This is a genomic window from Peribacillus sp. NPDC094092 (genome assembly GCF_050279365.1).
In the GTDB taxonomy this organism is placed as follows: domain Bacteria; phylum Bacillota; class Bacilli; order Bacillales; family DSM-1321; genus Peribacillus.
In genome coordinates, this window is the sequence record NZ_JBNNUC010000006.1 from 1 (window position 1) to 57,671 (window position 57,671).

The window sequence follows — 57,671 nt, forward strand, 5'->3', positions numbered from 1 at the left end:
CTGCTAGATAGTTGTAATATCATCTCATCCTCAACAATACCGTAATGTATATTGCCCTGTTGATTCTGATAGCGAACTATTTTTTGTGTTTTTTGTAGCACATGCATTATGAATAAACTCCTTTGATGATTAAGATTACCTCAGATAAAATTAAATCCGGTTCTCCTATACTATAACATGCCTGTTCTTTTACGTGAAAAAAGAGCTCTCGTCGCAACTCCATCTTCAACTAAACCGGCCTTTAGTTCAATATGATTAAATTATTTAACCATGTATTTTATGGAACCTACAATTTTTTTATATCTGTGTATTGCCTATATAGGCTGCAATAAATTTTCCGATTGACAGCCCTAGTCATACATTCCCCATGAAATGTTCACTTAATTTCATGTACCCTTGCAACTAATACACCCTATTCCATTCAAAATCTTGGTGCTTATTGATTATCTCAAAATATGAAAAATTTTGTACTGGTAATTCGTCCCTTATCCAGCAAACCTGCCTCGTTAGTGCCATAAGAAAAAGGCTGCCTCAGCAACCTTCCTTTTTGAAGATTTTTAGTCCCTAATAAGGTATCATAAAAGTATGTATTCGAGTTTTTATGTATCTGTACTTATTTCCTCCCATTCTTGATCCATATAATTTACGAGCCAATTAAGAGTGTAGTGTCTTTCATATACAACGCCTTCATCTAGAGATGATGGAACTTCCAAATGATTTATTTGTGCTTCTCGTACCGCCCAATGTGCTCGATAAATAAAATCAAGGCAATCTAATATATCACTGGTTGGTTTTATAGAGGATTTATCAAGCAGCTCTTGTTTAGAATGAAGAAAAACCGTCTCAAAAACATATTCAGCATTACATGTATCCGCTGGAATATCTATATCGGATATTAGATTTACAGACCAAAGAAGGAGCCAAATACATTCTAACTTCCAAGAGTACTGGATCAGTTCGTTCTGATTCAGATGTTTTTTCAATAAAAACTCTTTTTCTTCTTCTGTAAATAATTCATTAGCATTATACCTTTCAATAAATTCCTCAATTTTTTCTGGCGGAGCCTCCATCGCTTTCGCTGATACTATCGCTAATGAAATAATTCTGTTAATGATCTCTTCTTTTGTTCTAAGAGAAACTTCCTCTTCATTTTCCGTTAAGGGTAAATGTTTATTTATTGGTACCTTTAGGGTCTTTAATACTTTTTCGGATCTTTTTTTTCTATTTTTCGAACTTCGCATTCCGCACCTCACTATTAGGTAAATCACGTTATCTTCAAAACTACCATTAGAAAAAATTTCCACACACCATCTTTTATTATTCCATTAATCTCAACTTTCCTGAGACTTTAGTTGCATAAAAAAGGCTGCATTATGACAGCACATTTTTAAAGCGAACACACCCGCTAGTTTAAGAAGGAATAATCGTCTAGATCTCCCCTTTAGGAAATTCACTTTTATTCACCTATTAAATATAAATAGTGCCAACTTCCCTTAAAGAAATCAGCACTTCGTTTATTCACTATCCGTTATCGTGAAGCTTTAGGCGGCTGGCACACGTCACATTTACGTTGTTTATTATTTTTAAACTTTGTAAACGTTTTTTCAAAATTGCTGCCACATGTACATTTAAATAGTAACTTTTGCGAAAAACCGTGATATTCCGTCGTTAGCAACTTACTTTCCGAATTGTTCTCAACAAATTCTTTAATTTTGCCAATCGTCCATTGTTTATTCAATCTCTTACACCTCCATATTTATCGGTTTGCGGAGGCTTTGCTTGGCATCCGTCCAAAAGCAGTATAATCGTAAGTTATTCATTATAGCATGCGCTGGCACTCAATTATACAGATTGAATGATCTTCATCAATAACTTGCCCCATTTGTTGCAAAAAGAAAGGGTCGCCGCAGCAACCCTTTGTGAAACTATCCAATCGTTCAAGAACAACATCAGAAAGTTTTTCTATTAATAATTGCATCATTTTCAGTCCTGTTCCATTTGCTTCTCGCTTCTTCATTTCGGTTCTCGAATTGGAGAAAATTTGGTAAGTATATTAAGACTCTTGTTTAAAAGTCCTTAGACTTACCTTGCTTTTGTTTGGATAGGGCAGATAGGATGGATGGTTCGCCCTGATTTCCCAAAAATTTCTTAGTCAGACTTAACTTATGAACCATTTTGTAAACGATCGCGGCTGCAACGATACTGATGATGGCTCCGACAAGAACATCTGCTGGATAATGGACACCTACCCAAATCCGTGAAATCCCTACAAGGACGGCCAATAGTACCCATAAGATCCCCCAACCCCTTTTGAACAACCAAAAGGTTATGCAAAATGAAAAAAATATGATCGTATGGTCGCTTGGAAAGGAATTATTGACTGCTTTTTCAACTAACTTATTAACGTTGGGCAACTCAGCAAATGGTTGATTATTCGAGTGAAATTGCCCTGCTGTTTTTGCCAAAAGTTCCGAGATAACTAATGTAATAAATGCACAGATTACCATGATTCTATTTTTATTTCCTCGGGAAAATAAAAACAGCAGGACTGCCAATACTAAGAAATAAATCATGTATTCAGCGATGAATACAAAGAAAGGATTTAAATCCGTGTATTGTTTACCTAGATTATTAACCATTCTAAACAAGCTACTATTCATTTCGGACAAAGCCATTGAAAAATTCCTCCTGATTGTGATCACTTTAACCATTAAGTTCCATTATGTAAATAAGATGAACTTCAATTAACCCTATGGAAAAAGGCTGCCTCGGCAACCTTCCTTATTGAAGTATAGCATCCATTAGTTTAAGAATGATATTTTCATGTATCCAATCAATATCATCGAGAAGTAATGCCTTTTCACGATAGTTGATTCATAATTCGGGGCTGAATTTTTTTAACATCTTACATATTTGCGTTTAAAACCAAGCCTTCCTTTATCGACTTCTTTTTGAATACTTTCGTAAGCATTTAGAAAACTGCTTTTTTTCTTGTCCCGTTTGACTTCTACTGTTCCTATTTCCTTAGCAGTCTCGACTGCCTTTTCATGGAGTGGCAAATATGATATCCCCACGGTGTATATAAAATTATTCATAGCGGATTTCGTTCGTTCTGGCGAGTCGTGAATCGTATTTTTCACAAGATCAAGCATGTTGGAAATCTTGCTTTCTGAAAACTCAACGTCTTGCCGATTACCTAAAAGCCAGCAGTAGCAACTCCAGCCCGCTGACATTCTCAGCTCTTCACCGCTTGCGATCCATTTATCAGCAACTTCTTGTGCAATATCTGACTCTGCTAAAGTTACGGCCACTACATAATCGGACAGCATATAAAAATATGCAGCATCCATCCAACGATCATAATCCGTCTCGGTCATGCCTTTTGGGTCTGCAATAATGCCTGCAAAGTACATGGCATCGTAGTTTCCCGTGGAATAAAGCTCTTCAGCTAAGCCTTGACTTATTTTTATTTTCTTTGCAATTGGTTTCATAGCGCCTGTGGCCACGCCAAAAAGCGGTTCATGCGCACCATTGGATATGTACATCTTTTTAGTTCGTTCCTTGCCAAGGGCTTCAAGTTCCTGCATAACCATCTCTACATTCATCGCTCAGCACTTCCTTCTTTCGGAGTTTTCCATCCAATCTATCATCATTATCCTATAACAAACTGCCATTTGTCAGCACAACGACTACAGTTGCTTACAACGCTTAGAATCACGGGATTTTCCCATAGTTCTTGTTCAACCATCCTGCCGCGATAGTATTTATTTTCTTTTGGAACGCATACCTTTAAGTTTTATAATGTCGACTTGATTCAGCAGTTGGTTATACATTTCGCTCTTAGCATCATATATGGCAATTTTCCCTTGATTATTATAATGAATTCCCCAACCATAATTTTTTACTAACGGGGAAGCCCTGAAGCAAGCCTTGGATTTTGAAAAGAACGGTTCTCGAAGTTCAGCAGCATTTTCCTCTTCTATTTGATTCCTGATTAAGTATGTCTTGAATTGTACATCTTCTTGTGTAAATTCATATGGGTTATTATTAATTAAATCATGCTCAATATAAGCAATTGTGGGTTTTTCGTGTTTGTTCACAGGTATCTTTGCTGAAGTAACTTTTGAATCCTCTGAAATGGTAATAAGTGTGTTCTTATAACTCATATAACAACCTCCTTATTCAGCAGCGTGACTACTCATGCACCATATTATACCATTTTTCCGTTTCCGGTATCGCCCCGTTAATTTCCATAAGAAAAAGGCTGCCTCGGCAACCCTCTAATTGAAGTAAAGCAACCAGTTAAATTGGATTTGTTTTACTGAATATAAAACAGTTCTTTTGAAAACCTCATACCCTTTCAAGTGGTATATGAGGTAAAGGAGGTAATTGAATTCTAACCACGTCCCCTGGGTGAACCTCACCGCTTTCCAAAACTATGCTCATTATTCCTGCTTTACGTATCAAGTTCCCATGCTTATCCCGGTCTAGAACAGCGTTCACCAGTCCTGGTTTAAATTGATCAATTTGGGCACAAGGATTTCGTAAGCCCGTTACTTTAATAACCGCTGTTTCCCCAATGGATAGTATCGAATCCCTCGGTAATTCAAGCAGATCGATACCTTTTGTGGTGATATTTTCACCCATTTCACCAGCTTTAACATGAAACCTATCTTTCAATTCGTCCAATAATTCTGAGTGGATAAGGTGAACTTGCCGCAGGTTAGACTGATTTGGATTAGCCGCTACACGCGAACGATGCTTAACGGTTTTACCTAAATGGGCATCTCCTTCAACGCCCAAACCTTTCAACAGTTTTATACTATTGCAATTTTCCTTACTGAATGTGTGTTTATCACTTTTACTTACAGCTAGCACTACTCCACTGGCCGAGCCGATTTTTTCGTCATTCATTTTCATTCACCTCCCCCTAATACTTATATTTGATCTATTTGTTCATATATCCTGCCCAGTCGGTTCCATAAAGAAAAGGCTGCCGCAGCCCCCCCTTAGTTGGCTCAATAAGAACCTTATTTAACTTCTAACCTTTTGCATCAATAATCTGTTGAATCATTTCCATGCTTTTAAGATCCTTTGGACGAAGTGTTCTTCCTGTTCCTTGTTCGTGAACTTTCTTTTCTTCAAGTAATTGGTATGGATTTAAAACATTTATTGATATACCTTGTAAATTATAAAGTTCCAGTGGCAAGGCATCTTTTCTCCATACCCAATCTGGAAAACCATTAGCGACTATATCGCCATTATCCGAATACCTGACAAATACAAAACTCACATCGACATCGTTCTTGAGGAAATCGGTTTGAAACTCGCTGACTGGCTTGATTTGAAAACCATCATGAACAAGCGCCTGCTCCAAATGCTCACGATACTGTATCCAAGTAACCAAATCAATATCAGAATGTGACCGAGTGATCTTTCCAAGAAGAAAATCTATTGCCCATCCGCCTCGTAGCCACACGTCAAAATTACGTGATAAGCAAATTTCATTTAATTCAAGAAGTATATTTAATTGTGACTTGCTTGTATCGTTTTCTTCGGTACCTTCCTTATAATCCATCAATATCCACACCCTCTAGGTACTAAAATTTTGAGTATTACCTTATTCTGCATAAGGATTGCAATAACCTTTTTTAAATAACCTGCCTCTTAAGCTGCATGAAAAAGGCTGCCTTAAAGTCAATTCTGATCTTCAGCTAACGCATCCGTCAGTTTAAGGCCATTCCTCACAAACTCTTTTCCAACTTAGTAACGATCACGGAACTTTCATTAGAAATATAAATAAGATTGCCTAATGGGAGGACAGATACGATAAAGGCAGAGAATTTAGTATATTTGTACAAGCATGTTTTTTTTTATCTCATATATATAGTAGAAAAAGGAGTGATATATATATGAAATCTTGTCAAAATATATTATGCCGCCATAACCCATTCTGCGGTCATAAATCATCCAGCTGTGATAAATCATCCCACTGTCATAAATCATCCCACTGTCATAAATCATCCCACTGTCATAAATCATCCCACTGTCATAAATCATCCCACTGTGATAGATCATCCTGCTGTCATAAATCATCCCACTGTGATAGATCATCCTGCTGTCATAAATCATCCCACTGTGATAGATCATCCCACTGTGATAGATCATCCCACTGTGATAAATCAAACTGCTGTCATAAAGGAAAGGATAAGAGTCATAAAACAACATTAGGGACAATCGGACAAGCATGTCAGACCCGACGAGCAATAAGTGAGTTTTTAAGGACTTCTATCATAGGTTCAATCATTGGATTTACTACAACCGCTGAACCATTTACCCCTATATTTGCAGAGTTACGAAGTTTTGATCCTGTTACGGGGCAATTGGTAGTTAATGACAGAGCAATGGGTAATTTCACTATTAGCCTTTCATCTATTTGTTCCGTTAAAACTGCTTGTTCCGTTACAACACAACCGATATTTAATGATTAAAAAGACTTTTTAGTGGATTAGGATAAAAATAAAAAACTCCTCTAAGAGAATGGGATAAGGAAGTTCTAAATTTCTACACATCCTGAAATCCTTTCCTATTCTCCTCCATTCCATGCGGGATAAAAAAAGACAATCAAGTAATTGATTGTCTTTTTTCTCTGTTTGTATTGTCATAGGTTTGCTCCATAAGAAAAAAGAGCTGGGAAACCCTATTGAGTAAAGTATCCGTTAGTTACATAGCACACTATAATATTTTTCACATTACTCCATATTTCCTCTAAAAGCTTTCCATCCAATGTTGCCTGTTGTAGTAGCTCCTCCGTTGTACAAAACGATTGTAAATCAATCCATAATCTGATAGATGCCATTGGTTAGAATGTTCATTGATGTGATAAATGTAGTCTTGAAAAGAAAAACTGACTCTTTTATCAAAGTCCAAATCCCTTTTACTATCTTCCTATGAATAGTTGAGTTTTTCGATAATGTATCATTTTTGAATCCATCTTCCAATTTATAATGGAAGCTCAAATCGTCCCTTTTGCTTCCGCTCCAAACTAGCGATATAGGAACGCATTAGCTTCATGGAAAACTGAAAAATCGGGCTTTGAATAAAGGTATATGCAAACGTCATAATAAACACTGGGCCTCCAAGGATGAACCCGAATATCAAGATGAGGCTCTCGACAACGATTCTCGCCCGGCTGACTGATAACCCGGTTTTTTCCGAAACGGAAAGCATGAAACCATCTCGAGGACCTGCCCCGATTCCCGCAGCCACATAAATTCCTCCGCCGATGCCGGATATGATGATACCCATCAACAAGATAAGTAGATTCAACCATAATTGCTCCGTTTCATGAGGAAGAATGTTGAGATGTAAGAAAAAATCCATGATTGGTCCTATTGATAAGGCATTTAGAAAGGTACCAATACTAATATACTTCCTATCAACTACAACGGTGATCAGTACTAGTACTAATCCACACATGACACTCCACGTCCCAATCGTGAACCCGAACCGCTGGAACAGGGCGACGTTTAAAACTTCCCATGGGTGAAGCCCCAAGGATTGAACATTTACCGCAATCGCATTCCCTAATCCAAAGAAAGTTAAACCAAGAAAAAAAATGAAATACCGTAATAACCTAAATGCCATCTCTTCACCTCTATATCTTATATCCATTTACTCTAGATGAAGATGTCTAAAAGAACAAGATGATTTATGAAATTCAGATGGTGTTACTCAGTATTCAAAAAGCAATACTGACCGCCAGGTGAGAGAATTTGAAGAAGCACAGATCATCACAGAGAAGTATCTTTAAAAAGTTCCTCCAAAAGGACAGTTTTGGATAAAAGCCTTTGGGGCAAAACTGTATCGCCCTCCTTTTTGGCTGAAAAGAAACTATAAATTCTTTATAGAGAATAGGTACTGAATGCTTCGTCATGTTCTTTAATAACATCTGATAACATTTCCATACATTCTGCATCCGCACCTTGGGGTAATTTCTCATTTCTTTTTTTTCTTAAAATGGCTCCTTCACCCTTGAACTCCACCTCTAATTCGTCTCCAAAAGCTAAATTTGCAGTTTTCAACCTTTCACTAGAAACGTTTTTTCTTAATATTCCATATAAGTGTATCAACGCCTTTAGAGAAATGAAAAAGCGGTTTGACTGCAGTAAGGTCAAAATTAAAGGGAGTAAAAAGTGTATTCGTACAAATCTCTGCCTCTACTTTTTGTAGCGGCCAAGGACGATGGTGTATTTCTCCGCAATAGATATTGACCCCATTATCCGTACTATACAAGCAATATCTTTCTGTTAGCCAATGGTCTAACGTTCCTTTTTTAGGAATATAAACTCCTGGTATTGGAGCGTACTTCACATTAAATCTAATTGGAGTATTCGTTTTTCCTTTACGAATACTTTGACAATGAAAGGTTTGTCCTTTTTTTTCAAAAGAAATTTGTGCAGAATAATAGGGCAAACGAAACCATTTCTTGGCTATTGTATAGGAGGCCCAATCCTCAACGTCAAGAGATATGAAAAAGATTCCGGGTTTACCATCACATTGTACATATGTCCTTACATTGATTTCTGAAAATTTAGGGGTCAGTGATACAGATGACAATCCACGAGGATAAATTCCCTCCATAACGAAGATAATAACTCCCAACCAGGCATATCCATCAAAGGTGTCAATTTCTAAATGAGGAGGAATATGAGGTCTTAGTGTTTCAGCTGGAATAGGCCAATGAGTAAACAAGAGATTTCTCCAAGTTTGTCGCATAATCCATTTTTTTGAAGGTATTGGCCAAGGACGGTGAGCGTCATCATCTAGTAAGTTCATGAAAAGTATCTCCTTTATATACTTATTTAAGGGGTGAAAAAAACTCAGTACATCATTTGATGTTGCTTATATTTTTCAATTGCTCTCTGTATTGGCTTTCACCCTATAATGTTGAGAGTTTATAGAGCTTTTAAATTAATTTGATAATGGAGAAGTGAAGATGTCGAACATTCTATCCTATTTATCTTTTGTAATGATTGGAATAATATTTGTCCTATTTTTATTCATGCTTGTTGGTTGGCGTTGGATTATGAAACGTATCGTTAAGAAAATGGGAAAAATCATATTAACCGACAGCTATCAAGAAAATATTATGGAGTTGATGCCAGGACTAAGGCATATGGGCGTTCAAAATATGCTTGAAAATAGTTTGCGTGCAGAAACAGGCGACGTCCTGCATCGACCACTTGGCTCTTCAAAAAAATGGCCGCATTTGGATCCAATTACCTTTATCCCTGCACAAACGACACCATTTCCCATTGATGGCGAAGAAGACGTTGATGTTAAAGTAACCATTGGACCAAAAGCAAAAAAACCAATGAAAATAAAAATTCCTCTTATGATTGCAGGGATGGCCTATGGTATCGCACTTAGTGAACAAACAAGGCTTTCTTTGGCGGAAGCGGCAAAAAATGTAGGAACCGCGATTAATTCCGGAGAAGGCGGAGTAATACCTGAAGAATTAGATAAAGCAGGAAAATATATTTTACAGTTTTCAAAAACAGAATGGTCAAAGGAAGAGGATCTTATTAAGCGTGCCGACATGATTGAAATTAAGTTAGGACAAGGCGCACTAGCTGGGATGGGTGGGAAAATTTCACCCGAAAATTTAACAGGCCGGGCTCGTGAAGTGATGGGGCTTAAAGAAAATGAGGATGGAGTCATTTTTGAACACTTTTTCGAAAATCAAACCTTGAAAGATATTAAAAACCTTGTTAATGAACTTCGGAGCATAACTGGTGGTGTTCCCATTGGTGTAAAAATGGGGGCAGGTGGAAAAATCGAAGAAGATATAGATCATTTAATTGAACTCGGTGTTGACTTCATTACGATTGACGGAGGCCAAGCAGCCACACACGGTGCCCCTCCCATTTTATCCGATGACATGGGAATACCAACATTGCATGCAGTTGTCCGCGCTGTTAATCACATAGAAAAGAGAAAAATGAAGGAGCAAATTAGTTTAATTGTCTCAGGAGGGCTATTAGTACCTGGGCACTTTTTAAAAGTACTTGCACTCGGTGCTGATGCTGTTTATGTAGGATCTGCCATACTATTTGCTGTCTCACATAGTCAAGCATTGGATGCTCTTCCCTTTGAACCACCTACACAAGTTGTTTGGAATCAGGGTAAATTCAAGGATCAATTTAAGGTAGAAGATGGAGTGAAAGCAGCAGAGAAATTCTTTACAGCAAGTATAGAAGAAATAAAAATGGCATTAAGAGCGATGGGGAAACGTTCCTTAAAGGAGTTGTCAAAAAAAGATTTAGTTTCCTATGATGAATTGACTGCTAAAATGATTGGAATTCCTTTTTCATTTGAACCCTGGGAAGACATACACAAAGATAAATAATGGTCCTCATTCCAATTTATTCTTCTTTGTGTATGAACGATAAGGATCAACACTATCCCAAAAACGGCAAATAAAGATTTAACGAAAGGGAATGTCACATTGCGTATACACTACGCTTCTGCAACCAAAGAAATATCTGCCTTAAAGACAGGTTTACTCTTCGATTGTTCCATCCTTTTAAAAAAACCTCAGAAGTTTCAAACTCTTGAGTATAGGAACCTCTGACTCACGTTAGATAATTTGCACCTGGATTTTGGCATATCCAATATTCTTTTTTTTTGATATGTAACTAGGTATTCTCCCCCGATTGCTATACCTTCTTGGAACTCAATAAACTCTTTTAAAATCATACCAGAGCCAGTTTTTTAAGCAAAAAGTTCGTAAAAAGTGTACTTTTACGAACTTTATTTCCAATGGGACATTGTATTAATGGGGGGACTTTCTTTTAGATGAGTATTGTCAGGACAGAACGCGCTTGCATTAATCACACCGAAATTTCTTTTGATATGTGTTTTGAAGCGTTGGGAACTTTTCGGGTCTCATAATTAATCATATCTGAAGAATAAACCGCGATGCTCACAATTCCTCCATATGTTGAAGCTCGGATTAGGATAGGTTGATTGTACTTGTTTTTAAAGCTATAATCAGGACCATCCCAGCTTACTGTAGCATCCCGACCAGATGGAACATAAGGAACGCTCCTAGTATGGGAATAGCGTTGAACAGTTTGCAATCCTGCATTGTCGATAGCGTTAAACAGGGTGGATGACACCTGACAGATCCCTCCGCCGATCCCTTCAGAAAACTCTCCTTCGACTATGACCTTAGCGAGCATATATCCTTTGTCTCCTGTCCTCTTGCCAACGACTTGGTTAAAAGAAAAGGTCTCTCCTGGAAACACGACATGATTATTAATGGCTCTTGTAGCAAGCAAGATATTATTTGAACGATTTTTATTGTTCTGATTAAAATAGGTTCTATATTCACCTATTTTTTTCACACGAATCTGAGCAAGCAATTCGATGTCGACTTTTGGATAAACGGCAAGCAAAGGCACTTCCACTTTGTATGCTTCACTGCTATACAAAAAGGAATAAAATTGCTCATTAAACGCCTGATGGTAAAGCTTATAACCTACCCGCCCAGGTAAAATATTACCATAATTATCGATAGTCGCATTTACAGGTTTTTGATACACTTGGCGGTCTAGTTTTTCGATAAACCGATTGTATTTATCCAAGTCCATCATGGGAACATTTAGTGAGGGCAAAGTAACATCAGCACGGTTTACCGTGGCAATGGTTTGTCCATGTTGAGTTACCGATAAGCTTTCAGAGATATTCACTTGTTGAACGAATAGTAAAATTCCGGCAATCCATGTTAATCTCAATTGAATGCACCCCCACACTAATATAGTCAGGATTAATCATTACATGTATCCCTTACTTCCCAAATCCTATTTTAAGTCTTCATGGAGCGAATCTTGATCAATAAACCAGCGATCAGTCAAACTTTCCCTTCGGATCATAAAATGCATGACCTTCTTTTCTTTGCCTTCTCTCTTCTTATAAATAGCTACTTGAACGGGTACATCGACGAGCAATAGCCCATTTAGTTGTTCCGGCGGCTGTCTTAAAGGGTCAACAACTCCAAAATATGTAATATCGTCAACCAGCTTAATGACACGATTAGAATCTCCCGGATTCGATAAGGTCATGGCTAATAACTTCTGATTTCCTTGATTAACGGCAATGGTAAAAATGCGGATAAGTTCATAGGGATTTACCGTTTGTATATAATCATCAAGCTTACCAGCCGCTTTCAATACCATTAATTTATGAGAAAGATCTTCGTTTTTCAAACGATGTGTAATGCTTCCAGAGAAATGAACACAGAAATGACCTGAAAAACCATTCGGAAGAGCACCGGCACCGTGTGGCATTCCATGCATGGATGCAGCAATCATTTGATTATTGATCAATACAATGATGGCCCTTCTATTCCAACTCCATTTATTATCATAAATTTTCTTCATGATTTTAGTATCTTCTTTGGTTAATGGCTGTACATCGGCATGATGGCTGCCCGCTCTTCGCTGTACCTTAAATGATAAACCAGTTTCAATATCAATAATGGTGAAAATCGTTTTATTAGGAATAATGTTGTTCACAATCTCCCAAGGTAACATCTCAATTTTAAAGCTTATCGGTCCTTCTTTATCTTCCCATTCCGTTGCATGGACCGGGTGATCGACCCCTAAGGCAAGTATAAAAATAGCAATAATCACTTGATAAAATTTATTGTTTTTCATTATTTCGTTTCTCCCGTATTTTTTTCTTATTATTTCAGAACTTTTTCACTTGAATACCTTTGAATATTTGGAAATTACACGACCTTTTTGTCATAAACACTCTTTAAGGAACCCATCAAAAATAAACCCCCTTGGCGGCCAAGGGGGTTTATCCGTTTATGCATGAAAACATTTTTTTTAGTTGTCATTATATGTAATCGATATCGAAATGAGGGGATATTAATGCCATTCTTTGTACATCCCATTCAAAGGTAAGTATAGCTGATTGTTTTGATTTATGTGTTAGGAGGGGTACACCATTTTTTATGATCTTGCTTTCTGCATCCCAAAAACGGACCGTTTCGTCCTCGCCAGTACGATTACAGACAATGACTGGCAGTCCTGTTTCTAATGACCTTTGTTCCCATTCTCCCTCTGGACCATGTAATCCGGGACCCCAGGAAGATGGGGCAATTAATATTTCTGCTCCTTTTTCAAGTAAGGTGTTAGCAATATCTTTGTTATAGGCGTCCGCACAAATCATAATACCAACCTCAACATTGTCTGTTTTTATTGGCTCTATTGCGTCCCCCGAAGCTGACCAATCATCAATAACACTGATTTTTCTCTGTTTACCTAATAAATGACCTTTTTTATCTATGACAAACACAGAATTATACAGCTCTCCGTTACTGCCTTTTTCAGGGCAGCCCAAAAATACAGTGCTATTCAAATTCTTTAGTTTACGGCTCAAATCACGCATCCAGGCATCAGGTTGCCTGTTAATCCATCCAGTGCCAATCTTATGATTGAATTGAAGTCCGCTGACACAAAGTTCGGGTGTTATGATCCATTCGGCATTTTTATTAGATGCTATATGAATGGCTTGTTCAATTAGTTTTTGGTTATACTCCACATCACCAGCGATAGGCAATAGGTGTAATAAAGCTATTTTCATTTTTCCCATAATGATCTCCCAAACATCAACTTATTTTAATGGCCATGCTTCATGATTGTAGCATAGGCATTGATTGGCTTGTTCGGCTAATCTGCCGCTTTAGCTGCATAAAACCCAGGAATTCAAGTAAAACACATCTTCATTTAAGTATATGGCCTACATTAACTAAACAGTCCCCCCTGATCTTTGAGCAAAAAGTTAAATGGTCATATTTCATTGCTCTTCATCATAAGGAACAAGGAAAACATTTATTAGGGGGGGCTTGATGAGAACAAATTATAGAAGATGGACACAATATCCTTACCCAGGGGAGAGTGTTCCACCTAGAGGTTCTCCAAAGGCAGGAAACTGGCCAATGTTCTTTATTTCAAGGAGAAGTTACAATGATTTCCTGGACCCCTTTCATCAACGCATTTTGTGGCAGATTAAAAACCCTGATGATATTGATTGGGAAATAGAGTTATTCATTGTTGAGGAAACATTAAAATCACTGACTTCTCAGCAAATACGCATCGCACAATATTGGGGAACAGGTGAAATAACTGCGAAAATTACCGCTTTCATTTTCAGGTTAGCTGAAAAGTATAAGCTAGGATCACCGAGTGTCGCCAGGGTGCTAGGATATTTCCACGCAACTATGAATGATGCTTTCGTGATGACGTGGTTTTTTAAATATCATTGGGATGTTGCTCGTCCAAATCAATATGGCAGAAATCTTTCCACTGTGCTGTTTCCCCCCCGTTTTCCAGCTTACCCTTCTGCACACGCTGTTGTGGCGGGATGTGCAGAGGCAGTATTACGTTATTTTTTCCCTCAAGAGTCATCCGAAATTAAAAAACTAATGGAGGAAAGTGCTCAATCTCGTTTGTATGCTGGCGTACATTTTAACGTAGATAACAATGAAGGCTTAAGGGTAGGCAGACAAATTGGAGAAGTAGTCGTAAGTTTATTAAGGGCACAAAATCTAAATATGCTTCCATAATATTTTTGGTTCAGGTTAAGCTAACCTGAACCTATAGTTATATAAAGAAAGAGCTGCATTAAAGTCAGCCCCGTTCTTCAGTAAAGCACGCACCCCGATAGTTAAACAAGGACCATCCTGTTTATAACGACACGTAAATCCGCATTTTTATAAAGGCTGATTTCGTAAAGATTCCTTTTCATCAGGAGTATCATGGACAAATTTGTTGCAAAAATTGAAACTTGGGGTGGTTCTGGAGAGCTTCAAGGTTAACTTGCTTAGCATATTAGGGGGAGTAGGGCCGGTCCTGCAAATCTATTATCGCCAATCCTATTGTTTTTCGCATCCTTTTGAAAAACGTTCACATAAATGTGATCTGATAAGGCTTGCAGTACCAGTGACAAGTATTTTCAAGTAAGAGCAACTTCAATACAGTGTAATCCATGTTAGTATACAGATTGTTCTAAACCGTTATTTTTTCCAGACCTCAAGTATATCAGATCCCACTCGATCCCATTTATATAAGGTAAGGGCAAGTTCCCTTCCTCGTTCGCCCATTTTTTTCATCAGTGACCTGTTTGATAGAATTTCTGAAATCTTTTCTGTAAAGCATCCGGGATCTTCTGGATTCTCTACTACAAGCCCATTCTCTCTAATACGAATGACCTCTGGATTTCCGCCTCTTGCAGTTGTTACGATTGGAAGCCCTGCAGCCATTGCTTCATAATGGACGCGCGCAAGCGGTTCTTGCCATATTGATGTACACACGAATAAATCAGCGGCAGCAAACCAATTTTGTATTTCGCTAGGTGCAACAAAACCTGTTGAAACAACTGGGATAGGCAGCTTTTTTGCCAATGCTCTTACATACGCTACATAATCAGTTACATCATTTTGGCTGAACCATTTACTTCCGACAATAACTAAAGCTAAATCCTTAAATTTACTAGAAAGATCAGGTAATGCCCGAATGAGCCTATCGACGCCTTTATTACTTGATAGCCTTCCTGCAAATAATATGACCGTTTTGTTTTCAAGACCATTTGCTTTACGTATTTCATTACGAATTCTTTGCATTTTCGAATCACTGCCGGGCAGGAATCGATTGGTGTCTACACCAGAATAGATTGTGCGAATCTTTGATGAGGCCTGTGGATATAAATCTTTTATGACATTGCCTATATAATCACTGACAGTTACAATGTTTGTAACTTCGTCAATGGCCGCTTTTGCTTCTTCCGGATTGATTTTCTCTGGATTGAACATATCATTATGCATGCTGAGGATAATTTTTGAATTGGGTGCTGCTTGTCGGACAGGGAGGACTAGTCGAGGTCGATTAAATATATGAATTAGATCGAAATGATTTGCTTCAAGATAGCGAATGACCTCTTCCCGATAAACTTCGAATATTTTTCCTGGTACACGTACATAACGGTTTCCTTCGATCGTTTCTTGATCTGGGAGTGATGGATCATTAATTCCCAAAACCGTAATATTATGGGGTTTTCCTAAATATGGCAGGGTACCTGAAATATAAGTTTGAATGGCACCACCTAGTACTGGAGGAACCGGAAGCTTTTCGGTACAAATCATTAAAATTTTCATGTTTGTTCTATTCCCTTCCAATCATCTTTAATTTCTTCTAAAACTGGCCATTTTGTCTGATCGGTATCAACAATTGTTTGAATCATGGTTGTTGTTTGATCATTTAGAAATAATTCCGGCTCATATACTACTTCTTTAACATTTTTATAAAATTCATTTGGAGCAGATAAATCGATCATTAAGATATCATATAGTTTCGATGAAATTGGATTTGCCTCGTGATAGGACTTGATCATTTCTCTTACCCAAGTTGTATCCCATCTAAATAAATCTGCCATTGTGCCGGTAATCAGTTTTCTCAAATCGCGAATAGGAAGGTCATATGCAACACCGTCAAGGTCAATGATCCACATTCCATTAGCGCCCATTTGACCATTTGACCAGCCATAATCTTGATGCACCAATCCCCAATATTCATTTCCTTGTTGTGCTAACTCCAAATAGCTTGATTCATTTAATTTTTCTAAACTTCTTTTTGCTTGTTCTTCAAATTGATTTAAAACATTCAATAAATAGGGGCTTGCAGGCATCTCATCATATGCATTAGCAATGTTTCGAAACCAATCCATTTTATTAATGACTTTTTCATAATTCATTGGCCATTTATATATTCTAGATGCCACTTCAGCTTGTTGGGGCGGAACATACCCTTTGCTTAAAAAGTGGAATTCCCCTAAGGCATTGCAAAGGTGTTTGGCTCCTTCCAAATCTTTAGTTACAGGCGCCAATGATTCGATCCACTCAGCGACGAACCATAACTTTCCTCCAGCTTCCACATAATTATTTCCATCTTTAGTTTTTACGATGGGCGGTACTCTTGCTTCCTTGACATTCACTAAATATTCTTGAGCTCCCAGGCTAAACATGCTTCTTGTAGGTCTTCTGTGTAAAAGCTTTATACTCTTTGGCCCTGCACTTGTTTCCAATTTCCATATAGAGCCGCCTTTATCCGGTTTTGTTGTGACAACTTGAATGCTTTGAACGGAGAAACTGTATTGCTCAAGAACATCCAGTGCCATTTTTTCAATATATTCAGGAACAAAAAACTCATGAGTAAGTTCATCTTCTTCCCAGGGCACAATTATTGTTTTCTCCACGAAAACCCCTCCTATGATATATAAAAGTACATTCCTCCAAAATAATGGTAAGGTCACGACAGATTGATTATGTTCTAATATCAGGTTTTATCCATATACACGCATAATTTTATCCTCTAATATTGAATATGTTCTTTATGAAATATCCGTGATTAATCGACCGCAACAGGAGGCATCATACTTTTTATTACACTATGTAAAAAGTAAACTTTTGTATCGGACAACTCACCCAAATTGTTAGGTAATTGGGCCCTAGTGCAAATATGTCATGTTAGAATCATGGAATCTCGATATCCTTTTCATCAATGAATGATGAGGCTACTCCAAATCAATGTATGAATTCACTCTCGCCTTGGACAATCGTTTTAATCAATCTTATTAAACACGTTTTACCTTTCATTCATCGAAAAAGAGGTATTGCCAAAGTACGATATTTTCTATGATAAGCAAGCAAAAAAAGCCATTTCCTATACGTTAGGAAATGACTTATTGTGCTAAAGCATGTTACTTCAAATATTTGTTAGTTCCCTAACGCTTTTCTGACTTTCTTTGCAAAAACTAATGGATCCTCAACAGCCTCGATATTAACGTAAATCAAATTCGGATTATCAAATAGCCACTCATTGTGTATGGATGAAACGATTATTCCTTGTTTAAGAATCGACGCAACAAAATTCTCGACTTCACTTTGCAAGAGTGCTACCCTGCCTAGGCACAATGCTCGTCCATTCTTATCTCTTGATTCAAATGAGAAAGAAGAGGTCACTCTAAATCGTTTTCCTAAAATTTTCACCTTTAATTCATTTCGATTTATGGTTGTCACACATTTCCCACCCGCAAATCCTTCTTGTCCGCCGATAATCCTAGCAAACTTTTGACAAATTAACTCATCATTAGATGCCATCCATTCATCCCCTCCTTAATATTAATAGGATATGAATCAATGAATAGATCCGAAACGGATATGAATCTATTTTGAAATGAAAATCATTTTATTCAAACTACTTTGCTCCTGCTAGTGGAATAATTTTAATGCCAATAAATGTTGTCGTTATTTTTGCAAACAAGATAAGTTCCTTTTTTATCCTTTTCTGACAAGGAAACAGCCAACTTTTTTATTTTCAAATAATCCGTTTTATCAATTAAACTTAAATCTGGGGAGTTTTGATAACCACCTTGACCAAGATATTCCGATGTTGTAATGATTGTATACTGATCTCCTTCGGCTTGTTCTGGGATCTCCTCAAAGCTTTTTATAATTTGTCCATTCTTGATGAATACCCTTTTCTCATACAAAGATAGACTTTTATAGCCCATTGGAATTTTCCTATGTACCTCGTTATCCCTGACAAGTTCAGAGTCCGAAAGATATTGTGAATATGAATAAGAGAAGCCATTTGCACGAATAAAATATGGATCATTGCATTCAATGTTTAATGGATTATTGCCATTTTCCTTAGGATAATCATAAACGACTGCTGGTAAAGTGTCGCTATAAATAACTTTTGGAGCTCCTACCCATTCACCGACATTCTCATAAACTATAGATGAAAGTTTTTTTATTTGATCTAAAGTCATAGAATTTTCCTTTCTTATTAATGAAATGGACAATTCATTAATCCACTGATTTATACTGTTTAAGATTTTATTATAAGCTTCTTTACAATCAGATCCTTTTTCTCTATATTCATTATATTCATCCTTTAAATTGGCTTTTACACTATCTAATTCCATATATTTTCCCTCCAAATAGCATAGAAGGGTTGCCTCCGCGGACTGCCCCGTTACTTGATTAAGAAACATGTGAATAAAACGATCACAGTGCACTTCCCAACAAAATCATGCCAATAAACCCATATACAATAGTAACTCCCAAACCATACAAAAATACGTTATCCTTTTTAAATAGTCTGATCAGTTCCAAGAAAGAAATGACAATCCGCATTACCAACAACAATCCGAATATACTTAAACAGGACATTCCCATAATCATTGGAATCTCTGTCACTAACCTCATACCATCTGACTTATCATTCGAGATTACCCCAATCCCCATTAGATCCACAAAAATGACCTTAATATTAATGTAAAGAATAAAATGTAATAACGATGAACAGTAGGTGCTAAAGAAGAATCCACAGACGTCATCCATTTTATAAAATACTTGATACATAACCTGCACGAAATAATAGGATGTAGCCAAGCAAATATAAAATCTGTTTCATTGTCCTTAACATAAGAATTCTTTCCAAATGTCATTTTAATTATCTTTGATTCGTTTTTCCTCTTTTTCTTCCTTTTCATCTTCAACAACCAATCTAATAGTCATAGTATAATTCGATTTATTCCAATCGAAATTATATCATAAACGAGAGTAAAACTTTTTCTGTGTTAGAAAAACGAATCATTTATGTATAAAGCAACATTACATCACTTGTTTCCTTCTTCCGCTATCCTGCCCCGATAGTTCCGTAAGAAAACTATTGCCGCAGCAACCTAGTCATGGAAGTAAAGCACCCATTAGTTAAATTAGAATAGTGGCATTTCAATTCCCATTTATATCATCTTAATGAACTAAACTGCCCCGTTTGTTGAAGCATTTTTAATTTTAAGTTTGAATTGGTAAGTAAATCTGTACTTCCTCTTCCCCTTCTCCCATAGGGTGATATGTCTCCACAATATAAGAATCGAGGTCTCTTTGATAACTTTGTTTTTCTGCCCAATTCAATAAATTCAAATGAAGTTCTTCCAATTTAGATATATTCCCTCTTGTAGTTATGTAACTTTTATTTGTTTCAATATAATCCATTCCTATTGGTACTTTATATAATTTCTCACTCACAATTAAGCCTACATAATAATGACCCACCTTATGCCCCTCACCCTTTTTGGGCTCATATAATGCAATTTCGGTTTCTATCGGATTTAGGATTTCGTTTGAGCGACTTAATAGTTGCTTTGCAAGCAAGGGTACTTCATTACCAAAGTTAACAAACTCCCCAATACCTTTTAATCCAACAAGCTTAAACTCTTTTTTAACTATCATAATCGACATATTAACCTCTCCCGCCCTCATAAAATTCCAAAATATTCTAATTCTCTTTATTCAAGAAGAAAATCCTTACTTCCTGCATTGAAGTAAGGATTTCTACTGATCTATTAAACAGTTATGGAACTAACCTGCCCTGTTAGTTCCATAAGAAAAAGCTGCTTAGTTCCATAAGAAAAAGCTGCTTTAAAGACAGCTCAGCTCTATAGCTAACGTATCCGTTAGTCATTAAGAAAAGCTATTCTTATCAAAGATTCGCGCCCTTCACGGATTACTAATTAATCTTTTCATTTATTCAAGTGAACGAATTTATAAATTAAATTGTGTAAACATGTCAGCTTATGCGAGCAATACAAACTGGACATGCGTTAAGCTAAAATCGACGGAGGATCACGCTTTCCTGGTCGAACCTAGAACCTCCATATAGTGCTGATTGTACATAATGCCTAGAATGTTCCCAAAGGGATCAACCACGGAGGCAGTAATGAACCCCTCACCGCGAACTGTGGGTGCTTCGTGTTCTTTCGCTCCCATGGACAACAGCTTCTCGAAAGTTGCTGTCACATCATCGACGTGCCAGTACACGATAGCACCACCAGCCAGACCGGTCGACGAACCATCGGGCGCGTAGCGGCTATCGATCAGGCCAAGCTCATGCTGGTAGTCGCCGAGGCGAAACTCAGCATATCCTGGGCGCTCGAAGTATGGTTCGATACCCAACAGCTCGGCGTACCACTTCTTTGCCGCCACTAGATCAGCCGCCCAAAAACTGACGGTGGTGAGACCTCGTAATGTCTTTGTGTCGCTCATATTCGATTTCCTCCTCAATGTCGAGTATGTAACTGCACTTTAATATTTAGGGTCGCCGATTCATTTCCTGGTTGCTGTTTCAATTTCCATTGTAAATGTCTAATGCTGACAACAGTATGTCAGTGTAGGTGAATATTTTTTCAAAAGCGCTTTGAACATTTATTCCTTTGATAACTTCTATTTCCTTACGAATAATCCCTTCTCTTAATCAAGAAAATGGCCCATTTGTTGGACTAACATGATTTTACTCCATAAGAAAAAGAGCCGCCGAAGCAACTCCTCATGAAGTAAAGCAGCCTTTAGCTCAATAAGAATATTTACTTCAGTAAGCTGCCTCTCCGTTTTCAGTGTCAAATCCCATTCCCCTTAGCAACTGCTGGGTATAAGCTAAAATTCCCTCTGTCTTCTGCTGCCAGTCGATAACGGAATCCATGAACTCTTTAAATTCAATTGGAGCATTTTCCCTCATAACCCTTAACCATTTCGTTACTCCTTGTCTTGCTTCAACCCATTCTTAACACATGCAACCAGGGCTTCAATAATCGATTCATGTTATTCACCACTCTGCAATCGTTTTTGCGCAGCCTAATGCTAACACGGTGCTAGGAGGCTGGAATAAGATGATTCTGCATGCCCTTTTAGACTTTTAGTGACAGGGATATGAAATAATCGCGTCGTCATTGAACAAACCATTTGTTCGCCATTCAGACTGTAGTTTAAATACTCCAATACAGAAGAGCAGTCTTGCCTGTAGGGAAAATAATAGTTCAATACATTCATCCACTTTTAAAAAATCTAAAATATTCTCGATCAAATTTAAAATTAAATCATTCAACAGAGATGACATTGTTACAGGGTGGCGTCCTTTAATAAAATAGCTTGTTCTTATTCTCACTTTTATAAATTTCACTTATTTTAGTTCAACTAACGCACTCCTTTAATTTACGCAATGCCTTATTGGATTCCATTTGGTACTAATAGACGGTTCTAATCATATTCTTATAAGAAAACAATAAGAAGGAGTGCAAAGTCGGTGATAAAAGTTAAGGTTGGTTTACGGCCCATTGTAAGCAATATAAATTTACCTACTGTTTTGAAAACAACCAGGCTTCCAGGTGACTCAATTGAAAGGTTATTTATTGCAACCCAGGTAGGGGAGATTTTCTACATAGGAAACGGAGATATAAGGACTTTTTTAGATATTCGCCCGCGAATCCTGAAACTAGGTGCTTCCGGTGGCGGATATGATGAACGGGGATTGCTGGGACTAGCGTTTCATCCCGAATTTGATTATAACGGTTTGTTCTATCTTCATTATTCAGTAGCAGGAACACAAGGACCAGGTGCTCTTCCTGAATCTTTTAATCCTGATCCGTGTGATCCTAAAACTTTAAACCTCAGGTGGATAAATAGAGAAACTCAATATGATCATATTGATACAATTGAGGAATGGATTTTACAATCGAATGGTCAACCTCAAAAACGGCGGACATTACTTAACTTAAGAAGACCATTTTCCAATCACAATGGAGTCAATAGTTTAAACTTTTCACCTGAAACAGGAAAACTTGTTTTAACAACAGGGGATGGCGGATCAGGCTTTGATCCATTTAATTTAAGCCAGGATGATCTGGAAATCGCCGGTAAAATAATTGAAGTGGATGTAAATAAGAATATTTCTTTCAATAATCCACCCATTGTCACACGTTTTAATGAACTTCCCACAACTATTCAGGATACGCTCATGGTAATGGCCAAAGGGGTTCGTAATATACCAGGCATTTCATTTCAAAGGTTTTATAATCAGTATATTAAATATGCGGGAAATGTCGGCCAGAATTTGGTCGAGTCGATTTTTTCATTCGTTCATTATAAACCGATGCCGGTTACTCAGCTTGTTCAAGCTTCATTCATGAATTCTGCACCTGACAAGGAAGGATTCATTAACTTTGGCTGGCGAGGTTGGGAAGGTGCTTTTCCCACTTCGATTATAAGTGGCTGCACTGAAAATCAGACATTGGATGAGAAAAAGATCGCCTATTACAATGAAGCAATAACCCTTTCAGCAAGCCGCCTTCAGCCTTTAACCAGTTATTTTCATAAAGATGCCAGACCCGATAAATTCGGAGGAACTGCACTTACAGGAGTGCAATCCTATATGGGAAATACAATCCCTGGCTTAACGGGTAGCGTTGTGTTTACCGATCTTGCCCGGAAAGAATCTCAACCTCAGGTTAGAGGGGCCTTAGCTTATACCACCATTAGACCAAATGGTGAACAAAATGATTTCAGTGTGATACAAACCGATTATGATTTTGGGTCTCAATCAGCCTATTATGTTAGTTTGGGAACGAACCTGAATCACACCAGCTTATATTTAGCGGTTTATGGTTCTATGAAAGTGACTGATTATAACCAAGGCACTGTTTTTGAAATCGTTCCATGAACCAAAACAATATATCATAATTAAAACCATGTGATGGGGATTTACTGAATGATGATCATTTTTAATCTTTTAAACATGATTAAAGCCATTTCAACCCATAACCAGCTATAAATGAAGGCAAATATAAAGCAAATTGTAAGAAATGAAAAGGAGACAGAGACGGCTGGACCTAAAACTGGAAAATGAAAAATGACTATTAGACTCATAATTCCTAACATTAAAAGAATGGCACCCGTCGCAATAATACTTAACCTCTTTCTAAAAAGGTGAAAGGATGCCCCTATTCCAAGTCCTAACAAGCCTGTTGTAAAAGGAAATACAAATAGTTCCGTTGGCTGCAGGATGAATAACAGCATCATTGTCAGAACGTAGGATATTGTTCCAAATGGAATGGAAAACATGGAACATAACAGGATAGGTGCAGTGGCCAGCGGGCTTATAAAATATCCTATCCCTGGTAAAACTCCAGCAGCCTGGAGAACAGCAGCCATACAGGAAAAAATGGACACCAAAATGAGTTTCATCGTTTTTTTATGTTTATTGAATATGATTTGAGATAAACGAACCTCATCAGAAATAGGTTTTAAAAAATACACCTTACCACCTCATTCTAAATGGTTTATACGTTTCATTATATTTACCATTTATTAGAGGTGGAACATTTATTAATGATCCAAGCATCAATATCCCTTGTAAATAACGTTCGCGGAGGAAGTAATAAAAAAACAAGGCCATATTGGCCCTGCATTTTATTCGACTATTACCTTCCCAACCATTCCTTCCTTGAAATGGTACCGGCATATCAGTTCATATGTACCGGGCTGTTTCGGATTCACAGTAATGTTTTTTTCTTCACCTGGCTGGACCTCAACGTCAATGCCAAGCTTTTCAACTGTGAAGGTGTGCTCTTTACTGCCTTTGTTTTTCAATATCACCGTTGTGGCTGTTCCATTCGGAATAGTGATGACTTTCGGATTAAAGAAATCATCGTTCAATACGACCTCAATCGATTTCCCCGTCTCCATAGACTGATTTTCAACACCGGATTCGGCAAATACGCCGAGTGAGCCTAGTGTTGTCACAACTACAAACATTGCAAGCACACCGACCACCCACTTTTTCACAGACATTCGCAATCCCTCCTTTTCTCTATTTTTTTCTAATCGATGAAATATTATTACGATAAATTTGTTTTCCCCTTCATTCTTTCATTGGTTGGAGAGAAATTTCATGGGGATACTTCTGTTGGATATACCGTATAAGGGCAGTGACAACTTGCGGACCGGATTCTACGAGCCTGCCTTTTTCAAATGCAGTGAAGTTATCACCGCCTGAAGCTAAATAATTACTAACCGCTACTTCATATTCGTTGTTTGGCTGAATCTCTTGACCCTTCCTGTCTTTCAGCGCAGCGATTCGGTTGCCGATCGGTGCATTGGGGTTCCAATTATACTTTAATCCAACCGTTTGTAACCTATTTTCATAATCTTTCGCCCACTGCTGTTCTAAAGCAAGCTTTATTTGGTCTCCTGTTAAGATTAACTTACTGACACGATGACCCATAGGCAAGTCTGTATAAAGCTCTTCTACAGTGATATCCCCTTTTTTTAGACTTTTGCGCATTTCCCCTTGATGGACGAAAGCTATATCTACCCCCATGACTTCCCGCTCGGATTCTGCAATCATTTTCGCTAATGGGGATTCACCGTTTGCATCTTGATTTCGTGAGATTTCCTCAGGCATTTCTCCTATCACTTGATTAAAATAGCTCCCCAATCGTTTTCTATATTTATTTAGAAGAGCAGCCGTTTCTTTATCTGGTTTCATATTATGATGTGAAGTGACAATGATCTTTGCTTGTTTCTTAACAATATTTTCAGTATCTGGGTCCATTTCAAGATTGACTTGAGAAAAGGCTTTCCCATTAGAATAAGCTTGAACGATCAGTTTACCGGCTACAACGGTATTGGCATATTCATGGCTGTGACCGGCAAAAATGACATCGACCTCATCATCGATTTTTGGGGCCATCTCCACTAAAGCTCCACTGGAATTTGCTCCTGACTGATCTGATTTAGCTGAATCATGTGCAAGTACAACAATTACTTTGATCCCTTTTTCCTTTAAAAGCTTAACGGTTCGGTTAATGGCTGAAACTTCCTCCGTAATTTCTATTTCTTTTCGATTTTCAGGTGCCACATATAGGTTGGTCTCTTTTGTGACGACACCGATAAATCCAATATTTATTCCGTCCATTTGTTTAATAACATACGTTGGCAACAAGGGATTGCCCGATTTTGTATCGATGATATTTGCCGAACCGTAAGAAGTATTGGCACCTTGAAAATAACCTATTTTTTTATTGAATCCTCCATAGATAAGACGTTTCATTTCATTTACGCCTTGGTCTAATTCATGATTTCCAGGTGTCCCGACATCAAAGTGCAGGAGGTTTAAAAATTCAATCGTGGGTTCGTCTTTAAACTGAGAAGAGATTGGTGGACTTCCTCCCACCATATCACCAGAATGAACAAGTAGTGTATTTGGGTTTTCTTGTCTAAATTTTTTTATATAGGCAGCCAGGTACTCAGCCCCCCCTGCCTTTGTTCCTGAAACCATTTGATATTTGTTTAGTTGGCCGTGAAAATCATTAACGCCTAACAATTGTACTTGAATGTGGCGATTGGATGTGGAATGATTCGTTGTGGAATGTTTGGATGAATGTGCCGTGATTTTATACGTTACGAAAATGATGATGAATACCAAGATGAACAAAGAAGTTATGGCCTGAAATTTTGACAATTTCCGATCCCTCCCTCTGGATGTAAAGTAAGAATAACTCTGGAATTTTATATCCGTATAAAGGGACCGTGATTTTTTGTTATATTTTATATAATGATTGTTAAATTAACCCCGCACATGCATATCTTTTTGCAAATATTCATACGGCTCAACATTTAGAGATTTTCAACAAAAAGAGTGTAAATCCTTATTGGATCAACACTCACGTTCGTCCAGTAACATTCAACCCTACTTTTTCAGGTTTGCCTTCATTAATAAGGAAATTTTTTGCTCATTTGTATTTGGGATCTTTTCCAGTTGATTCATAACCAGCTCTTGCCGATGTAATGAATGGTTTTGACTTAACTTCGCTTTCCCCTCTATCTTGCTGATTTTTATTTTGAACCCTTGAATCCCTTTGTTCATCCCAGCGAGAAAGTCAGCATCTAAATCCTGCAAATTGTATGAACTATCAGGGGCTTCATACTTCAATACCATGTCATGCAAGGTATCCGCTAACTCCTGTTCATCCTCAATAAATTCAACTTCGCCGTATACATGGACAGTCACATAATTCCATGTCGGTACTGCTTGGTCCGTCTCATACCAGGATGAAGAGATATAACAGTGAGGACCATGAAAGACCGCTAAGACTGTTTGATTTTCAATATCTTTCCATTGAGGATTCGGACGAGCAAAATGACCATACAAATAGTTTTTCTCCTTATTCAACAGCAATGGTAAATGTGTAGCAAAAGGCATGCCCTCATGCATTGAACACAATGTCGCAAAACCATTCTCCTGTATTACATCGTAGGCTGCTGCCAATTCTTTCATTTCAAATTGCTTAGGGATATACATAAAAAATCTCCTTTCATCCGTCAATATTTTTCCATTCACAAGCATGGCGACTTTACTAAGTGTCCATCCTCACTTCTACTCGAGAACCCCATCTCTAAAATATGGTATTATACAAACTGACATATAAAAAGGTACAATTCTAAATAAATAAACATGTCAAAGGAGATTGAAAATGATAAATGCCATTTTTGCTTTCAAGGAGGAATCTCCCAGATATAAACAAATTTACGAGCAGTTTAAGTTATTCATTGAACGGGGCGATTTACTTGCCGATGAACAATTGCCCTCCATCCGCCAGCTGGCGGATTCCCTTCAAGTAAGCCGCAATACGACATTAATGGCTTATGATCAACTTGTAGCTGAAGGCTATATTCGCGGAGAAGGAAGAAAAGGTTATTTTGTAAATGAATTAGAGCCACTTTTATCCCAGGAAGAGTTAATTCCTCATCATAAAATGCAAAGAGAGCCAGTGACACCTACCCTGATTGATTTCCGGGCTGGTGCCGTAGATCAAGCACATTTTCCTCTGAAAATTTGGAGGAGGATTGCCAATCAAGTATTAACGTTACAGGAAAGTTTTCAATATGGGGAACCATTTGGTGAGGTATGTCTACGTGAACAAATTGCCACATATTTACTCCAATCTCGTGGGGTGAAAACAGATGCAAATGCCATCATTATCGGCAGCAGTACCCAACAAATGCTTATCAATCTTGGACATATACTGAAGGATGATTTTCCAAGCATTACAGTGGAAGACCCTGGTTATGATGGCGCTAGGGAAGCTTTTCAATTCCATCGTTTTACGATTGAAACTTTACCAGTTTATGAGGCTGGTGCTGATTCTTCACAATTGGAACGAATCAAATCACGATTAATCTATGTAACCCCTTCCCATCACAGTCCATATGGGGTAAGCATGTCCATTCAACAAAGGCAACTGCTTATTCATTGGGCCAACAAGATGCAAGGGTATATTATCGAAGACGATTATGATAGTGAATTTCGCTATACGCAGCAACCATTTCCAGCTCTTGCTTCCATTGATTCTGCAAGAGTCATTTATCTAGGGAATTTCTCAAAGTCCTTTCTTCCAGGAATTCGTTTAAGTTATATGGTGTTGCCGGAGCCAATTTTAAACCGTTATAAAAATCAATTTATTCATTTCGAGAGTACCACTTCACTTCTAAGCCAACTCGCAATGGCTAAGTTTATGGAAGAGGGAGAATGGAATCGCCATATTAAACGTATGCGTCTTGTTTATAAACGAAAAATGCAGCACTTGGTATCCATCTTAAAAAGGCAATTCGATCAACATATATCCATTATCGGCAATCAGTCCGGTTTGTATCTATTAATCAAAGTACACTTGGAACGTTCAGAAGAATGGCTAATAGAGCGCGCTTCCTTTCATGGTGTTAACGTGTATCCTACCTCACTCTACTTCATTAAAAATAATACAGCTGAGCCAATGATCAAACTTGGCTTCAGTAATCTTTCTTGTGAGGAAATCGAGCTTGGCGTGGAGCTCCTAAAAAAGGCTTGGTTATAGAAAACACACGGTAATTACAACTTATATCCAATAATGGCGGGGCAAATCATGGACTTTTAAAACACAGGCCCTCATTCAACTGACATGCCCCGTTAGCACCATAAGAAAAGAGCTGATCGTCAATTACGCACCCTTTACTTACAAACTGAAGAGAAGCTGCCAATATGACAGCTCCTTTCCCTTCTTTAATTCTTGCATCTGAGGTGAAATAAAAGTGGCTTATATGTGATTTTTCAATCTGCTTTCCATCAATTCTGCCATTTGTTCCGAATTTGGATTTCCTTCATTTTGTAATTTATCGATGATATTAGTATAATCCATTGCATTTCGGTTCTGACTTAATTTATATGCAGCCTGAATATCTGTCACCTTAAGCTTGAATCCAACTATTCCTTTCAGTTCACTTTCTAATAGATCAGGAGAAAGTTTATCCCATAAAACTGAATTCTCACGATTTCCTTCATATTTTTCCAGCATAATTGTTAATTCTTCTATTAATTCATCTTTTTCTAAAATGCTTGCTTTCCCATATACATGGACGGCTTGATAATTCCATGTTGGAACTTCTTCATGCCCATACCAAGAAGAAGAAATGTAAGCGTTCGGTCCCTGAAACATAACAAGTACATCTTCACAGGTCTCAAATGTTCTCCACTGTCGATTTCCATAAGCCATATGCCCAGTAATATAGTAATCACCACCTTTTTTATTTAACCCCAAAGGCAAATGAGTGGCAATTGGTTTCCCTTGTTCTGTTGTGACAATCGTGCCAAAAGAGTTTTCTTGAACAAAGTCCCAAATTTCATCAACATTCGTGACCTTAAAATATTTTGGAACATACATAATAATCCTCCTTTCTTATATAAGCGTTTTTGTCATTATAAAGTCCATTTGTTCTTCATCACCCATATAGAAGGAATGGGCACCAGTTTGAACAAACCCAATTTTCTTATAAAAAGCAATAGCATTTTCATTTTTTTCCCATACGCCGAGCCAAATTTTCTTTTTATTACGTTCCACCGCCATTTCCATGGCTTTATTTAGCAGATATTTACCTAGCCCATGTTTTTGAAATTTGTTCCTTATATAAATCCTCTCGACTTCAAGTGATTCATCACCCATTTCTTCAGTCTGAGCATCATTGGTATTGACCTTTAAATATCCAGCGATTTGATCATTAAAATAAACAAAAAAGAATTGCGAAGAAATATCGGATAACTCTTTTTCTAATTGTTTTAAATTAAAAGCCCTCTCCAAATAGGCATTCATATTTTCGGGTGAATTCTGATCCTTAAATGTCTCATTAAATGTTTCATAACTAATTGCTTGAAGTTCGCGTGAATCTTCAAGGGTACACTTTTTAATATTTCTAGTCATTTATGTCGCTCCTTTATAGAATCTAATGCCCATGCTATCCTTCCGATTCACGAAGAATTTCCTTCATGATTAACTCCACAGCTCGGATTTTTGTTGTAAATGCAATAAAAATGGCATATATTAAATGTAATCTTACTTTGTTGCGTTTGCAACAAAAAAATAATGATAATGGGGGCGAGCAAAGTGAAATATGTTTTTTATGTATTAGGAATTTTACTATTAACTCTTGGTATTTGTTTCACTATACAATCAGGCCTTGGAACTTCACCTTTTGATGCACTTTTGGTAGGACTGTCCATAAATGTGGGGTTTACTGTCGGAAGTTGGGAAATCATATTGGCTTTAATATTGATATGTTGTAATTCATTTTTAAAAAGGCAAAGACCAGAAGTTTTGGGGTTGGTAACAGCATTTATAACAGGTATTGGTATTGATATGTGGCTTTTTTTATTGCACCATTTGGTAACACCTGAACTATGGTACAGCAAAGTTGTTTGTTTCGGAATCGGCTTGGTTGTTATAGGATTAGGAACTGCAACATATTTACACACAAATTTTGCACCGATTCCAGTTGACCGATTAACATTAATCATACAAGAATTAACCAGAACAAATATATTTTTTTCGAGGACATTCATTTACCTCGTATTCTTGCTAATGGCACTGGTTTTAAACGGACCAATCGGCGTTGGAACTTTATTAACCGTTTGTTTAGGGGGGCTCATACTTAATTATTTTATGCCACTTACTGAAAAGGTATTAGACCGCATATTAACAAACTCTAGTCCATCATTAAATTATGAGAAAGATAAAAACCATTCAATATAAATAACCTGCCGCCATCGTTGCATAAGTAAATGAGCTGCCTTTAAAGCAGCTCCGATCCTCAGCTAACGCACATGTTCGTGCCGTTATTTTAAGAATTGAAGCCATTTATGTTCTGGTTCGTGCAATTGTATAGCATACTGAAGCCATTTTTTCCTCTGGTTATCTAAATTGTCCAATATCGTCATAAAGTCTTGATGGTCTTTTTCCCTTGTGTTTTTCACTTTATATAACAATACAATTTCTGGATTTAAATAAGGAATGCCTGTATCAGAATAACTCCAAACTGACTTAAGTGGATGAGAAATCGTTAAATCCCTTCTGAATTTCCAATCATAAAACTTTGTTTCATTTAGAAGAACTTCTAATTTATCTCCATTTGACTTATTCAAAGCGTGTATTTCGTGAATAGGTAACTCTAAAAACTCATTTTCCCAAGTATAGAATTTTCCTTTAATAACCTTTTTAAAATCCCAATCTTTAAGATATTCCTTCAAATATAATTGGTCTTTTCGAAATAGTGCAATCTCTATATCTTGATGTTGTCTTGTTTCTCTACCGATAAAAAGATCAATTGCCCAACCACCTGCAAAGAACCACGTTTTATTAAATCCTGACAGTAAAGAAGTAATGCTATGACATTGCTCAAATGACATATGAATCCCCCAGACAAAAACACTAATATCCTTATCCATTCTTTTTTCTATTTTGAATACCCTCTCTACTGAAACATTTTCCTACTAAACTGCCCCTTTAGCTGCATAAGAAAAAGCCTCCCATTATATACCGAAAGTATGTAAAAATTATCCTTTATATCATTACTCTTAATGAACCATACTGCCCCGTTCGTTCAAGGAATACTACAACATTGGCTCCTCCTTGTTACTGAGTTTATATAGAAATGGCATCAAAACAAACACTAAAACATAAGAAACTAATTCTGAAGCTAAGATATAACTCTTAGGTACACCAAATGATACTAACGGTATCCAAATCAAAAATGGAGTAAATACAACTAAACTTAATCGGTTTCTTGATTTTTTTGAAACGTATTGGAATCCCTCACATAAGGAACATTTTAACCTACTTTTAAACGTGAATATCTTTACAAAAGTTTCTCTCCATCTCCACTTATAACCACAATTCTGACAGGTTGGCATATTAAACTACCTCCTTTTTTATACATATCTCCCCCCTAATTTTAACATAAAATTACATTTACTCATTCAACTAATCTGCCCCTTTTGTGCATTAGAAAAAGGCTGCGTCAGCAACTATCGAGTTATTTATAGCCAATTTAAAATCCACACTTCTTCCTTTACCCAGGAGAGGACATTGAGCCGAACATATACGAGTAACTGGTTGGTTCGGTTCAGGCTCTTCTGCAAGAAATAAGTGTCTCCTTTGTTTCCAAAAACCGCCTTATCATCAAGTCCAGGCAATACCTTTTCTTGTCCATGGCTATCATATATAAAACCTTTTGACTCATATCATTTAATATATTCTGATTCAAATACAGGGCATGTTAAGTGTTTTTATTGAATTGCTTCAATTTCAAGAACCTAATAAGAAAGGTTACTAAGACCTTTCCAAAAATAATAAAAATAAAAGTTAAATTTTACCACAACAAACTGTTTGCGGCATGTATAATGATAGATAGAAAGCTCACCATGGTTTTGCAGTCAAACTGTTGAATAAAAAGGAGTGGCAATGTTGGAAAGGAAAAAAATCTTCTATTGGATCATCCCGATGCTATTAATTGTCTTTTTAGGAAATGCTGTGCACGCTACAGAACAACAAGAAACATCTAAAGTGAAACAATCTTCCGCATTAAAGGAGCAATTCTACCTAGAAGATGTAGTAAAAATTTACGTACCATCCACATATAATGTTGACCAACCAATTGATAATACTCCATATGTTAACAAGTCGTTAGAAGAATTCTCAAGAATGTTTGGAGGAGCAACAGCGATCGATGGGACAGGATCGTGGTTATCTGATGATAATCAATTGGTCAAGGAGAAAGTAACGATTGTATATAGCTATGCAGAAGATTTGGATAAGAAAAAAATTAATCAAGTAGTTGCCTATGCCAAGTCTCTAAAGGAAGAGATGAAACAATCAACAGTGTCTCTTGAAGTGAATGGGAAGATGTATTTTATTGAATAACTGATGTAAAGAAGCCAAGAGATTTTATATCTCATGGCTTTTTAGTCTTTAAGAATAAGAGTTTATTGGCGAAATGAAAGTGCCAATAGGGTAAGCCCGATAGTTCCATAAGAAAAAGCTGCCTTAGTGACAGCCCTGATTATCAGCTAACGCACCTGTTAGTTGAAGAAGAACAAATCTAATTTCTCTATCCGCTTATGAAAAGTATTATTCCTCATCATCTCCAAAGTCAATCATCACTCCAACAACCTGTTTAGAAAAGTTATATTTTAATTTCACCTCATACATTCCGTCCCCATAACCAGACATTGAAACCGCACCACTTGGAACAACTCCCCCTTGTGCATCTGAAGCAACAACATCACAACATGCAACATAATATTTTAATCCAACTTCATCTATCTCTATGTCATGGACATTTTTCACTTCATATTGGATAGCTTCATCTCTACCGAATATTGCAAGGTCAAAGATTCCAGCTTGTGCCGAGTCAACCCCTATCGATTTATCGCAATCATGCCATTTTCCACTTGGTTTTTTTTCTCCATAAAATACGAGTAAACTTTCAACAACTTCTTCAGGTGTGTAAGATATGGATGCTGTCCATCTCCCATTTTTCACATTTGAAAGTATGATTTGCAAGTCTTCTTCATCCACCTGATAACATGGGTCAGTAACAATTAATTTTCCACTTGCTACTGTAAAAGTACCAACCGTTTTAGGCTTATTAGTATTCACTTTCGGCACATACCATTCAATAAATTGACTTAAGGTTGATGCTTTACAATCGCTTATTCCAGTTTTATCATTCCAAAGAAAGATTAGTTCCTGCATATATCTTTTTCTAATACGATAGCATAGTTTATCACCATTGATATTTTCACCAATACAAATCATATCACTTGGTACATTTTTTGGTCTGTTCTCTAGATTTTGTTTTACAATATCAATCGTTAATGCTGATTGTTCATTAGTTTGAATAGGGAACAAAGTCCAATTACCAAATTTCGCTCCATTCGTTTCTAAAAAGAGTTCTTTGTATTCCTCTGGAAAAATAGCACCAAGTGCTTTTTCTGTTTTTTTCAATTCAAGTAATGACACTCCAGTCACTTTCGAACTTGGATTAATCATGTTTATTACTTTCTTCATTTCTTCCTCCACAATACTTTCGGATTATTATGACATACTACATTACAAATTAACTAGGAGTGTTTTCGATATTTATGATTAAAAATCCTCTATAATTCAAAAAATCCAAATCATTTCTTCTTTAATTAACCTGCCCCGTTAGTGACATAAGGATTTTTAAACAAGATTATTATTTTTTAATGACTTTATTGTAAATTAAACAACTTTATTATCTCTGTACAGTAGCGTCAGGAAAGTGGGGATTTTTAACGTTAAGGAAGTTTCAATATTAAAAAACCTAATTTCTCAGTATTAAATGAGAGATTAGGTTTTTTCATTAATAGAAAAAGACTTATAAGTATTTATCACTAATCACTTTCATATGGTGTAACTCGTGCCCGACAATGCCATATGCAAAGGTACCTATCGAAACTGCGCTGTTCATTACAGTTCCATTACGATCCCACGCTTCATCATCAATGGTTGAAATAAGACTTAACGTGTTGGAGCGTACCGTGTCTAAACCCGCTAGTAGCTGCTCCCAGGATAATTTGTTGAAGTTTGCCGCAGAAACGTATTGATCCTGATCCATTGCTGGGAGTGGCGCACTTTCATTTCGTGCAATGGCAAGCATTCGATACGACATCACACGTTCCACGTCGGCCAGATGCCCAATCACTTCTTTTAAAGTCCATTTCCCTGGTGCGTACGCCTTACTTGCTGACTCCTCTGATATGCTGCTCAAGAAGGTAATGGTCTTAGTTCGTTGCTTACTAAGTATTTCTTCAATATCTCCATCTGGCACAAGACTAACATACCTATCATACTCTGGATTTTCAATAGATAATGGTCGTGGACGCACAAGAATCCTCCTCATCGGAATAGTTAATTATGGTTCTAGGCTAATATTCGACTGTCAAGAAGATATTTCCTTTATTTGATATTTAATTTCATTACCGTACAATAATTCACAATCTTACTTTTTTAGATAAAAACTATTAATAAAGTTTATATTATTTTAAATATGTAAAAAAGCTTACTCAAAGAGTAAGCTTAACCTCTATAAACACTATCACATGTACCAGGTTTTGGTTCATAAAAACAATGGTCTTTAAATTGACCAGTATGAGGTTGATCATACCATGTTGGAGGACATGGCGCATAGGGATTGAAATACCAAAGGGCATATCTAGCCGGATGCTGTCTCCAGTGCTTCAAATTCTGTTCTGCTAATCTTCTTTCAATACCTCTCGCTCTTTGATAAAATACATTCCCTTTTTGAACAGCTTCAAAAGAATAATTTCCTCCTTGTACTTGATAAATGACTTGTGGAATGGTTCTTAAACCTTTAAAGTCTAAACAATTAGCTACAAGACGATTCACAATTACATTTCCAACAAATAACATTCCTAATTGTCCTTCACCTTCGGCTTCTGCTCTCATCATCCTTGCCATTAAGTCAACGTCTGAACTTCGGTAATTTGCTCTTGCCATTTTTCCACCCCAAAAACATTGTATGAAAAATAGCCTACAGTCATGTCATTATTTATGAAATATAAATGCTTAGTTATAATAACTTACAGCTTTTAAGTAAAATGAAAACTATTACATTCTTTTTTCCCTTTATTCTACTAACCTGCCCCTTTAGTTCAATAAGAAAAGCGTCACTTCCTTCTAGAAGTAACGCCACCCTTTAATTCAAGAATATTACATCGTCTATATAGTCAAGAATCGGTATAAAGTCAGGTATTAAGTCAACTGGACTGGATGCATAAGCTACTACACAAGCAACAAATAACTTTGCATACCAGGGTACTCTATTATCGATTTTACCTTTATTTTAAATTTTGAACGTCAGATAAAACACCGTCTAACTCATTTACAGCTTTTGTAAGTGTTGGCAAATCAAGCGGTGAAGACGTTGCACCAGCTTCTATCGTGTGAAGGGGAGTTTCGACCTTGCCATATAAATCAGGGCTTTTATCTTTCACCTCGTCTTCAAATGTTTGCCAAGATTCCTCAAGCTTCGCTCCACTTTCTTTTACTTTTGTAGCATCCTTGGCTTTTAGTTGTGCATTTAAGTCAGCAATCGTTTGTTTCATATCCTTCGCACCATCACTAATGGAAACAGATTTTGGAGAGGACTGTTCTATTTTCTTGGTTTCATCTGCTGACTTTTCATTTTTGTTTCCACAAGCAGTTAAGCTTAATGCAGCTACTACGAGGATAGGGACTAGTAATTTACGAGATTTCAATTTTGTTACCTCCAGTATGTACTTTTATTTTACTATCTTTTCTTTTATTTAAAAATGCTGTAATAACAGCGATAACAAGTAAGATCACCTGAGGGATAAAACTTTCCCAGGTTGAATATATACCGAAAAAGTCAATGCTAGGGATGGGTGCTTGAGTCGCGGGTAATAACCCGGCAAGCTGCAACCCATGAATCCCCATGCCAGCAAACTTAATGCATAGGTAGAACATCAAAATGCTTGATACGAGAAAGAATGGACGCATTGGAATTTTCAAACCTACCTTGAGTATGAGGTATGAAACAATTACAAGGATGAGCAGTCCAATGGCAATCCCTAGTAAAAGCGATGCTAACTTAATGGAAGCAGCCATCCCAATAAAAAATAGGACAGTCTCTGTTCCTTCACGGAAAACAGCCAGGAACGAAAGAATGGCTAGGGAGAACAAGCTACCGGTATCAAGTGCTTTTGTACTTTGTGTCCGAATATATCGTTGCCATTCAGCAAGACTAGATTTACTGTGAAGCCAATAACTCATATATAGAAGCATCACTGCTGCAAATATCCCTGTCCATCCGGATATCAAGAAATTGTTACTTCCAAATGTACCTGTAGAAAATAATAGGTTTACAATTACGCCAAGTACAAGGCTTACTCCAAGTCCGGCTCCTACTCCGTACCAGATCCATTTACTTTTCGCTTCATGGCCAGCTTTTCTCAAAAATCCAAGCAAAGCCACAACTACAAGCAATGCTTCCAACCCTTCACGAAGAAGAATGGTGGTGGCATCCAGCATTGTATAGCCTGTCTTTGCTACCAGTGGAGAGAGGTAATCACGCATACCTTCAATCGTTTTCTTTGCACTTTGAACATCCGCGGGATTAGAGGATAACATGGCGTAACTATCAACCATATCCCTTTCCGCATTACCATATATCTTTGAGGATTGCGTAAGGACAATTCCTTCGACATTCAACCATGATTTTCTGAACTTCTCTATGTCCCCCCTTGCTCCTTCAATATCATTATCATTAATCTTCGAAAGAGACTGATTTAGCAGTGTCACAAGTTCTGCTACATTTCCAGTGTTACCTGAATTTTCACCACTTTTAGATGAAGAAGTATACTTACCTTCTATAAACTTTTGGTTGGTCTCTTTTAATCTAATAAGTGCATTTTTTAATTTCTCATGATCCACAGGCTGCTGAGCAAAAGCGAACTGAGCTTGACCCATGGTATCTTCAATATCATGATAAGCCAGCTGAGATTGGTTTTTCACTCCATCTTCAATTGAAATCCAAGTAGATGTAAAGGTTTTGTATTGCCTAAAAGCTGCCTTTGTGTCGCCCTTATCCACAGATTGGATAGTTTCTACAACTATCTCATTTGCCTTTTTCATGTCATCGGATGCATTAGCTGCAAAGCTGTTTATTGGTAAAATGACAAAAGCTGTGAGTAAAATTAAAAAAGTCGTAACTAACTTGCTTTTCATAAAGGCCTCCTTTGGAATGAAAAGTATCTTTTTATGCAAAAAAATTTTGTAATCCGTAATGAAAATAAATATCCATTATATCTATAGAAAATAAACGTTCTTTAATTAATGGATGTCAATAAATATTTTGATATGAAGGAGTTTACTAATACAAGTGTTAAAAACCCCTAACGAATATAAAAAAGAGTATTTAAAAATATGGCCTTTTCTCGGTATTCAATCGGGGTAAGGCTGTTAAATTTTTCTTGGAAGCGATCTTATTTGATGGTGATTCTCATGTTTACCATGTGTCCAATTAATCATTAAAAGAGACCCAGTTTTTATTTTCATTTGCCTCACTCAAAAGCGAGCTGGGACGAAGTATTTTAATTCCAAAATATCGGTCTAAACTTAAAATCAATGCATCTTTCCTAAAGAACAATAATCCGAACGCAGATGTATAGAGAGTTAAGCTAAGCAAATTCATATTACCGGAAAGGATGAAATTAATTTGCATAAATAAGCAGATAAAAATAGCAGGTAATGTCATAAAGCCAACTATTAAGCATATGCCCATGATTATTTGGGTAATGGGTATTGTGTAATTTAAAAACGGCACATGATTTAAAGCTGCCCCATCAATAAAGTTCTTATAAAATTCGGGTACATTTGGCTTATCCAATGATTTTGTCAAATATTCAGTTAGGAACACTGTGGGTTGTTCGTACCATGATGCTTCACCTGTTTTACCTGTAATTTTGGTTAATCCCGCTAAAAACCACCCTAATCCAAATAATACTCTCATGAGTACTACTAGAGATTTAAATATCATATTATCAATTGAATTTTTCATATCGTCACCTCTTAATAAATTAACTTTTTTGTGTCAGCTTTGAATCAAATTTATAAAATCCCCATTAATAATTGGACAATTCTTTAGATTCTTCATACTTGAATTTCCATTTGAATGTCATAGGTTCATAGAAACCTTTAACATCTTCAATGTGACGAGCTAAATCAGGTGCACTGATCTCATAAGTCAATTCATAATTTCCTGATTGCGGAATATAAACATTTGAAGCATAATGCGGATCGCCTGCCACCATTTGATATAGTTGCCCTTCTTCTATCACTTTATTTGAATCTAGATGATGTATTTTATACTTAATTGATAGATAAGGAATCCATTCACCTTCATGGAATCCAAAAGTATTATCCCCCGTTGCATGAATGTCTGCTTCTAAATGAATGTTACCTTCTTTTCCACCATGTTCAACCGGTGCCACTTCAACTGAATGAGGCATATAAACTGCATTAATCTCCATTCCGTTTTTATTTACCTGACCAATTGTTACATCTTCTCCAGCTTCTTCATGTTGTTCATGTTTTATACTTTTTCCCTTTTGTTCAGAAGCCTTATCTTTTTGATCGGTACAAGCAACAGATAAGGCAAGAATAACGATTGATACCAAAATTAATAATAAATTTCTCATAAGCTATACCTCCATTTATGATCTAAAGTGTGTTATAAATGATTTCATTCTTAAAATTTAATTCTTTCAATTATTTTATTTTTTCAACATGATTTTATTTTTCTATCTATAGATGTAATCCTTCTAACTCTTAGTGTTACATCATTAATTCCTCCATAGGATAGAAAGTTGAAATAATAATGATAATCATTATCAGTAATTTGGTCGATGTTCGTATGCTACAAAAAAAAAATTAAAAATACTTTAAAACAAAATTAAAAAAAATTAATTTTTCACTACGAGTTCTAAAATCCTCCCTTATGATAGTTTTTTTCCTTAATTAAATTAGGTTTTAAATTTTCTCGTTCTAGTCAAATAATCATAAAGATAGTTAGTTTTTATAGAGGGCTAGTATGCTAAGACTAGGTTATTAATCATTCTATTAAAAGATTATTTATCAGTTTTTGTAGTAAATTCCACAGGAAATAGAAATGGTACCAGAGTATGTTTTCTTATTAGCTTTTAAATGGAAATTATTGTTCGATTGACCAGCTCAGAGTGTTAATCTAAGATATTGTTATAAATAATCTGATAATGATTATCATTATCTAATTGAAGTGAGTGAATTTGTTGGGGGAAATGGGATGCGGTTATTATTGGTGGAAGATGAGACAAAAGTAGCGCGCTTTATATCGCAAGGGCTAAAAGAATACCATTATGTTGTAGATGTGGCGAGTGATGGTGAAATGGCTTCCGAGCTGGCTTATGCAGAAGATTATGATCTTATTATTGTTGACCTTATGATTCCAAAAAAAAATGGAATGCGGCTAATTAAGGAACTAAGGTTGAATGGAAGAAATGTTCCTATTCTTATTCTCAGTGCCAAAGATTCAGTAGTAGATAAAGTAGAGGGACTTGATTTCGGGGCGGATGATTATATGACAAAGCCTTTTGCTTTTACGGAGTTATTAGCACGTATACGGAGTCTGTTAAGGCGAAATCAAGAGAAGTCATCACCTCTTTTGCAAGTCGCTGATTTGACGTTGAATCCTTCTACGAGAGAAGTGATTCGAGATGGACTCCATATATTCCTTTCCAATAAGGAATATGCGATTTTGGAATTTTTGATGAGAAATGCAGGTAAGACTTTGTCTCGAACCTTGATTTTAGAGCGTGTGTGGTTAGATGCTTATAACATAGGAACAAACGTGGTTGATGTTTATATTAATCACCTAAGGAATAAAGTCGACAAAAATTTTAATGTAAAACTCATCCAAACGATTTATAGTGTAGGTTATATGATCAAAGGAGAAAAATAAACCATCATGAACTTTTTTAAAAGTATCGGATGGAGAATTACGATTTGGCATTCAATTATGTTTATGTTCATTTTATTCCTATTTAGCGCATTCTTATATTTTACATTTACTGATATGTTAACCAAAAAAGTTGATTCGATGCTGGCCAGAGAGCTCAGTTTAATTACATATTGTTTGGGGAAAAAAGATACGTTTTCTGAAATCGAACAGCACATTAACGGATCGCCAAGTTTTGAGATGGTTAACGAAGAAGAAATATATTGGCAAATTGAAGACGAACAAGGACAAATCATTGCGGGATCTCATAACTTGCACGGCAAACGAATCAAACGTTCAGATGTGTTGGAGAAGAAGGATGAGAATGTTTTGATCTGGAATACAGAGTTGAATGGTACACCTCTTCGCGCCATGTCAGCACCAATGAGTTCTAAGGGAATATTAAACTTTCAAATTACAGTTGCAACATACAGCAGAATATTGGAATTATCAATTTTGAATTTAAAAAGCATTCTTTTATTTTTTATTTTCGGGTTTGTGGGGATCTCACTGGTCATGGGACGGCTGATATCGAAAAAAACGTTACATCCGATTCATCAAATAATCAATACTACCAATCAAATTACCGCATCAAATTTACATGAACGGTTGCCTATTGAAGGGCCAGAAGATGAATTGCAGAGTTTATCTAAAACTGTTAATCATATGATTAACAGATTAGAAACCTCTTTCACTCAAATCCAGCAGTTTACTTCCGATGTTTCTCATGAACTTCGTACTTCCTTAACGATTATGCGAGGGGAATTAGATGTTGCTTTTATTAGAAATAGATCGGAAGAGGAATATAAACGTATCCTACATACTGTCTTGGAAGAAATCATCTATTTATCTGATATGGTAGAAAAATTCTTATATTTATCAAGAAATACCTCCAATTCAAATCAGATTGAGCAAAAAACAGTCGACGGAATGTTGTTGTTCCAATATGTAAGGAATCATTTATCATCTTTGATTATGAAAAAACAGATTGAAATGCATATTCAAATACCTGATCCATTCATTTTATACGGGGATGAAGATCTCTTGCGAAGATTATTTATTAACTTGATAGAAAATGCGCTTAAGTACACCCCAGAAGGGGGTAAGGTAGAAATCAAAGCGTTCAGTAAAGAAAAATTCATTTATATTGAAGTACATGATCATGGGATCGGGATTCCAGATGATCACTTGCCTTTTATTTTTCAGCGATTTTATCGTGTGGACGATTCCCGATCAAGAAGTCAAGGAGGAACAGGTTTAGGATTGTCTTTATGTAAATGGATAGTAGAAGCTCACAAAGGGACGATTGAGGTTTTTAGCAAGCCTGATGAAGGAACTAGAGTGATTGTAAAATTGCACGCTAATTAATGGTATACAGACGGCTCCCACTATCCAAGATTGTCTTCCAATTTCGAAACAAGTGTTCCAGGATTGTTTTTTCACTTCACATTAGGGTTCCTCCTAAGGTTTTGAGTTAGAGTGGTGTCTTACTCATATCTTACTGAGGAGCCCTATTTTTTTTCAAAGCTGAAAAATAACGAACTACAGGAATGCTAACCTGCCCCGTTAGTTCCATAAAGAAAAAGCTGCCATAAGACAGCTCCGTTCTTCAGCTAAAGCACCTGTTCGTTTAAGTACAATTATTCACAAATTTTAATACTCATTTGTTTAAAATTAATAAAGATACTTCTTCAACAATTTTTTTTTGTGATAAATTGGTTTTCTCCACGACCAATAGCTCTGCTGCATCATATAGAATTCTTGAATATAACAAAATATTAAATTCTTTTATATCATTGGATTCATTCAACTGGAAACATAATTGTAAATGAATTTTTAACGCGTCAAGCATTTTCATTCTTAATAATGGAAATAGATTCTGATAACTATACGGACAGCTATCCTTCACTTGCTGTAGGTATTCAAAAACAGCTTCGAATAAGTTCTCTACTTTTTTTTTATCCCACGTGTATATGTCTTTTGTATGCTTATTAAGCTTTTCGGTTGCTGAATCCTTTGTCATTTCATCAAATAATTGAAATTTATCTTCAAAATGAGCATAGAATGTCGCTCGATTTATATTTGCTTGTTCTGTAATATCCTTTATCGTTATCTTTTCAATTTTTTTATGCTTTAAAAGCTCAATAAATTCCTCCACAATAGCTTGTCTCGTTGATGTTTTCCGGATATTTTGTACTTTCACTTTATTTCTCCTTATCACAACAAACTGCTCTTTTTGTTGGTTGTTACATCATATTCGCTGCTTTACAATTACATTAAAACAACAGATGTTGGTTTAATTTTAAGGAATAAGGTGGTTATAATCAATGAAAACAATTGCTATTATCGGTGCAGGTCCCGGTTTAGGTTTATCAATCGCTAAGAGATTTGGTTCAGAACAATTTAACGTGGCCCTTATCGCTCGTAACAAAGAAAAGTTATCAGCCATGGTTGAAGAATTAAAAAGCTTAAATATTGAGTCTAAATATTATTTAGCAGACTTACTAAATTTAGAACAATTAAAAAAGGCTTTAGACGATGCAAAAGCAGATTTTAATAATATTGATGTACTTGAATTTAGTCCATATCCTGGACCTAAATCGTTTATTCCCACATTAGATGTAACTGCAGAAAATATGACAGAACAAATTAATTATTTCTTATTACCAGCCATTGAAGCCGTTCAAAGCGTATTACCAGGAATGCAAAAAAAAGGTGCAGGCGCGATTCTTTTCACAACGGGTATTTCCGCAATGCATCCAATTCCTCAACTTGGTAACGCAGGCATTGTTATGGCTGGACTACGTAATTACGCCACAAACTTGCACAACATCCTAAAAGAACAGAGCATTTATGTTGGACATTTATCTATTGGTACGTTAATCGAAAAAGGTACAGAGGGTGACCCGGATCTAATTGCAGATAGATGGTATAACCAATACGCTACTCAACCATACTTTGAAGCAGTTTACCCACCAAAAAACTAACCTTATCCTTTAGCAGGATGATCATAAGCATTTAATTCATTTTTAAAAATAGATTCATTTATTTGGGACCAAAATTTTTGGTCCCAATTTTTCACTTATTAACTCACCTGACACTTTTGAAATAGGCTAACCCATCTTTCCCTTATTGAGCTAACCTGCCCCGTTAGTTTATTAAGAACAAAATAAAAAGCAACCTTGGTTCCTTAAAAATACTTTCTATATTAATCTTTTTTTGAACTCAATCTTTCTAACTTTTCTTTATCAATGATAAAATACTTCCTTCCTTTTTTTTCTAATAACCCGTCTTCAAGGAATTGGTTAAGTGTGTATAATAAATGTCGATAGCTTACCCCCACGTATTCTGCTGTTTCGGTATGCTTCTCTTGAAAGCATCCATCGTTTTCTATTTGAAGTATATATTTGGCCAATCGATTTTTGAATTCATAATCCTGCATAGCTGTGTAATGGTCCGTTCTTTTAAGTAATTTATCACCTAAATATTTTGATAAATTACGGAGAAAAAGATTGTCATTTAACAGATGCTCTTTCGATGAAGCCAATGGAACCGCTAAACAAGTGCAGTCATTTATAGCCACAACATCTTTTAAATTCTTTTCCACCTCAATCAAGGATAATTCACCAATAAAATCATCTTTCTTTAGAAACTGAATCAGCGCACGTTTTCCATTTTCGTGTACTATATATATTTTTGCCCGCCCATCCAATAATAAAAATAAGTACTGAATATCTTCATCAAAGCGCACTATATATTCATTAGAAGAAAACTTACAAATAAAAGCCTGATGTAAAACTGCTTTCGGAAAGGTTTCTTGAATATCATTATATATATCCACAAAATTTTCAGCGTAATCCTTCAAATTGATTTTTTCCATTTTACCACCTCAATATGAGATATCTCCTATTATTTTATTCTTCCTTTCGATATATTACTACCAAGAGGTGGATAGGAATGAACAAATACAAACATATTATTTTTGACTTAGATGATACGATACTTGATTTTCAAGATTCAGAAGAAAAGGCTTTAAAACAAATTATTACGCAATACGAGTTACCCTATAACAAACAAACCATTGCATGTTATAAGCGCATTAATGATGGATTATGGCATCAATTAGAGGAAGGCTTGATTTCTCGTGAAGAAGTGCTGACAACGCGTTTTTCACTTTTTTTGAAGGAATTTCATCTAGATGAAAACGGAGCAAAAGTTGAAGCCATGTACCGTGAGCATTTAAACCAAGGACATAAGACCATAACCCATGCACATGAATTATTAAATGCTTTAAGTAAGCAAGATTATAAATTATATATTGGAACAAACGGTGTAGGAAAAACTCAAAGAAAAAGATTAGGAGGGGCCAAGCTACAAGGATATTTTGAACAACTTTTTATCTCCGAAGAAATTGGTTATGAAAAACCGAATCCCCATTTCTTTTACTATATTTTTGATGCCCTGGATACAAGCCGTAAAGAAGAATTTTTAATGATAGGTGATCGTTTAACATCGGATATTCAAGGAGCTATCAATGTCGGAATTGATTGTGTATGGTTTAATCCTAAGAGAAGCATGCCTGAATCATGTTCACCTAAGAGCACATATACGATACCAAATTTAATGCAAATAATGGACTTATTAGAGAAATAATCATGAAAAAAGTAATTCAATTCATTCTACTCTATATAGTAAGTGCTATTGGCATTAGTCTTACATTAAAAGCTGATGTTGGTGTCAGTAGTTTTAATGCGATGAATTTATCCATATCTGAATGGACTTCCATCAAAGTTGGCACAATTACATTCATTGCAAATCTCATTTTTCTATTCGGTTATATCTGCCTATGCGAAAAAAAGGATCTTAGGAAATTCACTATGATGTTCATTTCCATCTTGTTCTTTGGAATGGTTATTAATTTTTTCCTCTATACTATTTTCGGTACGATTCACGTAGAGAATTATTTAATAAGAATCGGACTATTTATTTTCGGTGCGATACTAGCCGGTGGAACAACAGGCATTATTTTATCATTAGATGTTATTCCTTTTCCTATTGAAAGTTTATGTTTACGAATAGCTGAATTAACAAAACGCCCTTTCTCTCAATACAGATATTGCGTCGATTTATTCTCCATTATTCTATCAATAACGATATCACTACTATACAATTTACCAATCCATATTCGTGAAGGAACGATTATCAGCTTCTTCTTATTGTCCGGCATTATTTCTTATACACGATTGAAATTTAAAAACTATCAGCAGAAACCAAAAACTCATTAAAAAGCATAACTAAAAAATAACCTCTTACGGATAAGAATCCAAAGAGGTTATTTTTATCGAACTTTATTCTAATTGATCAATCTTTTTTGTAAAACTACAGTTAAACTAACCTGCCCCGTTAGTTCATTAAGAAAAACCGAAATTAAATCATTTCGGTTTTTCTTTTTTATATACGTTAAACTCTTTTTAAAACGCTACGATTTTTTTAATCTGTACAACTTTCTTTCAAATCGACACAAAAGGCTATATCGAGATAGCCAGTTGAATCGGGTGTACAACCTGATTCTTTTTTCATTCAGTCAGTGAATTAATCATAAAAGATTAAATGCATATCACTGTCAGTCCTTGATTTTGCAAAGAATTCGGCTTCATTTCCACCATCAACAAATTTACCAATACCCCAGAAATACCCGCATTTTCCTCGTTCTATATATCTAGTTCCTACATAATCATTATAACTATCAGGATCGTACTCCCATAATTCAACTTTCAACTTTCCTGCTGGCCCCACGTAAGGATCGCGGCAAATCTTATAATCTCCGCCTGTAGAGTCATACACATGACTTTCAGCACCATTAGAATAAAGGGTTTCTTCCCCTAAGTAATCCCAGCCACTGGCAAATGTAGAAGAAGGGATCAACAACGCAGCTACCAATGCCACAACACTCATTAAAAACTTTTTCATACTCATTCTTCCTTTCCCGTTTTGACTTAAAAAAATCATGCTCTTTATAATATGTTGCTTTGAAAAAAGTTTGATTAAAATCAGTTAAAAAAGCCCCCGATTACTGAAGAACGAATATAAAGCCTTGGTACCAAATGGCCCTGACATTTATTTATGATACGGTTCACCGCACATATACAAGCAGTGTTTTTTAACACTGTCAGCCTTTTCATTTTACACTTCTACTTTAAATCGACGATGCTGAGGAAGCAGCTGCTTGATCAGCCTTCACACAATCAATTGCAACAACGAGTGCAATAATAATGGTTTCCATCTCTTCATCCATTATTTGAACCTTGTAGCTATCGCCCCAAGTGAACCACTCCTTGCCCACTTTACCTGCGATTTTACCATGCTGTAAAACTTCAAAATCCATATCCCACCAATTGCCATGTACTTCAATGCCTGCCGCATCAATTGTATATCGTGCTTTTAAGAAGGAAAATTCCTTCTTTATTGTTAATACCTCTCGACCATTCACCTCAACCAAAAACTTTGGTAAAAAGCTGAACACCTTTTTCGTAATGAGTGCTACTTCATCTCTTGCTGTATTCATAATGGAGAAAGTCTTTGGAACTTGCATAAAACTTCCCTCCACGTAATATATATCCTTCTCCTGCTGATCCTTTACTGTAAATTTCCCGCTAAGACTGAATACCTTCTGCTTTATATAAAGCTGCCTCATCCTTATGCCTCCCAACCTTAAGTCTTTTACATTACTTACGTTTGAAATGGGTATCGGTTCCAATCTTATGCATTAAATTCCAAATAATAGCTCCACTCAAAAGCCCCTTCTTTTCGGTTCACCACTATTTATCCTTAACTAATTTACCTTTTGTGAAGTCAGCAATTCTTCCTTCGCACTCTGGCCCAGTTGTTGAACAATTTTTATGTACCCTTGAACTATCCTGCCTTGAATATGTATGCTAATTGTAAAGATCGTACACATTCAAAAGGCAGCCAATTGGCGGCCCTCTTATGGCGCTAACACAAAGGTTGCTTCAACAACCTCCCTTATTGATGTAAAGCATGTATTCCCTGACTTTCTTTGAGTGTGGGGCGTTGAGAAAGTATCTTGCTGAAAGAATCGAGACTTATCTTTTTATTCAGCTGCCTAAGCCAATTGAGTATCCAAATGTTTTAAAAATTTCTGCTGGAGATTACTGGTGTATTCTGCTACTGAAATTTTTAGTGAGGGATCGATTTCTGATGACGAGTTTTTTGTCACCGAATCTGAAATTCATGGGAATAATTCACTCTATCATCAATTGAAAAAAGAACGTCGAATAAGAAAAACATAGGGAGATTTTAGTCTTCCTATGTTTTCATTCAAATTATTTATCTGTTTGTTTTTGCTTCTTTTTCAAATACTCCGCACGTAATTTTTCAAGGTGCTGCTTTTTATCAAATTTGGCAGGCTTCTGTTTTTCATGAAACTTTGTCACAGCTACCTGACCTTTAGTATCCAATTGATATTTTCCCACTTTGTTCACCTACTTTTCTTGTCTTTAAAGAAAATCTATTCAACAAATATAATATACCTTATTTTACTGAAGTAAACCTTTTACTTTATTAGTGTACTGCTAACTTTGCATATATCAGTAAAAACATTAAAAACTTAGTAAAATAATTCATCGCCAAATGGTATTCATTTCATTGCTATAATCAAAATAAAATGCCTTGACACTCTGCATAATCCTCAATAATTCTATTTCTTGTTTGTTCAGCTGTCTTCTAAAGGTCCAATTGTTCGGTAAATAAGGTTTAAATTAAGGATGTTTTTTACATTCAAAAGGCCACTAAATGATGGCCTTTTCAGGAACTAACACAGTTATTTCTTACACAGTCTGTTAATTCACTTCGATTTACTTTTTTTGAATAGAATTCACTGTTATAAATATTAACAAATCGCGCCCTTTAACGGAACAACTCTATTACCACTCAAAAATTCGCTTGATCCATTTTTAAATTTCAGATGTACTTTATCTTTTCGACATAAAAATACCCCTTTAGAGGATATTATCCAAAGGGGTAAATCGGTGTAACTTTGATAGTGACTTTATTTCAAAGCCGCATCATTTTTCCTTAATTCAGCTAAATAGGGCCTGACGGCACTTTCAACTAGATCATGAACCTCCTATCATGAATGATTGCTTGTATTTTTTAGTTCCTTCATAAGTTCAACATCATATCAAATGAAGAACGTATTCTTATAACGTTTGTTCGTTCTACGGTTGGTGCTGATTGTTCGTTCGCTTGTTTGACCTGTTCTTTACCACGTTTTATGCCAACGTTAAAACGTTGGTTGGTATCGTTAATAGGTTCTTTATTTTATTCAATGCTTTTCTTATTAATTTTTCTGAAAGATGAACATCAGCCCTTTTGGCAATATTCGTTGGTGTATCAGTTAATTAACTCAAGATTTTACCGATTTTCATTTAGTACGCTCACGGGAAAACCAATACTTTTTTTTGATATTTCGATAAGTCCCAATGTCTTTGATCAGCTCGGCAATAAGATCATAACCGCAATATGTATGCCTCAGCGTGCTAAATTCATCTAATGTGACATAATCATCACTCTTTAATTCAACGTGACACTCTCCACAACAAATCCCCATATCCAACACCTCCAAAAAGTATATTGATATATTCGCCGAAACTTGGTGGCCTTCCTTCTTTCGTACAAAAAACAAGTCTATTGACGGGTCTTTTAATGTTTGTGAGTTTTTCAAAATTATCTAGACCTAATTATAAAAAACCTTAATAAATAAAGGAGAGTGCATATTAGACATGTATAATATGCACTCTCCTTTTTTCTTTTAGTGAACTAACGCACCCAATAGTTCAAAAACATACTCTTTCGTAAAAGAAAAATGAATCGGGCGGCTTTTTGGGGTTCGATTTCCCAAAAGGGTAACCTAAAGCTTCTGTCCCACTAGCTTTATTCTGCCCTAACTACGCTTTCGAAATTACTTTTGTGGGATCCGTCACAAAAAGGTTTATTATCGGAAAGTCCACATCTGCATAGGGAAAAGGCTTCTTTTGTTTCAATTTTATTCCCTTCACCATCGACTAGCTCTACATTCCCTGATACACGTAATGAACCATTATCATTAACTTTAATAGTAGCTATAATAAATCACCTCTTTTTTAAAACATTTTTGCCATGAGGGGATAACTTTAAACGATAAATAAGTTCTACTTCCTCAATATTATTTGATTGACATCCTGCAATCACCAAAAGAAGAAGTGTTATACCAATAAAAACACACCACATTTTATCGCCCTCCCCCTTATTTTTAGAGGATATTACTTTAAAAAGTTCCAAAAACCTTATTCTACTAACCTGATCCTTTAGCTGCATAAGAAAAAGCAATCCTTCTTAATGAAGAATCGTACCCGTTAGTTAAGGAATCGACTTTTTTACTTCTTCTTAATGAACTAACGCACCCTTTAGTTTAAGTACATTTGTTCACATGTTAGTTCAAATAGAAGATAAATTAAAAAAGAGCAGATAATGTTTAGTTATCTGCCCTTCCTTTTTAACGGTTGGAATGACTATTGATTGCCTAGACTAGAACATTATCATTACGACCAAACGCCCAACATTATATCCCGCTAATACTATTGAAAATCCACCAAATATATAAATACTTACTTTAATAAAATTATTTTGTTCACTAATTTAATAAAGTTTTCAAATTGATTTTCAAGTTATATCCCCTCTTGCATAGTCGTGCTAATTTATTTTTTTTTAAGGGGACAGTCCCCATTAAAAATGGTAAAGGAACCCGGTATGACTGCATACCGATAGGGGACTGTGCGAATAAAAAAACCGGACGGCATCAGCCGTCCGGCCCATTCTGTATTCCATTATTGTTTACGAAGTTCAAAGGTTTTACAAGCCGTTTCCTCAACATTGTCAGCATCATTGTTATCAAGGCCCACGACATAAATGGAGTCAGCAACACATTGATTCCCCTCGGCCCAGTACGTACAATTCTCTACGTTACACAAAACTTCGAGTTTCATAAAATGTCTCCTCCTCTTTATCGTTTAGTAACATATTCCCGTTTTTGGATATGGATAAACTCACATAAGCTTCTTTCTTCTTCTATGGAATAACCTAATGACAATCCTAATAAGTTGATTTCCTCTTCTGGCAATTGTTCTAGCACTTGTTTTAACCAAATAGCTTGATCCATATTAGTTTTGATACGTTTTGTTTTCATACTTAACCCTGGCTCACCTATCAAATCAATTGAATAAACAGGTTTTTAGCCGTTCTATTTTCACTGTTTGTACTATATTGTACAAACCTTTTTTCTATTAATGAATATACTAACTCGGTGATTAAAATAAACTCTTTTAATCCTATTCCACATTGCAAACCTTTTGTAGATACCACATATCTTCATAACAGATGTGAACCTGATTGGGCAGATCAAAGAGAACAGTGTAATCAAAGACGCCGTCAGAACTGTAACTGTACTTGTCCTCCGAGAAGTCCCGGCGAAACGTGTATAGAGAGATGCCTCTCAAATCTTAGTGGGTGTCTTTCAGCTTGCAGGCGTGATCGATCATGTGAAGATTTGTGTTTAAGACTATTTGATGGGTGCGTCAACAATGCTAATTTTTTAAGGGGATTTTTGTAATTAGGGTGTCATAAAGTCGGATTGGTTTTATTTTTGCAGACTTTTCCTAACAAGAAAAAGAGAGCCTGTTGTTCCGGCTCTCCTCTAAGTTGAGTTTTTCACGATATTAAAAACCAATCTCCTTCACACTCACGAATTCAAAAGTTTACTTATTAAGTCTTCGAATTTATCGTCAAAAACTTTCAAGTCAAAATTGCTTGGTAAGTTTCTGCTTTACACTTATGAGCTCATATGGAACTGATAAAGAATAGGCCTCTATCTTGCTGTTCATAAATCCTTTATTCACTTTTATAAGCAATATCGGCCTATGACCTGTTATCCAGTTCATTTGTGCTTTCTTATCGTTAATGGTCGCATCATGTCATGGTCTTCGTGCTCTAACTTATGACAATGCCATACATACTTGCCGGCAAATGGTTCAAATCGCATGATGATTCGAACCGTTTCTCGCGCGTTGACTGTCACTGTATCTTTTAAGCCAAAATCAGTGGGAAGAGGTTGTTTAAGGTTTCCATTACTGTCACGGCGTTCAAGGACGAGAAAATTCACCAAGTGAAGATGAATTGGATGGCCACCGTCAGTCATGTTTTCCAGCTCCCAAATTTCAACCGAATCAAGTAGAGGTGTTTCTGTCACTGGATCATCCCACTCTTTTCCATCTAACAAAAGCATAGGACGTCCAAATTCATCCTGTGTCTCCACAAGAGTTAAGTGTCTTACCTTTTTGACTTCTTTGAGTGGAATATGATCAATATTACTTAACATCGCCGGCACTTGACTTTTGTCCTTTCCTTTTAACGGCTTTGTCACTTTGAAGGCCATCACATCACCTGTAGGATTCCCTAATTCAAACTGGTTTTGCAAGATGATGGTTTCGCCTTGCAATTTTGAGAAGTCCACAACGATGTCAATCCGCTCAGCTGAACCAACTAGTAGACTTTGTACCTCAATCGGCCGTTCAAGAAGCCCCCCATCTGTTCCGATTAAAAAAAAGGACTGAGAATTACTTAATTGAAACTGGTATGCGCGAGAGTTAGAAGCGTTTACTATACGAAATCTGTATTTGCGGGGCTCCACGTTTAAAAAAGGCCAGACTTTCCCGTTCACTACGATTGTTTCTCCAAAAAAACCAGGAACGATAGATGGAAAAGGTAAATCTGGTGAGGGATTGCTTGGCTGGGCTGGATAAAACAGAGAACCATCCGGATTAAATGACTTATCCTGGACGATGAGTGGTACCTCATATTTTCCCTTCGGAAGAGGCAGCGCCTTCTCTTCTTCATCGCGTATTAAATATAGGCCTGCAAGACCTGCATACACATTTAACCGGGTGATACCAAGGGCATGGTCATGATACCAAAGAGTGGTCGCTCTTTCACGGTTTGGGTATTTGTAGGTCTTTGTTACAAATTCCGGTCCTGTTTGCCCAAAATTTTTGGTAAACCACGCCTCTGGGTGTCCATCACTTGCTGGGGTACTCGGACTTCCGTGTAAATGTACAACGGTTCGAACTTCAGGGTTATGAGAAGCCCCATGAATCGTTGTATCGATGGGTAAAAAATGTTTTTTAGGTAATTCATTTTTCCATTTCACGTATATAGGTTTGTCTTTCTTGACTTCAAATGTTGGACCAGGCACTAACCCGTTATACGCCCATACTTTCGTTTTGGGCAAATTTTGATGAAATTGATGGCGTGTTTGTTTCATTCTTACAACATAAGGGTTATTTTTGGAAGTTTTTCTTGATTTGATTACCTGCGGAATTGGTAGTCGATCAACAAATTTCTTAAATTTCATGTTTGCTTTTTTTCACTCCTTTAATTTATAAATATTGAAAACAAAAAAGATTCATGGCTTGAACCGTGAGAGTGGTCGAAAGCAAAAAGAGATATAAATGGCCTTGTACCAACTCTTCAAATGGAATTTCGGGAAAACACCGGAAACTTCATTCACTAACGCCACACGAACACAATGGAATACTGCCTCATTAAAATACAAGCTCCATTTTATTTTATGGCGTTAAAAAAGTTGTGAAACGACACTTGTCCGAGCTGTAAGTATAAAAACACTGGAAATAGTAAAAGGGTCTACCCCACATCCTCCCTTTCTATCAAATTATGAGATGAATAAGGGGAGTGCTTGTGTAAAGTGAGCCAAACAAATGTATAGGTAGAGCGTTAAAATTTTCTGTTTTGTACGACATAAAAGAGCTTTCTTAAAGAGCGCCGATCTTCACCTAACGCACCTGTTAGTTGTTAAGAAAGGCGTGATTCTTATAAAAGAATCACGCCTTTAATGGAAGCATATACATTTTTTGTTCATATTCCGCATGGCCACTTATGGACAACATACTATCAATTTTAAGATCTATGTTGCTTTTCTTACGTTAATGGAGAGCATTCTAAATAACAAAATAGATGCAATCAAGGCGATGATCCCATTAATAAGGAATGAAACTTCAGCGCCGAATATCTGCCATAACAAACCTGTAAGCAAAGAAGCCGGAAATAGGCCAATCCCCGTAATCATGGCATAGAAACCAAGGGCAGTTCCTTTACTTTCCGGATTGGATATATCAGCAACCAGCGCCTTTTCAACTCCTTTAGTAAAAGCTGAATACAGCCCATATAATGTAAATAGACCGATCAAACCAATCGTTGTATGTACTTCCGCAAAACCAATATATACAAATCCATATAACGCATATCCTACAGTTAGGATACCTCTTCGTCCGTATCGATCTGAAAACGCCCCGGAAATATATGAAAATAAAGACGCTGTAAGGTGAAAGAGTAGATATAATAATAGAACATTGGCAGTAGAAACTCCTAAATCTGCCGCTCTTAGTAAAAGAAACGAATTTGATGAATTCACAATAGTAAAGAGAAAAACAATAAACAATAATTTTTTTACATTCGAATTTAGAAGTTTCACGTCAAGTTTAGGCTTTGTGGCAGGCCGCATTTCTTTAGCCATTGGTTCAAACTTTCTTTCCTTTATGCCCAATAAGAGTGACCAACCAATAATTACAGGGATTAAAGAATACAGGAAAACATCATGATAGTTTTGATTTCCATTCATCTGTAAAATGAAATAAGCAGCTCCAATCCCGATGGAGGCCCCTAACATATCCATCATTTGATGTAATCCGAAAACCCTTCCTTGCTTACTTTTTCCTCCAGACTCAGATATAAGCGCATCCCTTGGAGCCGTTCGTATCCCTTTACCCGTACGATCTATCAGTTTCCATATGAAAACGCCGACCCAGGAACTTGAAATAATCAAAGATATTCTTCCTAAACCCGATAAGCCATAACCAAACAAAGCAAACCCTTTTCTATTTTTCAAACGATCCGAACGGCGACCAGAGAAAAATTTCAAAAAACTTGCCAAGGTTTCTGATAAACCATCTACAATCCCAATAATCAAAGGGCCAGACGAAGCAAGAATAATTGGGATTAAAGGAGTCACCATATAGGTGCCCATATCTGTAAAAAAACTAACGAAGCTCAATATCCAAATGTTGCTGTTTTTCAATTCGAAACCGCCCCTTAAATAAATCATCATCCATTTTCTTTCCTGACATAAACAAAATTTCCAATTTAAGAAATTATATCATTTTATAAACTAAAGAATGAGCATTAAAATCAGAATGTTTAAAATATTTCATTTTAATGATTTTTCTCCTTCACCTTGTTTGTTCAGATACAAATAAAAGAACACAGCCCTGAATAACATACCTTCGTTTTAACCAACTTTATTTAATGCACATCTTTATTGTCATTAACTTTATCAGGTCTTTTGAATCGGCCACCATCTTCCTATTTATTTATCATTTGGTAAAAAATGTAGGTTAATAGCATTATTTGATTTGGAATGTATTGTCAAACTTTTTTTTTTGTAGTAACCTATCAGCGATTTAAATCGCACCGACCTAATAGCGCACTAGTCCATGGGTAATAAACAGTTGTTACTGCTCAATAAGGGAGGAATTATAATGTCCAGGTTACACAAGCAATTTTTCACAATTGTCCTTGTCATGCTATTGACCCTTGGCATCTTTGCACCTGTACAGACACAGGCAACTTCAGAAGGTGGAGGATACTGGGTTCCAGACGACAAGATCAAGAAGGCAACCGAACTTATGAAACAAGGTAAATCCCTCGGGGAGCTTGAAATCAAACAAGATCAAATCCAGCAAAAAGAAGGCATTCAGACATTGAATGAATTGTTGGAAGCAGACCAGCAAAGTAAATCGACATACAGAGCGAACTTGGAACCTCCGATCAAGACGGCGGTCGGATGGGTACCCCCGGAATTTGACTATGATCATATCCAGACTGTGGATGAATGCCGGAGAAGTCCTGACAGCAGTTCAGAAACAGGGTATATCAAGAACCGCTATTCCTTCTGTTGGTCCCATGTGGCGACATATCAAGTCCCTGTAAAATGCATCGCAGGGATCTGTATAAACGCAGGAGTTCAATTTCAATTCACGGAAATAGGTTATGGTTCCAACCAAAGCCGGAACATGAGGATCTATTATACACTTGACGATATCATCGTGACCGATCCAGCTTTAAATGGAGCCAAGTTGAAAATCGATATGGTATGTGAATCGAAATTGAACGCAGGAGACTGTAAAGAGGATTCCGGCTATCCACCGACGGAACGAACGATCGCCCACTGGAAAAACACGAACTTCGATACAGAAATCTTCACCTCAGAAGCGCCCCCAGCAACTGATTCAAATCCTGACCAGTTGGGATACATGGAATTTTGGCCGAAACTCACCCTTACCCATTCAGCAAGGAAATACAAAAAAAGCATAGATGGCATCAAACAGACCGTCCGTTATGACTCTGCAAAATACATGTTCGCTTTCCCGGATCAATATTTCCGGCAAGGAGCCGTTTTCAGCAAAGCAACACCGGTCTTCAATGTCCCGATCACGAAACCGGAATTCGAAATGCTAACTGAAGCCGGCCAGCATTGGAAGGACGCCATGGATCACCCAGAACAGACAAAGCCTCAAATGGTTGGAAAGAAAATACCGGGAGCTGTAGGAGACAGCACACTGACACGGATGTATACTAAACGTCATCAGGACGAATACAACCGTAATAGGAACAAGACAAGAAGGATTTGTGACCGGGAGTTCAAAGATGAGGATCGGACAGGAAAGCAGTGTGACGAATATCCTTTCGCTTCCACCTGGGAAGGTTCATCGACGAACGGATCGGATAATTTTTCTGTAAGAATGATTTCCGCTGATTCGAACGGTGCTGCAGGGACATGGCTCGGTGCCTGGTACGCCTATGACCGGATTTTGGATGGAGATGCTTTTAATGTGGAGGTCGAAGCTCCCGAGAAAATCGCGACGATCCGATCGGAAGGCCAGCCCCAGGACGGCCAGGATAACCGCTCAAGTGATAACTTCACGATCGGGAACATCCCTGCTTACGCGACCAAGTTACAATGGAAAATCGTCGATGGTCCTAAAGATGCAAAATTCGATGTCATGAAAGACATCAGCTTCGGTATCGACGAAACGATCTTCTATGATCTTACAGACGGGTCCGAGTCAGAAATCAAAACGAGTGAAGATTTTTACATCGCCAGACCGGAAAACACCGATGGAGAAAGCTTCACTGTCGAAGTCTATGCAATCCCTTAATGATAGAAGTTTAGTTGAATAAAAGACGAAGGCTAGTTAAAAGAGCTTAGGTATTCCAATCTAAGCTCTTTTGAGTATTTACTTCCATCATATCCCCGATAAAAACATGCAAATGCTATTTATATTTTTCATTAAATCCAGCAAACAACCAGGAAGTTTTTTTCATAACTCCCCCTTTTATCCCCCCTAATGACAACTTTATTTCTTGTTTTTTTCCTCCTTTGTATCCTTTAAAGAGAAAGAAGCATGTATTACAATATACCAATAGTTATAAAATGTAATTTAAGTAAATGATTACATATCATTAATAGGGGGCTAAGTAGGGGAATTTTCTGTAATTCACACCGATTATCATTTGAATCTTAAAACATGGTAGTAATAATCTGTATGTCATTAATATTTTAAAGAACCTTATTGCATATGAAATAAGGCCGCCCAAAAGGAGAATCTATCAG

General features: G+C 36.6%; 58 protein-coding genes and 2 pseudogenes. 12 read left to right on the forward strand and 48 right to left on the reverse strand.

The annotated features are described in order from the left end of the window. Positions 1–599: 599 nt before the first annotated feature. From ACQKNS_RS22440 to ACQKNS_RS22490, 11 genes are all read right to left on the reverse strand, one after another. A complete protein-coding gene (locus ACQKNS_RS22440; protein WP_427645469.1) occupies positions 600–1,241 on the reverse strand; it encodes a DUF4272 domain-containing protein in 642 nt (213 codons plus the stop codon). Between the two features lie 287 nt (positions 1,242–1,528). Continuing rightward, the gene (locus ACQKNS_RS22445) at positions 1,529–1,738 is read right to left on the reverse strand and encodes a hypothetical protein (RefSeq protein WP_427645471.1); all 210 of its coding nucleotides are present in this window, start codon (positions 1,736–1,738) and stop codon (positions 1,529–1,531) included. Between the two features lie 81 nt (positions 1,739–1,819). Next, complete coding sequence (locus tag ACQKNS_RS22450; protein ID WP_427645472.1) at positions 1,820–2,017, reverse strand: hypothetical protein; 198 nt, start codon at positions 2,015–2,017, stop codon at positions 1,820–1,822. A 49-nt stretch (positions 2,018–2,066) separates the two neighbouring features. Then, positions 2,067–2,675, reverse strand: coding sequence for an undecaprenyl-diphosphatase (locus ACQKNS_RS22455; RefSeq protein WP_427645474.1), 609 nt, complete (start codon positions 2,673–2,675; stop codon positions 2,067–2,069). 222 nt (positions 2,676–2,897) lie between these two features. Continuing rightward, positions 2,898–3,605, reverse strand: coding sequence for a DNA alkylation repair protein (locus ACQKNS_RS22460; RefSeq protein ID WP_427645475.1), 708 nt, complete (start codon positions 3,603–3,605; stop codon positions 2,898–2,900). A gap of 159 nt (positions 3,606–3,764) precedes the next feature. Beyond that, positions 3,765–4,166 carry a DUF6157 family protein gene (locus ACQKNS_RS22465; RefSeq protein WP_427645477.1) on the reverse strand — a complete coding sequence of 134 codons (402 nt, stop codon included), beginning with the start codon at positions 4,164–4,166 and terminating at the stop codon, positions 3,765–3,767. A 184-nt stretch (positions 4,167–4,350) separates the two neighbouring features. Continuing rightward, positions 4,351–4,914 carry an MOSC domain-containing protein gene (locus ACQKNS_RS22470; RefSeq protein WP_427645724.1) on the reverse strand — a complete coding sequence of 188 codons (564 nt, stop codon included), beginning with the start codon at positions 4,912–4,914 and terminating at the stop codon, positions 4,351–4,353. A 127-nt stretch (positions 4,915–5,041) separates the two neighbouring features. Beyond that, entirely contained in the window at positions 5,042–5,578 is a 537-nt protein-coding gene (locus ACQKNS_RS22475; RefSeq protein ID WP_427645479.1) for a nucleotidyltransferase domain-containing protein, read from the reverse strand. Between the two features lie 1,424 nt (positions 5,579–7,002). Next, the gene (locus ACQKNS_RS22480; RefSeq protein ID WP_427645480.1) at positions 7,003–7,647 is read right to left on the reverse strand and encodes a YczE/YyaS/YitT family protein; all 645 of its coding nucleotides are present in this window, start codon (positions 7,645–7,647) and stop codon (positions 7,003–7,005) included. Positions 7,648–7,904: 257 nt separating this feature from the next. Beyond that, on the reverse strand, positions 7,905–8,084 hold the full coding sequence (locus tag ACQKNS_RS22485; protein ID WP_427645482.1) for an AbrB/MazE/SpoVT family DNA-binding domain-containing protein: 180 nt from the start codon (positions 8,082–8,084) through the stop codon (positions 7,905–7,907). Between the two features lie 7 nt (positions 8,085–8,091). After that, positions 8,092–8,838 carry a YqjF family protein gene (locus ACQKNS_RS22490; RefSeq protein ID WP_427645483.1) on the reverse strand — a complete coding sequence of 249 codons (747 nt, stop codon included), beginning with the start codon at positions 8,836–8,838 and terminating at the stop codon, positions 8,092–8,094. A 160-nt stretch (positions 8,839–8,998) separates the two neighbouring features. Here ACQKNS_RS22490 and ACQKNS_RS22495 point away from each other — a divergent pair, with 160 nt between their 5' ends. Then, on the forward strand, positions 8,999–10,411 hold the full coding sequence (locus tag ACQKNS_RS22495) for an FMN-binding glutamate synthase family protein (RefSeq protein WP_427645484.1): 1,413 nt from the start codon (positions 8,999–9,001) through the stop codon (positions 10,409–10,411). A 484-nt stretch (positions 10,412–10,895) separates the two neighbouring features. Here ACQKNS_RS22495 and ACQKNS_RS22500 read toward each other — a convergent pair whose 3' ends face one another. The 3 genes from ACQKNS_RS22500 to ACQKNS_RS22510 all read right to left on the reverse strand — a co-directional run bounded on the left by ACQKNS_RS22500 (position 10,896) and on the right by ACQKNS_RS22510 (position 13,668). Continuing rightward, positions 10,896–11,801 carry a VanW family protein gene (locus tag ACQKNS_RS22500; RefSeq protein ID WP_427645485.1) on the reverse strand — a complete coding sequence of 302 codons (906 nt, stop codon included), beginning with the start codon at positions 11,799–11,801 and terminating at the stop codon, positions 10,896–10,898. 66 nt (positions 11,802–11,867) lie between these two features. Then, on the reverse strand, positions 11,868–12,722 hold the full coding sequence (locus ACQKNS_RS22505) for a hypothetical protein (RefSeq protein ID WP_427645486.1): 855 nt from the start codon (positions 12,720–12,722) through the stop codon (positions 11,868–11,870). Positions 12,723–12,909: 187 nt separating this feature from the next. Continuing rightward, positions 12,910–13,668 (reverse strand): carbon-nitrogen hydrolase family protein, encoded by a 759-nt coding sequence (locus ACQKNS_RS22510; RefSeq protein ID WP_427645488.1) that lies wholly within the window; start codon positions 13,666–13,668, stop codon positions 12,910–12,912. Positions 13,669–13,924: 256 nt separating this feature from the next. On the opposite strand from ACQKNS_RS22510, the gene ACQKNS_RS22515 reads away from it, so the two are divergent. Continuing rightward, positions 13,925–14,641, forward strand: a complete 717-nt coding sequence (locus ACQKNS_RS22515) for a vanadium-dependent haloperoxidase (protein WP_427645490.1) — start codon at positions 13,925–13,927, stop codon at positions 14,639–14,641. A 453-nt stretch (positions 14,642–15,094) separates the two neighbouring features. On the opposite strand, the pseudogene ACQKNS_RS22520 reads toward ACQKNS_RS22515, so the two are convergent. From ACQKNS_RS22520 to ACQKNS_RS22550, 7 genes and pseudogenes are all read right to left on the reverse strand, one after another. Then, positions 15,095–16,228: pseudogene (locus ACQKNS_RS22520) on the reverse strand (glycosyltransferase family 4 protein); the annotation flags it as partial. Next, positions 16,225–17,325, reverse strand: a complete 1,101-nt coding sequence (locus tag ACQKNS_RS22525) for a CotS family spore coat protein (protein ID WP_427645491.1) — start codon at positions 17,323–17,325, stop codon at positions 16,225–16,227. The pseudogene ACQKNS_RS22520 and the gene ACQKNS_RS22525, both read right to left, overlap by 4 nt. A gap of 520 nt (positions 17,326–17,845) precedes the next feature. After that, positions 17,846–18,229, reverse strand: coding sequence for a DUF1259 domain-containing protein (locus ACQKNS_RS22530; RefSeq protein ID WP_427645492.1), 384 nt, complete (start codon positions 18,227–18,229; stop codon positions 17,846–17,848). Positions 18,230–18,354: 125 nt separating this feature from the next. Continuing rightward, the gene (locus tag ACQKNS_RS22535) at positions 18,355–19,059 is read right to left on the reverse strand and encodes a hypothetical protein (RefSeq protein ID WP_427645493.1); all 705 of its coding nucleotides are present in this window, start codon (positions 19,057–19,059) and stop codon (positions 18,355–18,357) included. An 874-nt stretch (positions 19,060–19,933) separates the two neighbouring features. Further along, positions 19,934–20,380: a GyrI-like domain-containing protein gene (locus ACQKNS_RS22540; protein WP_427645494.1), complete on the reverse strand. Its 447-nt coding sequence runs from the start codon at positions 20,378–20,380 to the stop codon at positions 19,934–19,936. Positions 20,381–20,764: 384 nt separating this feature from the next. Next, positions 20,765–21,184: a VOC family protein gene (locus ACQKNS_RS22545; protein ID WP_427645495.1), complete on the reverse strand. Its 420-nt coding sequence runs from the start codon at positions 21,182–21,184 to the stop codon at positions 20,765–20,767. A 204-nt stretch (positions 21,185–21,388) separates the two neighbouring features. After that, positions 21,389–21,538 (reverse strand): hypothetical protein, encoded by a 150-nt coding sequence (locus ACQKNS_RS22550; protein WP_427645497.1) that lies wholly within the window; start codon positions 21,536–21,538, stop codon positions 21,389–21,391. A gap of 679 nt (positions 21,539–22,217) precedes the next feature. Here ACQKNS_RS22550 and ACQKNS_RS22555 point away from each other — a divergent pair. Beyond that, positions 22,218–23,630, forward strand: a complete 1,413-nt coding sequence (locus ACQKNS_RS22555) for a PQQ-dependent sugar dehydrogenase (protein WP_427645499.1) — start codon at positions 22,218–22,220, stop codon at positions 23,628–23,630. 41 nt (positions 23,631–23,671) lie between these two features. Here the strand turns inward: ACQKNS_RS22555 and ACQKNS_RS22560 are convergent, their stop codons facing one another. From ACQKNS_RS22560 to ACQKNS_RS22575, 4 genes are all read right to left on the reverse strand, one after another. Further along, positions 23,672–24,226, reverse strand: coding sequence for a hypothetical protein (locus ACQKNS_RS22560; RefSeq protein ID WP_427645500.1), 555 nt, complete (start codon positions 24,224–24,226; stop codon positions 23,672–23,674). Between the two features lie 153 nt (positions 24,227–24,379). After that, positions 24,380–24,760 carry a cupredoxin domain-containing protein gene (locus ACQKNS_RS22565; protein WP_427645501.1) on the reverse strand — a complete coding sequence of 127 codons (381 nt, stop codon included), beginning with the start codon at positions 24,758–24,760 and terminating at the stop codon, positions 24,380–24,382. 70 nt (positions 24,761–24,830) lie between these two features. Continuing rightward, positions 24,831–26,432: a bifunctional metallophosphatase/5'-nucleotidase gene (locus tag ACQKNS_RS22570; protein WP_427645502.1), complete on the reverse strand. Its 1,602-nt coding sequence runs from the start codon at positions 26,430–26,432 to the stop codon at positions 24,831–24,833. A gap of 228 nt (positions 26,433–26,660) precedes the next feature. Further along, positions 26,661–27,272 (reverse strand): FMN-binding negative transcriptional regulator, encoded by a 612-nt coding sequence (locus ACQKNS_RS22575; protein WP_427645503.1) that lies wholly within the window; start codon positions 27,270–27,272, stop codon positions 26,661–26,663. Positions 27,273–27,444: 172 nt separating this feature from the next. On the opposite strand from ACQKNS_RS22575, the gene ACQKNS_RS22580 reads away from it, so the two are divergent. Continuing rightward, positions 27,445–28,824 carry a PLP-dependent aminotransferase family protein gene (locus ACQKNS_RS22580; RefSeq protein ID WP_427645504.1) on the forward strand — a complete coding sequence of 460 codons (1,380 nt, stop codon included), beginning with the start codon at positions 27,445–27,447 and terminating at the stop codon, positions 28,822–28,824. A gap of 219 nt (positions 28,825–29,043) precedes the next feature. Here ACQKNS_RS22580 and ACQKNS_RS22585 read toward each other — a convergent pair whose 3' ends face one another. Both ACQKNS_RS22585 and ACQKNS_RS22590 read right to left on the reverse strand, forming a co-directional pair. Beyond that, positions 29,044–29,667: an FMN-binding negative transcriptional regulator gene (locus ACQKNS_RS22585; protein WP_427645505.1), complete on the reverse strand. Its 624-nt coding sequence runs from the start codon at positions 29,665–29,667 to the stop codon at positions 29,044–29,046. Positions 29,668–29,682: 15 nt separating this feature from the next. After that, entirely contained in the window at positions 29,683–30,201 is a 519-nt protein-coding gene (locus tag ACQKNS_RS22590) for a GNAT family N-acetyltransferase (protein ID WP_427645506.1), read from the reverse strand. A gap of 183 nt (positions 30,202–30,384) precedes the next feature. Here ACQKNS_RS22590 and ACQKNS_RS22595 point away from each other — a divergent pair, with 183 nt between their 5' ends. Beyond that, positions 30,385–31,029, forward strand: coding sequence for a YczE/YyaS/YitT family protein (locus tag ACQKNS_RS22595; RefSeq protein WP_427645507.1), 645 nt, complete (start codon positions 30,385–30,387; stop codon positions 31,027–31,029). 83 nt (positions 31,030–31,112) lie between these two features. Here the strand turns inward: ACQKNS_RS22595 and ACQKNS_RS22600 are convergent, their stop codons facing one another. Continuing rightward, the gene (locus ACQKNS_RS22600) at positions 31,113–31,682 is read right to left on the reverse strand and encodes a nucleotidyltransferase domain-containing protein (RefSeq protein WP_427645508.1); all 570 of its coding nucleotides are present in this window, start codon (positions 31,680–31,682) and stop codon (positions 31,113–31,115) included. 204 nt (positions 31,683–31,886) lie between these two features. Further along, positions 31,887–32,186, reverse strand: coding sequence for a TIGR04104 family putative zinc finger protein (locus ACQKNS_RS22605; RefSeq protein WP_427645509.1), 300 nt, complete (start codon positions 32,184–32,186; stop codon positions 31,887–31,889). 550 nt (positions 32,187–32,736) lie between these two features. Here ACQKNS_RS22605 and ACQKNS_RS22610 point away from each other — a divergent pair. Further along, entirely contained in the window at positions 32,737–33,195 is a 459-nt protein-coding gene (locus ACQKNS_RS22610; RefSeq protein WP_427645510.1) for a DUF3574 domain-containing protein, read from the forward strand. A 207-nt stretch (positions 33,196–33,402) separates the two neighbouring features. On the opposite strand, the gene ACQKNS_RS22615 is transcribed toward ACQKNS_RS22610, so the two are convergent. The 8 genes and pseudogenes from ACQKNS_RS22615 to ACQKNS_RS22650 all read right to left on the reverse strand — a co-directional run bounded on the left by ACQKNS_RS22615 (position 33,403) and on the right by ACQKNS_RS22650 (position 39,539). Then, entirely contained in the window at positions 33,403–34,344 is a 942-nt protein-coding gene (locus tag ACQKNS_RS22615) for an SMI1/KNR4 family protein (RefSeq protein WP_427645511.1), read from the reverse strand. A gap of 331 nt (positions 34,345–34,675) precedes the next feature. Continuing rightward, positions 34,676–35,185 carry a DinB family protein gene (locus tag ACQKNS_RS22620; protein WP_427645513.1) on the reverse strand — a complete coding sequence of 170 codons (510 nt, stop codon included), beginning with the start codon at positions 35,183–35,185 and terminating at the stop codon, positions 34,676–34,678. Positions 35,186–35,376: 191 nt separating this feature from the next. Then, complete coding sequence (locus tag ACQKNS_RS22625; protein WP_402843968.1) at positions 35,377–35,817, reverse strand: cell wall hydrolase; 441 nt, start codon at positions 35,815–35,817, stop codon at positions 35,377–35,379. Between the two features lie 205 nt (positions 35,818–36,022). Next, positions 36,023–36,151, reverse strand: a pseudogene (locus tag ACQKNS_RS22630) (YkvA family protein); the annotation flags it as partial. A gap of 7 nt (positions 36,152–36,158) precedes the next feature. After that, on the reverse strand, positions 36,159–36,578 hold the full coding sequence (locus ACQKNS_RS22635; RefSeq protein WP_427645514.1) for a hypothetical protein: 420 nt from the start codon (positions 36,576–36,578) through the stop codon (positions 36,159–36,161). Then, the gene (locus tag ACQKNS_RS22640; protein WP_427645515.1) at positions 36,565–38,067 is read right to left on the reverse strand and encodes an FTR1 family iron permease; all 1,503 of its coding nucleotides are present in this window, start codon (positions 38,065–38,067) and stop codon (positions 36,565–36,567) included. The genes ACQKNS_RS22635 and ACQKNS_RS22640 overlap by 14 nt, the downstream gene beginning before the upstream one ends. A gap of 295 nt (positions 38,068–38,362) precedes the next feature. Then, complete coding sequence (locus tag ACQKNS_RS22645; RefSeq protein ID WP_427645516.1) at positions 38,363–38,899, reverse strand: hypothetical protein; 537 nt, start codon at positions 38,897–38,899, stop codon at positions 38,363–38,365. Positions 38,900–38,963: 64 nt separating this feature from the next. Beyond that, positions 38,964–39,539, reverse strand: coding sequence for an iron transporter (locus ACQKNS_RS22650; RefSeq protein WP_427645517.1), 576 nt, complete (start codon positions 39,537–39,539; stop codon positions 38,964–38,966). 623 nt (positions 39,540–40,162) lie between these two features. Here ACQKNS_RS22650 and ACQKNS_RS22655 point away from each other — a divergent pair. Together ACQKNS_RS22655 and ACQKNS_RS22660 are read left to right on the forward strand one after the other, a co-directional pair. Next, a complete protein-coding gene (locus ACQKNS_RS22655) occupies positions 40,163–40,837 on the forward strand; it encodes a response regulator transcription factor (RefSeq protein WP_076370405.1) in 675 nt (224 codons plus the stop codon). A gap of 6 nt (positions 40,838–40,843) precedes the next feature. Beyond that, on the forward strand, positions 40,844–42,241 hold the full coding sequence (locus tag ACQKNS_RS22660) for an ATP-binding protein (protein WP_427645518.1): 1,398 nt from the start codon (positions 40,844–40,846) through the stop codon (positions 42,239–42,241). Positions 42,242–42,533: 292 nt separating this feature from the next. On the opposite strand, the gene ACQKNS_RS22665 is transcribed toward ACQKNS_RS22660, so the two are convergent. After that, the gene (locus tag ACQKNS_RS22665; RefSeq protein WP_427645519.1) at positions 42,534–43,076 is read right to left on the reverse strand and encodes a TetR/AcrR family transcriptional regulator; all 543 of its coding nucleotides are present in this window, start codon (positions 43,074–43,076) and stop codon (positions 42,534–42,536) included. A gap of 124 nt (positions 43,077–43,200) precedes the next feature. Here ACQKNS_RS22665 and ACQKNS_RS22670 point away from each other — a divergent pair, with 124 nt between their 5' ends. Further along, positions 43,201–43,860, forward strand: a complete 660-nt coding sequence (locus ACQKNS_RS22670) for an SDR family NAD(P)-dependent oxidoreductase (protein ID WP_427645520.1) — start codon at positions 43,201–43,203, stop codon at positions 43,858–43,860. Between the two features lie 221 nt (positions 43,861–44,081). On the opposite strand, the gene yeiL is transcribed toward ACQKNS_RS22670, so the two are convergent. Then, the gene (gene yeiL / locus ACQKNS_RS22675; protein WP_427645521.1) at positions 44,082–44,753 is read right to left on the reverse strand and encodes a transcriptional regulator YeiL; all 672 of its coding nucleotides are present in this window, start codon (positions 44,751–44,753) and stop codon (positions 44,082–44,084) included. 77 nt (positions 44,754–44,830) lie between these two features. On the opposite strand from yeiL, the gene ACQKNS_RS22680 reads away from it, so the two are divergent. After that, entirely contained in the window at positions 44,831–45,526 is a 696-nt protein-coding gene (locus tag ACQKNS_RS22680; protein WP_427645522.1) for a YjjG family noncanonical pyrimidine nucleotidase, read from the forward strand. Positions 45,527–45,528: 2 nt separating this feature from the next. Continuing rightward, positions 45,529–46,158, forward strand: coding sequence for a YczE/YyaS/YitT family protein (locus ACQKNS_RS22685; protein ID WP_427645523.1), 630 nt, complete (start codon positions 45,529–45,531; stop codon positions 46,156–46,158). A gap of 307 nt (positions 46,159–46,465) precedes the next feature. Here ACQKNS_RS22685 and ACQKNS_RS22690 read toward each other — a convergent pair whose 3' ends face one another. From ACQKNS_RS22690 to ACQKNS_RS22730, 9 genes are all read right to left on the reverse strand, one after another. After that, the gene (locus tag ACQKNS_RS22690; protein ID WP_427645524.1) at positions 46,466–46,843 is read right to left on the reverse strand and encodes a hypothetical protein; all 378 of its coding nucleotides are present in this window, start codon (positions 46,841–46,843) and stop codon (positions 46,466–46,468) included. A gap of 226 nt (positions 46,844–47,069) precedes the next feature. Then, positions 47,070–47,567, reverse strand: a complete 498-nt coding sequence (locus ACQKNS_RS22695) for an LURP-one-related/scramblase family protein (protein ID WP_427645525.1) — start codon at positions 47,565–47,567, stop codon at positions 47,070–47,072. A gap of 649 nt (positions 47,568–48,216) precedes the next feature. Then, positions 48,217–48,366 (reverse strand): hypothetical protein, encoded by a 150-nt coding sequence (locus ACQKNS_RS22700; protein ID WP_427645526.1) that lies wholly within the window; start codon positions 48,364–48,366, stop codon positions 48,217–48,219. 950 nt (positions 48,367–49,316) lie between these two features. After that, entirely contained in the window at positions 49,317–49,502 is a 186-nt protein-coding gene (locus ACQKNS_RS22705; RefSeq protein ID WP_427645527.1) for a hypothetical protein, read from the reverse strand. 323 nt (positions 49,503–49,825) lie between these two features. Further along, positions 49,826–50,020, reverse strand: a complete 195-nt coding sequence (locus ACQKNS_RS22710; protein ID WP_081109037.1) for a CDGSH iron-sulfur domain-containing protein — start codon at positions 50,018–50,020, stop codon at positions 49,826–49,828. A gap of 737 nt (positions 50,021–50,757) precedes the next feature. Further along, a complete protein-coding gene (locus tag ACQKNS_RS22715) occupies positions 50,758–50,916 on the reverse strand; it encodes a DUF1540 domain-containing protein (RefSeq protein ID WP_076368582.1) in 159 nt (52 codons plus the stop codon). A gap of 17 nt (positions 50,917–50,933) precedes the next feature. Next, positions 50,934–51,116 (reverse strand): hypothetical protein, encoded by a 183-nt coding sequence (locus ACQKNS_RS22720; protein WP_427645528.1) that lies wholly within the window; start codon positions 51,114–51,116, stop codon positions 50,934–50,936. Positions 51,117–51,863: 747 nt separating this feature from the next. Then, positions 51,864–53,336 (reverse strand): multicopper oxidase family protein, encoded by a 1,473-nt coding sequence (locus ACQKNS_RS22725; protein ID WP_427645529.1) that lies wholly within the window; start codon positions 53,334–53,336, stop codon positions 51,864–51,866. Positions 53,337–53,906: 570 nt separating this feature from the next. Next, positions 53,907–55,106 carry an MFS transporter gene (locus ACQKNS_RS22730; RefSeq protein ID WP_427645530.1) on the reverse strand — a complete coding sequence of 400 codons (1,200 nt, stop codon included), beginning with the start codon at positions 55,104–55,106 and terminating at the stop codon, positions 53,907–53,909. A gap of 430 nt (positions 55,107–55,536) precedes the next feature. Between ACQKNS_RS22730 and ACQKNS_RS22735 the strand changes: the two genes are divergently transcribed. Then, complete coding sequence (locus ACQKNS_RS22735; protein ID WP_427645531.1) at positions 55,537–57,216, forward strand: NucA/NucB deoxyribonuclease domain-containing protein; 1,680 nt, start codon at positions 55,537–55,539, stop codon at positions 57,214–57,216. Positions 57,217–57,671: the final 455 nt, after the last annotated feature.

What these genes read in the sequence shown, in the direction of transcription:
- ACQKNS_RS22440 (WP_427645469.1), bottom strand. Translation starts at nt 1,241, where the DNA reads ATGCGAAGTTCGAAAAATAGAAAAAAAAGATCCGAAAAAGTATTAAAG.
- ACQKNS_RS22450 (WP_427645472.1), bottom strand. Translation starts at nt 2,017, where the DNA reads ATGAAGAAGCGAGAAGCAAATGGAACAGGACTGAAAATGATGCAATTA.
- ACQKNS_RS22455 (WP_427645474.1), bottom strand. Translation starts at nt 2,675, where the DNA reads ATGGCTTTGTCCGAAATGAATAGTAGCTTGTTTAGAATGGTTAATAAT.
- ACQKNS_RS22460 (WP_427645475.1), bottom strand. Translation starts at nt 3,605, where the DNA reads ATGAATGTAGAGATGGTTATGCAGGAACTTGAAGCCCTTGGCAAGGAA.
- ACQKNS_RS22465 (WP_427645477.1), bottom strand. Translation starts at nt 4,166, where the DNA reads ATGAGTTATAAGAACACACTTATTACCATTTCAGAGGATTCAAAAGTT.
- ACQKNS_RS22470 (WP_427645724.1), bottom strand. Translation starts at nt 4,914, where the DNA reads ATGAATGACGAAAAAATCGGCTCGGCCAGTGGAGTAGTGCTAGCTGTA.
- ACQKNS_RS22475 (WP_427645479.1), bottom strand. Translation starts at nt 5,578, where the DNA reads ATGGATTATAAGGAAGGTACCGAAGAAAACGATACAAGCAAGTCACAA.
- ACQKNS_RS22480 (WP_427645480.1), bottom strand. Translation starts at nt 7,647, where the DNA reads ATGGCATTTAGGTTATTACGGTATTTCATTTTTTTTCTTGGTTTAACT.
- ACQKNS_RS22490 (WP_427645483.1), bottom strand. Translation starts at nt 8,838, where the DNA reads ATGAACTTACTAGATGATGACGCTCACCGTCCTTGGCCAATACCTTCA.
- ACQKNS_RS22495 (WP_427645484.1), top strand. Translation starts at nt 8,999, where the DNA reads ATGTCGAACATTCTATCCTATTTATCTTTTGTAATGATTGGAATAATA.
- ACQKNS_RS22505 (WP_427645486.1), bottom strand. Translation starts at nt 12,722, where the DNA reads ATGAAAAACAATAAATTTTATCAAGTGATTATTGCTATTTTTATACTT.
- ACQKNS_RS22510 (WP_427645488.1), bottom strand. Translation starts at nt 13,668, where the DNA reads ATGGGAAAAATGAAAATAGCTTTATTACACCTATTGCCTATCGCTGGT.
- ACQKNS_RS22515 (WP_427645490.1), top strand. Translation starts at nt 13,925, where the DNA reads ATGAGAACAAATTATAGAAGATGGACACAATATCCTTACCCAGGGGAG.
- ACQKNS_RS22530 (WP_427645492.1), bottom strand. Translation starts at nt 18,229, where the DNA reads ATGGCATCTAATGATGAGTTAATTTGTCAAAAGTTTGCTAGGATTATC.
- ACQKNS_RS22535 (WP_427645493.1), bottom strand. Translation starts at nt 19,059, where the DNA reads ATGGAATTAGATAGTGTAAAAGCCAATTTAAAGGATGAATATAATGAA.
- ACQKNS_RS22540 (WP_427645494.1), bottom strand. Translation starts at nt 20,380, where the DNA reads ATGTCGATTATGATAGTTAAAAAAGAGTTTAAGCTTGTTGGATTAAAA.
- ACQKNS_RS22545 (WP_427645495.1), bottom strand. Translation starts at nt 21,184, where the DNA reads ATGAGCGACACAAAGACATTACGAGGTCTCACCACCGTCAGTTTTTGG.
- ACQKNS_RS22565 (WP_427645501.1), bottom strand. Translation starts at nt 24,760, where the DNA reads ATGTCTGTGAAAAAGTGGGTGGTCGGTGTGCTTGCAATGTTTGTAGTT.
- ACQKNS_RS22575 (WP_427645503.1), bottom strand. Translation starts at nt 27,272, where the DNA reads ATGTATATCCCTAAGCAATTTGAAATGAAAGAATTGGCAGCAGCCTAC.
- ACQKNS_RS22580 (WP_427645504.1), top strand. Translation starts at nt 27,445, where the DNA reads ATGATAAATGCCATTTTTGCTTTCAAGGAGGAATCTCCCAGATATAAA.
- ACQKNS_RS22585 (WP_427645505.1), bottom strand. Translation starts at nt 29,667, where the DNA reads ATGTATGTTCCAAAATATTTTAAGGTCACGAATGTTGATGAAATTTGG.
- ACQKNS_RS22590 (WP_427645506.1), bottom strand. Translation starts at nt 30,201, where the DNA reads ATGACTAGAAATATTAAAAAGTGTACCCTTGAAGATTCACGCGAACTT.
- ACQKNS_RS22600 (WP_427645508.1), bottom strand. Translation starts at nt 31,682, where the DNA reads ATGTCATTTGAGCAATGTCATAGCATTACTTCTTTACTGTCAGGATTT.
- ACQKNS_RS22605 (WP_427645509.1), bottom strand. Translation starts at nt 32,186, where the DNA reads ATGCCAACCTGTCAGAATTGTGGTTATAAGTGGAGATGGAGAGAAACT.
- ACQKNS_RS22610 (WP_427645510.1), top strand. Translation starts at nt 32,737, where the DNA reads ATGTTGGAAAGGAAAAAAATCTTCTATTGGATCATCCCGATGCTATTA.
- ACQKNS_RS22615 (WP_427645511.1), bottom strand. Translation starts at nt 34,344, where the DNA reads ATGAAGAAAGTAATAAACATGATTAATCCAAGTTCGAAAGTGACTGGA.
- ACQKNS_RS22625 (WP_402843968.1), bottom strand. Translation starts at nt 35,817, where the DNA reads ATGGCAAGAGCAAATTACCGAAGTTCAGACGTTGACTTAATGGCAAGG.
- ACQKNS_RS22640 (WP_427645515.1), bottom strand. Translation starts at nt 38,067, where the DNA reads ATGAAAAGCAAGTTAGTTACGACTTTTTTAATTTTACTCACAGCTTTT.
- ACQKNS_RS22645 (WP_427645516.1), bottom strand. Translation starts at nt 38,899, where the DNA reads ATGAAAAATTCAATTGATAATATGATATTTAAATCTCTAGTAGTACTC.
- ACQKNS_RS22650 (WP_427645517.1), bottom strand. Translation starts at nt 39,539, where the DNA reads ATGAGAAATTTATTATTAATTTTGGTATCAATCGTTATTCTTGCCTTA.
- ACQKNS_RS22655 (WP_076370405.1), top strand. Translation starts at nt 40,163, where the DNA reads ATGCGGTTATTATTGGTGGAAGATGAGACAAAAGTAGCGCGCTTTATA.
- ACQKNS_RS22660 (WP_427645518.1), top strand. Translation starts at nt 40,844, where the DNA reads ATGAACTTTTTTAAAAGTATCGGATGGAGAATTACGATTTGGCATTCA.
- ACQKNS_RS22670 (WP_427645520.1), top strand. Translation starts at nt 43,201, where the DNA reads ATGAAAACAATTGCTATTATCGGTGCAGGTCCCGGTTTAGGTTTATCA.
- yeiL (WP_427645521.1), bottom strand. Translation starts at nt 44,753, where the DNA reads ATGGAAAAAATCAATTTGAAGGATTACGCTGAAAATTTTGTGGATATA.
- ACQKNS_RS22680 (WP_427645522.1), top strand. Translation starts at nt 44,831, where the DNA reads ATGAACAAATACAAACATATTATTTTTGACTTAGATGATACGATACTT.
- ACQKNS_RS22685 (WP_427645523.1), top strand. Translation starts at nt 45,529, where the DNA reads ATGAAAAAAGTAATTCAATTCATTCTACTCTATATAGTAAGTGCTATT.
- ACQKNS_RS22690 (WP_427645524.1), bottom strand. Translation starts at nt 46,843, where the DNA reads ATGAAAAAGTTTTTAATGAGTGTTGTGGCATTGGTAGCTGCGTTGTTG.
- ACQKNS_RS22695 (WP_427645525.1), bottom strand. Translation starts at nt 47,567, where the DNA reads ATGAGGCAGCTTTATATAAAGCAGAAGGTATTCAGTCTTAGCGGGAAA.
- ACQKNS_RS22705 (WP_427645527.1), bottom strand. Translation starts at nt 49,502, where the DNA reads ATGGGGATTTGTTGTGGAGAGTGTCACGTTGAATTAAAGAGTGATGAT.
- ACQKNS_RS22715 (WP_076368582.1), bottom strand. Translation starts at nt 50,916, where the DNA reads ATGAAACTCGAAGTTTTGTGTAACGTAGAGAATTGTACGTACTGGGCC.
- ACQKNS_RS22720 (WP_427645528.1), bottom strand. Translation starts at nt 51,116, where the DNA reads ATGAAAACAAAACGTATCAAAACTAATATGGATCAAGCTATTTGGTTA.
- ACQKNS_RS22725 (WP_427645529.1), bottom strand. Translation starts at nt 53,336, where the DNA reads ATGAAATTTAAGAAATTTGTTGATCGACTACCAATTCCGCAGGTAATC.
- ACQKNS_RS22730 (WP_427645530.1), bottom strand. Translation starts at nt 55,106, where the DNA reads ATGATGATTTATTTAAGGGGCGGTTTCGAATTGAAAAACAGCAACATT.
- ACQKNS_RS22735 (WP_427645531.1), top strand. Translation starts at nt 55,537, where the DNA reads ATGTCCAGGTTACACAAGCAATTTTTCACAATTGTCCTTGTCATGCTA.